General features: G+C 60.4%; 47 protein-coding genes (1 of these 47 running past the window's edge). 23 read left to right on the top strand and 24 right to left on the bottom strand.

Features of this window, described 5'->3' with window-relative positions; translation table 11 throughout:
* Positions 1–180 precede the first annotated feature (180 nt).
* Together BLT00_RS19785 and BLT00_RS19780 are read right to left on the bottom strand one after the other, a co-directional pair.
* On the bottom strand, positions 181–1,401 hold the full coding sequence (locus BLT00_RS19785; RefSeq protein ID WP_092150697.1) for a CaiB/BaiF CoA transferase family protein: 1,221 nt from the start codon (positions 1,399–1,401) through the stop codon (positions 181–183).
* A gap of 13 nt (positions 1,402–1,414) precedes the next feature.
* Positions 1,415–2,596, bottom strand: coding sequence for an acyl-CoA dehydrogenase (locus BLT00_RS19780; RefSeq protein ID WP_014335919.1), 1,182 nt, complete (start codon positions 2,594–2,596; stop codon positions 1,415–1,417).
* Between the two features lie 156 nt (positions 2,597–2,752).
* Between BLT00_RS19780 and BLT00_RS19775 the strand changes: the two genes are divergently transcribed.
* The 10 genes from BLT00_RS19775 (at position 2,753) to BLT00_RS19730 (ending at position 12,591) form a co-directional block, all read left to right on the top strand.
* A complete protein-coding gene (locus tag BLT00_RS19775) occupies positions 2,753–3,652 on the top strand; it encodes a LysR family transcriptional regulator (protein ID WP_063323528.1) in 900 nt (299 codons plus the stop codon).
* Between the two features lie 431 nt (positions 3,653–4,083).
* Positions 4,084–5,205 (top strand): Re/Si-specific NAD(P)(+) transhydrogenase subunit alpha, encoded by a 1,122-nt coding sequence (locus BLT00_RS19770; RefSeq protein ID WP_047230082.1) that lies wholly within the window; start codon positions 4,084–4,086, stop codon positions 5,203–5,205.
* 15 nt (positions 5,206–5,220) lie between these two features.
* Positions 5,221–5,544 carry an NAD(P) transhydrogenase subunit alpha part 2 gene (locus BLT00_RS19765; RefSeq protein ID WP_003187010.1) on the top strand — a complete coding sequence of 108 codons (324 nt, stop codon included), beginning with the start codon at positions 5,221–5,223 and terminating at the stop codon, positions 5,542–5,544.
* On the top strand, positions 5,544–6,980 hold the full coding sequence (locus BLT00_RS19760; RefSeq protein ID WP_063323529.1) for an NAD(P)(+) transhydrogenase (Re/Si-specific) subunit beta: 1,437 nt from the start codon (positions 5,544–5,546) through the stop codon (positions 6,978–6,980). The genes BLT00_RS19765 and BLT00_RS19760 overlap by 1 nt, the downstream gene beginning before the upstream one ends.
* A 199-nt stretch (positions 6,981–7,179) precedes the next feature.
* Positions 7,180–8,673, top strand: a complete 1,494-nt coding sequence (locus BLT00_RS19755) for an acetyl-CoA hydrolase/transferase family protein (protein ID WP_003196443.1) — start codon at positions 7,180–7,182, stop codon at positions 8,671–8,673.
* 319 nt (positions 8,674–8,992) lie between these two features.
* Entirely contained in the window at positions 8,993–9,208 is a 216-nt protein-coding gene (locus BLT00_RS19750; RefSeq protein WP_003187014.1) for a DUF1127 domain-containing protein, read from the top strand.
* 344 nt (positions 9,209–9,552) lie between these two features.
* The gene (locus tag BLT00_RS19745) at positions 9,553–9,870 is read left to right on the top strand and encodes a DUF2388 domain-containing protein (RefSeq protein ID WP_003196441.1); all 318 of its coding nucleotides are present in this window, start codon (positions 9,553–9,555) and stop codon (positions 9,868–9,870) included.
* Between the two features lie 106 nt (positions 9,871–9,976).
* A complete protein-coding gene (locus BLT00_RS19740; RefSeq protein ID WP_063323531.1) occupies positions 9,977–10,285 on the top strand; it encodes a DUF2388 domain-containing protein in 309 nt (102 codons plus the stop codon).
* Between the two features lie 27 nt (positions 10,286–10,312).
* Positions 10,313–10,633, top strand: a complete 321-nt coding sequence (locus tag BLT00_RS19735; protein ID WP_003187020.1) for a DUF2388 domain-containing protein — start codon at positions 10,313–10,315, stop codon at positions 10,631–10,633.
* Complete coding sequence (locus BLT00_RS19730; RefSeq protein ID WP_092150694.1) at positions 10,630–12,591, top strand: DUF7844 domain-containing protein; 1,962 nt, start codon at positions 10,630–10,632, stop codon at positions 12,589–12,591. The genes BLT00_RS19735 and BLT00_RS19730 overlap by 4 nt, the downstream gene beginning before the upstream one ends.
* Positions 12,592–12,675: 84 nt before the next feature.
* On the opposite strand, the gene trpA is transcribed toward BLT00_RS19730, so the two are convergent.
* Together trpA and trpB are read right to left on the bottom strand one after the other, a co-directional pair.
* Positions 12,676–13,488: a tryptophan synthase subunit alpha gene (gene trpA, locus BLT00_RS19725; RefSeq protein WP_063323533.1), complete on the bottom strand. Its 813-nt coding sequence runs from the start codon at positions 13,486–13,488 to the stop codon at positions 12,676–12,678.
* Positions 13,488–14,720 (bottom strand): tryptophan synthase subunit beta, encoded by a 1,233-nt coding sequence (gene trpB / locus BLT00_RS19720; RefSeq protein WP_092150691.1) that lies wholly within the window; start codon positions 14,718–14,720, stop codon positions 13,488–13,490. The genes trpA and trpB overlap by 1 nt, the downstream gene beginning before the upstream one ends.
* Positions 14,721–14,832: 112 nt before the next feature.
* Between trpB and BLT00_RS19715 the strand changes: the two genes are divergently transcribed.
* Complete coding sequence (locus BLT00_RS19715; RefSeq protein WP_063323535.1) at positions 14,833–15,750, top strand: LysR family transcriptional regulator; 918 nt, start codon at positions 14,833–14,835, stop codon at positions 15,748–15,750.
* On the opposite strand, the gene BLT00_RS19710 is transcribed toward BLT00_RS19715, so the two are convergent.
* Positions 15,723–16,049 carry an ElaB/YgaM/YqjD family protein gene (locus BLT00_RS19710; RefSeq protein ID WP_003196426.1) on the bottom strand — a complete coding sequence of 109 codons (327 nt, stop codon included), beginning with the start codon at positions 16,047–16,049 and terminating at the stop codon, positions 15,723–15,725. The genes BLT00_RS19715 and BLT00_RS19710 overlap by 28 nt on opposite strands.
* Before the next feature lie 155 nt (positions 16,050–16,204).
* On the opposite strand from BLT00_RS19710, the gene BLT00_RS19705 reads away from it, so the two are divergent.
* Together BLT00_RS19705 and BLT00_RS19700 are read left to right on the top strand one after the other, a co-directional pair.
* The gene (locus tag BLT00_RS19705; RefSeq protein WP_003196424.1) at positions 16,205–16,420 is read left to right on the top strand and encodes a dodecin; all 216 of its coding nucleotides are present in this window, start codon (positions 16,205–16,207) and stop codon (positions 16,418–16,420) included.
* Positions 16,421–16,535: 115 nt separating this feature from the next.
* Positions 16,536–16,757 (top strand): DUF1161 domain-containing protein, encoded by a 222-nt coding sequence (locus tag BLT00_RS19700; RefSeq protein WP_092150688.1) that lies wholly within the window; start codon positions 16,536–16,538, stop codon positions 16,755–16,757.
* Positions 16,758–16,810: 53 nt separating this feature from the next.
* Here BLT00_RS19700 and BLT00_RS19695 read toward each other — a convergent pair whose 3' ends face one another.
* Positions 16,811–17,812 (bottom strand): LLM class flavin-dependent oxidoreductase, encoded by a 1,002-nt coding sequence (locus tag BLT00_RS19695; protein WP_063323537.1) that lies wholly within the window; start codon positions 17,810–17,812, stop codon positions 16,811–16,813.
* A 240-nt stretch (positions 17,813–18,052) separates the two neighbouring features.
* On the opposite strand from BLT00_RS19695, the gene BLT00_RS19690 reads away from it, so the two are divergent.
* Together BLT00_RS19690 and BLT00_RS19685 are read left to right on the top strand one after the other, a co-directional pair.
* Entirely contained in the window at positions 18,053–18,484 is a 432-nt protein-coding gene (locus BLT00_RS19690; RefSeq protein ID WP_092150685.1) for an OsmC family protein, read from the top strand.
* A 149-nt stretch (positions 18,485–18,633) separates the two neighbouring features.
* The gene (locus tag BLT00_RS19685) at positions 18,634–18,867 is read left to right on the top strand and encodes a DUF1161 domain-containing protein (protein WP_092150682.1); all 234 of its coding nucleotides are present in this window, start codon (positions 18,634–18,636) and stop codon (positions 18,865–18,867) included.
* A 6-nt stretch (positions 18,868–18,873) separates the two neighbouring features.
* On the opposite strand, the gene BLT00_RS19680 is transcribed toward BLT00_RS19685, so the two are convergent.
* Together BLT00_RS19680 and BLT00_RS19675 are read right to left on the bottom strand one after the other, a co-directional pair.
* On the bottom strand, positions 18,874–19,299 hold the full coding sequence (locus BLT00_RS19680) for a PA0061/PA0062 family lipoprotein (protein ID WP_063323539.1): 426 nt from the start codon (positions 19,297–19,299) through the stop codon (positions 18,874–18,876).
* Positions 19,300–19,338: 39 nt separating this feature from the next.
* On the bottom strand, positions 19,339–19,752 hold the full coding sequence (locus tag BLT00_RS19675; protein WP_092150679.1) for a PA0061/PA0062 family lipoprotein: 414 nt from the start codon (positions 19,750–19,752) through the stop codon (positions 19,339–19,341).
* Positions 19,753–19,810: 58 nt separating this feature from the next.
* Here BLT00_RS19675 and BLT00_RS19670 point away from each other — a divergent pair, with 58 nt between their 5' ends.
* Positions 19,811–20,902, top strand: a complete 1,092-nt coding sequence (locus BLT00_RS19670; RefSeq protein ID WP_092150676.1) for an aminopeptidase — start codon at positions 19,811–19,813, stop codon at positions 20,900–20,902.
* Between the two features lie 228 nt (positions 20,903–21,130).
* Here the strand turns inward: BLT00_RS19670 and BLT00_RS19665 are convergent, their stop codons facing one another.
* From BLT00_RS19665 to BLT00_RS31920, 4 genes are all read right to left on the bottom strand, one after another.
* Positions 21,131–21,406 carry an HU family DNA-binding protein gene (locus BLT00_RS19665; RefSeq protein ID WP_063323541.1) on the bottom strand — a complete coding sequence of 92 codons (276 nt, stop codon included), beginning with the start codon at positions 21,404–21,406 and terminating at the stop codon, positions 21,131–21,133.
* Positions 21,407–21,597: 191 nt separating this feature from the next.
* Positions 21,598–22,746: an NAD(P)/FAD-dependent oxidoreductase gene (locus tag BLT00_RS19660; protein WP_092150703.1), complete on the bottom strand. Its 1,149-nt coding sequence runs from the start codon at positions 22,744–22,746 to the stop codon at positions 21,598–21,600.
* Positions 22,747–22,788: 42 nt separating this feature from the next.
* Positions 22,789–22,956 carry a rubredoxin gene (locus BLT00_RS19655; protein WP_003177199.1) on the bottom strand — a complete coding sequence of 56 codons (168 nt, stop codon included), beginning with the start codon at positions 22,954–22,956 and terminating at the stop codon, positions 22,789–22,791.
* Positions 22,953–23,108 (bottom strand): hypothetical protein, encoded by a 156-nt coding sequence (locus BLT00_RS31920; RefSeq protein WP_158265817.1) that lies wholly within the window; start codon positions 23,106–23,108, stop codon positions 22,953–22,955. Before BLT00_RS31920 ends, BLT00_RS19655 begins: the two co-directional genes overlap by 4 nt.
* 40 nt (positions 23,109–23,148) lie before the next feature.
* Here BLT00_RS31920 and BLT00_RS19650 point away from each other — a divergent pair, with 40 nt between their 5' ends.
* Positions 23,149–23,712: a chorismate--pyruvate lyase family protein gene (locus BLT00_RS19650; protein ID WP_092150700.1), complete on the top strand. Its 564-nt coding sequence runs from the start codon at positions 23,149–23,151 to the stop codon at positions 23,710–23,712.
* The gene (gene ubiA / locus BLT00_RS19645) at positions 23,712–24,602 is read left to right on the top strand and encodes a 4-hydroxybenzoate octaprenyltransferase (protein ID WP_092150673.1); all 891 of its coding nucleotides are present in this window, start codon (positions 23,712–23,714) and stop codon (positions 24,600–24,602) included. Before BLT00_RS19650 ends, ubiA begins: the two co-directional genes overlap by 1 nt.
* Before the next feature lie 161 nt (positions 24,603–24,763).
* On the opposite strand, the gene BLT00_RS19640 is transcribed toward ubiA, so the two are convergent.
* Positions 24,764–25,153, bottom strand: a complete 390-nt coding sequence (locus BLT00_RS19640; RefSeq protein ID WP_092150670.1) for a COG4315 family predicted lipoprotein — start codon at positions 25,151–25,153, stop codon at positions 24,764–24,766.
* Between the two features lie 152 nt (positions 25,154–25,305).
* Here BLT00_RS19640 and phoB point away from each other — a divergent pair, with 152 nt between their 5' ends.
* From phoB to BLT00_RS19625, 3 genes are all read left to right on the top strand, one after another.
* Entirely contained in the window at positions 25,306–25,995 is a 690-nt protein-coding gene (gene phoB / locus BLT00_RS19635; RefSeq protein WP_003177195.1) for a phosphate regulon transcriptional regulator PhoB, read from the top strand.
* Positions 25,996–26,075: 80 nt separating this feature from the next.
* Positions 26,076–27,362: a phosphate regulon sensor histidine kinase PhoR gene (phoR, locus tag BLT00_RS19630; RefSeq protein WP_256572162.1), complete on the top strand. Its 1,287-nt coding sequence runs from the start codon at positions 26,076–26,078 to the stop codon at positions 27,360–27,362.
* A gap of 113 nt (positions 27,363–27,475) precedes the next feature.
* The gene (locus BLT00_RS19625; RefSeq protein WP_092150664.1) at positions 27,476–28,816 is read left to right on the top strand and encodes a hemolysin family protein; all 1,341 of its coding nucleotides are present in this window, start codon (positions 27,476–27,478) and stop codon (positions 28,814–28,816) included.
* A gap of 148 nt (positions 28,817–28,964) precedes the next feature.
* Here the strand turns inward: BLT00_RS19625 and BLT00_RS19620 are convergent, their stop codons facing one another.
* The 8 genes from BLT00_RS19620 to BLT00_RS19585 all read right to left on the bottom strand — a co-directional run bounded on the left by BLT00_RS19620 (position 28,965) and on the right by BLT00_RS19585 (position 39,660).
* Complete coding sequence (locus BLT00_RS19620; protein ID WP_003196393.1) at positions 28,965–29,861, bottom strand: peptidoglycan DD-metalloendopeptidase family protein; 897 nt, start codon at positions 29,859–29,861, stop codon at positions 28,965–28,967.
* Between the two features lie 227 nt (positions 29,862–30,088).
* Positions 30,089–31,015 carry a response regulator gene (locus BLT00_RS19615; RefSeq protein ID WP_092150661.1) on the bottom strand — a complete coding sequence of 309 codons (927 nt, stop codon included), beginning with the start codon at positions 31,013–31,015 and terminating at the stop codon, positions 30,089–30,091.
* A gap of 167 nt (positions 31,016–31,182) precedes the next feature.
* Positions 31,183–31,944 carry a phosphate signaling complex protein PhoU gene (phoU, locus tag BLT00_RS19610; protein WP_018609970.1) on the bottom strand — a complete coding sequence of 254 codons (762 nt, stop codon included), beginning with the start codon at positions 31,942–31,944 and terminating at the stop codon, positions 31,183–31,185.
* Positions 31,945–32,041: 97 nt separating this feature from the next.
* On the bottom strand, positions 32,042–32,875 hold the full coding sequence (pstB, locus tag BLT00_RS19605) for a phosphate ABC transporter ATP-binding protein PstB (RefSeq protein WP_063323547.1): 834 nt from the start codon (positions 32,873–32,875) through the stop codon (positions 32,042–32,044).
* Between the two features lie 93 nt (positions 32,876–32,968).
* Positions 32,969–34,639 carry a phosphate ABC transporter permease PstA gene (pstA, locus tag BLT00_RS19600; RefSeq protein ID WP_092150658.1) on the bottom strand — a complete coding sequence of 557 codons (1,671 nt, stop codon included), beginning with the start codon at positions 34,637–34,639 and terminating at the stop codon, positions 32,969–32,971.
* 15 nt (positions 34,640–34,654) lie between these two features.
* On the bottom strand, positions 34,655–36,688 hold the full coding sequence (locus tag BLT00_RS19595; protein WP_170862108.1) for an ABC transporter permease subunit: 2,034 nt from the start codon (positions 36,686–36,688) through the stop codon (positions 34,655–34,657).
* 405 nt (positions 36,689–37,093) lie between these two features.
* Positions 37,094–38,092, bottom strand: coding sequence for a phosphate ABC transporter substrate-binding protein PstS family protein (locus tag BLT00_RS19590; RefSeq protein ID WP_063323550.1), 999 nt, complete (start codon positions 38,090–38,092; stop codon positions 37,094–37,096).
* 269 nt (positions 38,093–38,361) lie between these two features.
* Positions 38,362–39,660 (bottom strand): MFS transporter, encoded by a 1,299-nt coding sequence (locus BLT00_RS19585; RefSeq protein ID WP_092150652.1) that lies wholly within the window; start codon positions 39,658–39,660, stop codon positions 38,362–38,364.
* 378 nt (positions 39,661–40,038) lie between these two features.
* Here BLT00_RS19585 and BLT00_RS19580 point away from each other — a divergent pair, with 378 nt between their 5' ends.
* Positions 40,039–40,443: an acyl-CoA thioesterase gene (locus BLT00_RS19580; RefSeq protein WP_003177184.1), complete on the top strand. Its 405-nt coding sequence runs from the start codon at positions 40,039–40,041 to the stop codon at positions 40,441–40,443.
* A gap of 58 nt (positions 40,444–40,501) precedes the next feature.
* Positions 40,502–41,401 (top strand): D-hexose-6-phosphate mutarotase, encoded by a 900-nt coding sequence (locus BLT00_RS19575; RefSeq protein ID WP_092150649.1) that lies wholly within the window; start codon positions 40,502–40,504, stop codon positions 41,399–41,401.
* A 72-nt stretch (positions 41,402–41,473) separates the two neighbouring features.
* Here BLT00_RS19575 and BLT00_RS19570 read toward each other — a convergent pair whose 3' ends face one another.
* The 3 genes from BLT00_RS19570 to BLT00_RS19560 form a co-directional block, all read right to left on the bottom strand.
* Positions 41,474–42,010, bottom strand: coding sequence for a DUF3299 domain-containing protein (locus tag BLT00_RS19570; protein ID WP_063323553.1), 537 nt, complete (start codon positions 42,008–42,010; stop codon positions 41,474–41,476).
* Positions 42,011–42,099: 89 nt separating this feature from the next.
* Entirely contained in the window at positions 42,100–42,345 is a 246-nt protein-coding gene (locus BLT00_RS19565) for a GlsB/YeaQ/YmgE family stress response membrane protein (RefSeq protein WP_003196372.1), read from the bottom strand.
* A gap of 102 nt (positions 42,346–42,447) precedes the next feature.
* A protein-coding gene (locus BLT00_RS19560; RefSeq protein WP_063323554.1) for a 5-(carboxyamino)imidazole ribonucleotide synthase crosses the window boundary here: on the bottom strand, positions 42,448–42,662 show its 3' portion. It continues 871 nt past the right edge of the window; the window shows 215 of its 1,086 coding nt (coding positions 872–1,086); the start codon falls outside the window, past its right edge; the stop codon is at positions 42,448–42,450.

Raw genomic sequence — 42,662 nt, 5'->3', positions numbered from 1 at the left:
ACTTAACTCATTGAATCTCAAGGAGTTTTCCGTTTCGACTGCGCCGGAAGTGGGGCGAATTATAGACTTCCAGAATCTGCCGTCAACCCTTAATTTCGCTTTTCTATCAATAAGTTGCGCAACACTGGCAAACCCACTGCTTTCGCCCTTATGAATCGTCCTCTATATAGAAGAGAAGACTCATAGAACCCCCGCCTCTCTGAACGCCGTCACCGCGACTTCGTCCAACCCCAACACTCGCTGCAAGACCTCCAGCGTATGCTCCCCTAATAAAGGGGGCGCATTGCGATATTCCACCGGCGTCTCGGAGAGTCGAATCGGACTGGCCACCTGCGGCACGCTCCCAGCCAATACGTGAGGCAATTCCATCGCCAATCCACGCGCCTGCACCTGAGGATCGGCAAACACCTGGGCCAGATCGTTGATTGGCCCACACGGCACACCCGCCTGCTCCAACTGAGCCACCCACTCGGCGGTAGTCTTGAACACCGTCGCCTGGCGAATCAACGGAATCAACACCGCCCGATTCGCCACCCGCAGCTTGTTTGTGGCAAAACGCGGATCGTCGGCCCACTGCGGCTGACCTGCAACCTCAGCGAATTTTCGGAACTGGCCGTCGTTACCCACCGTAAGGATGAAATCGCCATCGGCCGTAGGAAAATCCTGATAGGGCACGATGTTCGGATGAGCATTGCCCAACCGCTTCGGCGCATGACCTGTGGTCAGGTAATTCATCGCCTGATTGGCCAGGCAAGCCACTTGGACATCCAGCAAGGCCATATCGATGTGCTGGCCGCCGCCGGCATGATCCCGATGAGCCAGCGCCGCCAAAATAGCAGCAGTCGAATACAGCCCCGTGAGGATATCCGTCAGCGCGACTCCCACCTTCACCGGCCCCGCCCCCTCATCGCCCTCTGGGCGGCCGGTCAGGCTCATCAAGCCCCCCAACCCCTGAATCATGAAGTCATACCCGGCACGCTTGGCATAAGGGCCCGTCTGGCCAAACCCAGTGATTGAGCAATAGATCAATTGCGGATTGATCGCCTTTAGCGACTCGTAGTCCAGACCATAAGCCGCCAGCCCGCCAACTTTGAAGTTTTCGATCAGGATATCGGACTTAGCCGCCAGCTCTCGCACCAGCCGCTGCCCTTCTGGACGCGTGAAATCGATGGTCACCGACTGTTTGTTGCGATTGGCCGACAGATAATAAGCAGCCTCGGTCGTGTTCTCGCCTCGGGCATCCTTAAGGAAGGGCGGCCCCCAGGCGCGCGTATCGTCACCATTGCCGGGACGCTCGACCTTGATGACATCAGCCCCCAGGTCCGCCAGGATCTGTCCGGCCCACGGCCCGGCCAGGACTCTCGATAAATCCAATACCCGCAGATGTGAAAGCGCGCCCATGACCGTTCTCCTATTAATAGAACGCCTGGATACCGGTTTGCGCACGCCCCAGGATCAGCGCATGAACGTCGTGGGTACCTTCATAGGTGTTTACGACTTCCAGGTTCACGAGATGACGAGCAATGCCGAACTCATCGGAAATACCGTTGCCACCCAGCATGTCCCTCGCCATGCGAGCGATATCCAGGGACTTGCCGCAGGAGTTGCGCTTCATGATCGAGGTGATCTCGACCGCCGCCGTGCCTTCATCTTTCATACGCCCCAGGCGCAAGCATCCCTGCAAGGCCAGGGTGATTTCGGTCTGCATGTCGGCCAGTTTCTTCTGGATCAACTGATTGGCAGCCAGAGGACGCCCAAACTGCTGTCGGTCCAGCGTGTACTGGCGAGCGGTATGCCAGCAGAACTCAGCTGCCCCCAAAGCCCCCCAGGAGATGCCATAACGCGCCGAGTTCAGGCAGGTAAACGGGCCCTTCAGGCCGCGGACATCGGGAAAAATGTTCTCTTCCGGAACGAATACGTTGTCCATGACGATTTCGCCAGTGATGGAGGCGCGCAGGCCGACCTTGCCATGAATAGCCGGTGCACTCAGACCCTTCCAGCCCTTTTCGAGAACGAAGCCGCGGATATCGCCAGCGTCATCCTTACCCCAGACGACAAACACATCGGCGATCGGACTGTTGGTGATCCACATTTTGCTACCCGTCAGGCTGTAGCCGCCTTCCACTTTGCGCGCACGAGTAATCATCGCACCCGGGTCGGAACCATGGTTCGGCTCGGTCAGACCAAAGCAACCGATCCATTCACCAGACGCCAGCTTTGGCAGATACTTCTGTTTTTGCGCTTCGGTACCGAATTCATTGATCGGCACCATGACCAGCGAAGACTGCACGCTCATCATTGAGCGATAACCGGAATCGACGCGCTCGACTTCGCGAGCGATCAGGCCATAGCTGACGTAGTTCAGCCCACTGCCGCCGTACTGTTCAGGAATGGTTGCCCCCAGCAGGCCCACTTCACCCATCTCGCGGAAGATCGCCGGGTCGGTCTTCTCATGGCGGAACGCTTCCAGCACCCGCGGCGCGAGCTTTTGCTGGGCGAACTGCTCGGCAGTGTCGCGGATCATGCGTTCTTCTTCGGTGAGCTGCTGATCCAGCAACAATGGATCGATCCAGTTGAAGCTCGCTTTACCGGCCATGAAAGAGTCCTCGCCAATTAGATGAAAATCGTGGATTGATCCTAGGCGCGCTTTCCTACAAGGGCAAACGAGGATTGCGCACTATCTTGTGCTAATTTCTCACTCCGTAAACGCCATAAACCCCGTTTATGTCGATATTGAGTGAGGCTTGTGTACATGCGCCGTAAAATCCCCAGCACCACCGCCCTGATCAGTTTCGAGGCTGCCGCACGTCATGAGAGCTTCACCAAGGCGGCGCACGAGCTTTCTCTTACCCAAGGCGCTATCTGCCGACAAATCGCCAGCCTGGAAGACTTCCTCAGCGTGGAGCTTTTCCGACGCTCACGTCGAGGCGTCAAACTGACCGAAGCCGGCCTTTCCTACAGCCGTCGAGTTGCCACCCAACTGGATGCCGTCGAGCGCGACGCTCTTTCGGTGATGGGGCATACCGGTGCGAACGTGATCGAACTGGCCGTGGTGCCAACTTTCGGCACTCAATGGCTGCTACCACGCCTCAAGGATTTCCAGCAGCAGCATCCGGAAGTCACCGTCAACCTGACCAACCGCACACGGCCCTTTCTCTTTGCGGACACAGAGTTTGACGCCGCTATCTATTTTGGTGATGCGGACTGGTCCGGCACCGAATCCCACAAGCTGATGGGCGAAAATCCGATGCCGGTATGCAGCCCTACCTTACTGGGAGGCCGGACGAGCCTGACACCAGAGGCCATCGCCGAATTGCCCTTGCTCCAGCAGACGACTCGCCCGTATGCGTGGCGCCAGTGGTTCAACGCCCAGAACCTGAATATTGCGCGAGACCTGACAGGGCCGCGTTATGAACTATTCTCCATGCTCGCCCAAGCGGCTATGCACGACATGGGTATCGCGCTGATTCCGCCCTTTTTGATTCAACGCGAACTGGCAGAGAAACGACTGGTCGTGGCCAACCGTAACGCGCTGTCGAGCATCAAGGCCTATTACCTGATGATTCCGGAGCGAAAGGTCGAATCCGCCTCCCTTCGGGCTTTTCGTGACTGGCTCGTGAAACAAGCCAACGGCTATCTTATTGATTATTAATAAAAAAACAAAAACAGACTTAGGTAGTAAACTAACAGAGGTCGCTACAGATATAAGTTTATGTCGCATTCAGTCAATCTGTTACCGACCCCGTGCAGTAGTCTCCAAAGCGTCTAAATACATGGCCTGGAGCCATATCGCGCAATGCATCAGCGCTTATTCATCTGGCCGATGGGAAAAATTGTCAATTTGAACCTGAATCCTTGGAAAGCACGGCCCACAAGGGCTGCCGTTCGATAATTGCGACATTCGGTCACAGGGTGACTTGTAGTTAATTTTCCGTCACCCGTCATAATCCCTTGAAGGGCTGAATTTTCGCCTGCAAAATGCCGCGCCCCGCCTAGTTTGGCGGGATCGTGCTGATCGGCCGCCCCAGCCGCACCATCCGAAGTGCCTGGGTTTACTCAATAAGATCACGCAGGAGATTTGACGTGCACATTGGTGTTCCCCTCGAAACCCAAACGGGTGAAACACGGGTTGCTGCTACCCCGGAAACCATCAAGAAGTTGATCGGCCAAGGCCATAAAGTCACTGTCCAAAGCGGCGCCGGTATCAAGGCCAGCGTAATTGACAGTGCCTATGAGGCGGCGGGCGCAACCATTGGCAGCGCCAGTGATGCATTCGGGGCCGAACTGATCCTCAAGGTGGTGGCCCCCAGCGACAGCGAACTGACGCTGATCAAGAGCGGCACCGTTCTGGTGGGCATGCTCAATCCGTTCAACAACGAAACCATCGCCAAGCTGGCCGAACGCGGCATTACCGCTTTCGCCCTTGAGGCTGCGCCACGTACCTCCCGTGCCCAAAGCCTGGATGTGCTGTCGTCTCAAGCGAACATTGCCGGCTACAAGGCCGTGCTGCTCGCCGCTCATCACTATCCGCGCTTCATGCCGATGCTGATGACGGCAGCGGGCACCGTGAAAGCGGCGCGCGTGCTGATTCTCGGCGCGGGCGTGGCGGGGTTGCAGGCGATTGCCACCGCCAAGCGCCTGGGCGCAGTGATCGAGGCTTCGGATGTGCGTCCGGCGGTCAAGGAACAAATCGAATCCCTCGGCGCCAAATTCGTCGATGTGCCTTACGAAACCGACGAAGAGCGTGAATGCGCCGTCGGCGTCGGTGGTTACGCCCGGCCCATGCCGGCCAGCTGGATGCAGCGCCAGGCCCAAGCGGTGCACGAGCGCGCCAAGCAGGCGGATATCGTCATCACCACCGCACTGATTCCGGGCCGCAAGGCACCGACGCTGCTGAGTGCCGAAACCGTCGCGCAGATGAAACCTGGCTCGGTGGTCATCGACCTCGCGGCAGCCCAGGGCGGTAACTGCCCGCTGACCGTGGCCGACCAGGTCGTGATCGAGAATGGCGTGACCATTTGCGGCCCGACCAACCTGGCCGGTGAAGTCGCGGCCGACGCTTCGGCGCTGTACGCCCGTAACCTGCTGGACTTCCTGAAGCTGGTCTTCACCAAGGAAGGTCAGTTCGACGTGAACCTGGAAGACGACATTGTTGCCGCGTGCCTGATGTGCCGCGACGGCCAAGTCATCCGTAAAAACGCCTAAGCAGGGATTCAGACAATGGAAGAGCTTATCTCCCCCGGTATCTACAACCTGATCATCTTTGTGCTGGCGATTTATGTCGGTTACCACGTGGTCTGGAACGTGACACCTGCACTGCACACGCCGTTGATGGCGGTGACCAACGCCATTTCGGCGATCGTGATCGTCGGCGCCATGCTCGCTGCCGCACTGACCGTAACGCCTCTGGGCAAGACCATGGGCACCCTCGCCGTGGCCCTGGCCGCGGTGAACGTCTTCGGTGGCTTCCTCGTGACGCGCCGCATGCTCGAGATGTTCAAGAAAAAAGCCCCGAAAGCCGTAAAAGAAGAGGCGCCCAAGTAATGAGCATGAACCTGGTAACGACGCTCTACCTGATCGCGTCAATCTGCTTCATCCAGGCCCTCAAAGGCCTGTCCCACCCCACCACCTCTCGCCGTGGCAACCTGTTCGGCATGCTCGGCATGGCGCTGGCGGTGCTCACCACTGTGGGCCTTATCTATAAGCTCGGTGCTGAGCTGGCGACTGCCGGCATCGGCTACGTCATCGTCGGCCTGCTGATCGGCGGCACCGCGGGCTCGATCATGGCCAAGCGCGTCGAGATGACCAAGATGCCGGAGCTGGTGGCGTTCATGCACAGCATGATCGGCCTGGCGGCGGTGTTCATTGCCATCGCCGCCGTCGTCGAGCCGCAGTCCCTGGGTATCGTCAAGCAGCTGGGTGATTCGATCCCCGCCGGTAACCGTCTGGAGCTGTTCCTCGGCGCAGCCATTGGTGCAATCACCTTCTCCGGTTCGGTGATCGCGTTCGGCAAGCTCTCGGGCAAGTACAAGTTCCGCCTGTTCCAGGGCGCACCGGTACAGTTTGGTGGCCAGCACAAGCTCAACCTGATCCTGGGCCTTGCCACGCTGGGCCTGGGCCTGATGTTCATGTTCACCGGCAACCTCGGCGCGTTCGCCTTGATGCTGGCCCTGGCGTTTGTTCTGGGCGTGCTGATCATCATCCCGATCGGCGGCGCGGACATGCCGGTTGTGGTCTCGATGCTCAACAGTTATTCCGGTTGGGCCGCAGCGGGCATTGGCTTCTCGCTGAACAACTCGATGCTGATCATCGCCGGTTCGCTGGTGGGTTCGAGCGGTGCGATCCTGTCGTACATCATGTGCAAGGCGATGAACCGTTCGTTCTTCAATGTGTTGCTCGGCGGTTTCGGCAACACCGCAGATGCTGCTGGCCCGGCAGGCTCCAAAGAAGCCCGCCCAGTGAAATCCGGCTCGGCTGACGACGCGACCTTCCTGCTGACCAACGCCGACACGGTGATCATCGTGCCGGGCTACGGCCTGGCGGTGGCCCGGGCGCAGCACGCGTTGAAAGAACTGACCGAGAAGCTGACCCACCACGGCGTAACCGTCAAATACGCGATCCACCCGGTGGCTGGTCGCATGCCCGGGCACATGAACGTCTTGCTGGCCGAGGCCGAAGTGCCTTACGACCAAGTGTTCGAGATGGAAGACATCAACTCCGAGTTCGGCCAGGCCGACGTGGTGCTGGTGCTCGGCGCCAACGACGTGGTCAACCCGGCGGCGAAGAACGATCCGAAGTCGCCGATTGCCGGCATGCCGATCCTCGAGGCCTTCAAGGCCAAGACCATCATCGTCAACAAGCGCTCGATGGCCAGCGGCTATGCGGGCCTGGACAACGAGCTGTTCTATCTCGACAAGACCATGATGGTGTTCGGTGACGCCAAGAAAGTCATCGAAGACATGGTCAAAGCAGTGGAATAACGCTCACGGCTTCGCCATCAACGCCCCGACTCGTCGGGGCGTTTTGATTTGTATCAAGGCCGAACGTTACCGATCCGGTAATAATGTTTTGCCTGAAACGCCCGTAATAGAGGCCTTAAATGCGACCTTTGTAGCGGGTCGGGCACCGCGCGAATTCACTAGACTGCGCATCTTGCTTTCCAGCCCGAGATAACAACCTATGTACCGTGATCGCATCCGCTTGCCTTCGTTATTGAATAAAGTGATGAGTGCTGCCGAAGCAGCCTTGTTGATTCAGGACGGCATGACCGTCGGCATGAGCGGCTTTACCCGCGCCGGAGAAGCGAAAGCAGTGCCCCACGCCCTGGCTGAGCGCGCCAAGGTCACTCCGCTGAAAATCAGCCTGATGACGGGCGCGAGCCTGGGTAACGACCTCGACAAGGAACTCACCGAGGCCGGCGTGCTGGCGCGGCGCATGCCATTCCAGGTCGACAGCACGTTGCGCAAAGCGATCAACGCAGGCGAGGTGATGTTCATCGACCAGCATCTCTCGGAAACCGTTGAACAACTGCGCAACGGCCAGCTCAAGCTGCCCGACATTGCCGTGATCGAAGCGGTGGCCATCACCGAGCAAGGGCATATCGTACCGACCACATCGGTAGGTAATTCGGCCAGTTTCGCCATCTTCGCCCGGCAAGTGATCATCGAGATCAACATGGCCCACAACCCGAACCTGGAAGGGCTGCACGACATCTATATCCCGACTTATCGCCCGACCCGCACCCCCATCCCCCTGGTGAAGGTCGACGATCGCATTGGAAGCCCTGCCATCCCGATCCCGCCGGAAAAAATTGCCGCCATTGTCATCACCAACCAAGGGGACTCGCCTTCCACCGTCGCGTCACCGGACAGCGACACCCAGGCCATCGCCGATCATCTGATCGACTTCTTCAAGCAGGAAGTTGCGGCCGGGCGCATGACCAACAAGCTCGGGCCGTTGCAGGCCGGGATTGGCAACATCGCCAACGCCGTGATGTGCGGGCTGATCGATTCCCCGTTCGAAGACCTGACCATGTATTCCGAGGTCCTGCAGGACTCGACATTTGACTTGATCGACGCTGGCAAGCTGAGCTTCGCCTCCGGCAGCTCTATCACGCTGTCGAGTCGACGCAACGCCGATGTATTCGGAAATCTGGAAAGGTACAAGGACAAACTGGTCCTGCGCCCACAGGAGATCTCCAACCATCCCGAGGTCGTACGCCGCCTGGGCATCATCGGTATCAACACCGCGCTGGAGTTCGACCTGTACGGCAACGTCAACTCCACCCACATCTGCGGCACTCGGATGATGAACGGCATTGGCGGTTCGGGGGATTTCGCCCGCAACGCCCACTTGGCGATTTTCGTGACCAAGTCGATTGCCAAGGGCGGCGCCATTTCCAGTGTCGTGCCGATGGTCAGCCATGTGGACCATACCGAGCACGATGTCGACATCCTGGTGACCGAGATCGGCCTGGCCGACCTGCGTGGCCTGGCGCCAAGGGAGCGGGCACGAGTGGTCATCGACAATTGTGTGCACCCGTCCTACCGCCAAGCGTTGAATGATTATTTCGAAGCAGCGTGCGCCCTGGGTGGGCACACCCCGCATATCCTGCGCGATGCACTGAGTTGGCACGTCAACCTAGAAGAAACCGGGCGCATGTTGGCCGTCTGATACAGCTGGATCACCGCTATCGCAAATACAGTTTTGCTTGAAGGCCCTCACTCGAGCCTGATGCAACAAAAACTGTACTGCTGTACCGGTGTTTTCTTACAGTCTTTTCCCACAAAACATCAAACAATCACCTAAAACGCACCAATAACGTGCAGACAGGTACAGTTGCCTCAATATTGACCAGTACACCGCTCTTTAACAGTTAACTGGTCTCTCACAATACAGGTGAACTGTATCTAGAGAGACTGGCCAAACGAGAGGATCATGGGCACCAGTTAAACCACTACCTAATCCCGCCACAAGCGGAAGGATGTCAACCATGGAACGTACACTCAGTTCCGAGCTGTTTTTCGAAGACAAAGCTGAAAAAAACCAGGCTTCTCTGCCTCTTCGCGTTATCGCTAACCTGATGTTGTGGCAGCGCCGCATCGCCAGCCGCCATCAACTGGCTCGTCTGGATTCGCGCCTGCTGGCCGACGCCGGTATCAGCGAAGCACAACGTTACGAAGAGCTGAGCAAGCCGTTCTGGCGCTAACTCAGCGTCGCTGGCCCTGACCCACCGGGTCCACCGCCAGCACCGAATTGAACAAACAAGACCCGTCGCGGGAAACCGCGACGGGTCTTGTCGTTTCCGGGCCCGTTTTTTTTGGAAGACCTGAAGACACAACAGTTCTGCACAATCAAAAAACATACCAGTACAGTTAAGCTTGAACCGTAGCGCCCAATGCGGGCATCATCCTGCCGGTGACCGTCGCAAAGGGCTGTCAGCCAACGCTTTCTGTCCTAATATCGATGCGAACGTGGCGAAGCGAGTCGAGCATGCGTCTCCTCTTCCAGCTACACGCACCGGTATCACCCCATCCTTCAAGGAGTTTCCTCATGATCCGTCTCCGCCTGCTCAGCGCAGTTGCCCTGCTGGCCGTAGCCGCCCACTCCAACGCCAGCAGCTTCATCGTCACCACCGACTCCATCGTCGGAGCACTCAAGGCCACCTCCGACGTGACCTCCGATGCAACCTCATCCCTGCGTGACAACAAGATCGTTCAAGCCGCCCGTGACGACGCTGCCAGCTTCGTGGCCAGCGAAGGCGCCATCCGTGGTGTGAAACTGGAAAGTGCCCTGGACTACATCCGCCAGCAGGCACCACAGCTCAACGCCACCGATGCACAGCTGGCCCAGGCGATCCTGGTGATCTGATGCAACATGAAACATCGGGCGCCAAATGGTGTTCCGATGTTTCAACGCTGGCTCTGGCCCGCAGGTTTGCGCTAGCCTTCAGGCTCGCCATCAACCGTCGAGCCCCATGCGTTTTTACTCAGATCTGTTCATCGCGTCTTTCTTCGTAGTTTTTTGCTGGTCTGTTCCGGCCCATGCTTTCGATGTGTCCACCCAGCAAGTGGTGGTCAGCGGCTATGCCACGAGCATGGTGACCTCTGCGCCCTTCGACCATAAACTGATCGTCGCCGCTCACGATGACGCCGCGGCATTCGTCGCCAGCGACGGGCAACTGCGAGGTGCACAACTGGAATCGGCCTTGGATTACCTGCGCCGAACCCAGCCAAAACTTCACGTCAGCGACCTTGAACTGGCACAGGCAATTCTCGTCCAATAGTTATCCTTATTTCTCCGGAGTCGTTCCATGCGTAGCCCGCTGATTGCTGCCGCCCTAGGCCTGCTGGTGTTGGCCGATGTGGCCCAGGCACATACCCTGGTAGCCACCAGTAACATCATCGTTCGCGCTTCCCAGCGCACGATCGATTTCACTTCCGACACCACCACCTCCATCCGTGATTCGAAAATCGTCCGCGAAGCCCACGACGATGCGGCCAGTTTTGTCGCCAGCAATGGTGAAATTCGTGGCGCTCATCTCGAGGCCGCCTTCGACACCTTGCGCACCCGCGTGCCGGAAGCCCGCGACGCCAGTGACCAGGTTCTCGCCGAAGCCATCCTCGCATTGTGAGGCGGTTCGCCGCCTGGCTGGCGGCCGGGGTCTTGCTGCTCACGAGCAGCCTGGCCCAGGCCGGCTTGCAACTGCACCTCAACGTCGAAGGCCTGAGCCCGGCGCAACAGCAGGCCAGCCAGGCGCTGCTCGATGAAGCCATGCAGGCGCTGCCGCCGCGCTTCATCGAGCGACTGGACCGACGCATCGATGTCGGCTGGACCGACCAGATGCCCGCCAACGCCTACGGCCAGGCCTCGCTGGTGTCGCAACTGGACCTCAACAGCAACCTGCTCGACAGCCTTGTCGACGGCAGCGCCGCGAGGCAAAAGACCCATCGCCCCCACGGCACCGTGCGACGGGAAATGCTCGCCACCGTCCTGCACGAACTGACCCACATTTATGACCGCTCGCGTCTATGGCCAGATGCCGAGCGTACGCTGATCCAGCGTTGCACTCGACGCAACAGCAGCGCCGGCTTGATCGGCCTTCCCGATGAATGCCGGGGCCAGAACGACCGCCGCTTCACCCTCAGCGATGATCCTCGCTTGCTGGACCTCGCCGGCTGGCCACAATACGTTGGCCGGCGCGGTGAGCGGGAACAGCACAACCGCCAGGTCGCCCGCAGCCCGGACCTCTATGAAACGAGCAGCCCCAAGGAGTTCGTCGCGGTCAACATGGAGTACTTCCTCCTCGACCCAAGCTACGCCTGCCGACGCCCCGCCCTGTATCGCTATTACCAGGCACACTTCGGCTGGGCACCTGCCGCCAAGGACACCTGCGCCCAATCGTTCGCGTTCCTCAACGCCGGCAATGACTTCGCCAAGACCCCACTGGGCAAAGTTGATCCAGAGCGGGTCTATGCCATCGATTACCTGCTGGCCGAAGCCAACCAGAACTGGGTGAGCCGCTGGGGCCACAGCATGCTCCGGCTGGTGATCTGTGCACCGGGTCGCCCACGTGGCCCGGACTGCCGACTGGATCTGGACCAACACCTGGTGCTGTCGTACCGCGCCTTCGTCGGCGATGTGCAGCTATCGAGTTGGGACGGGCTGGTTGGCAAATACCCGTCGCGCCTGTTCGTATTGCCGTTGGCCCAGGTGATCGATGAATACACCAAGACCGAGCTGCGCAGCCTGGCGTCGGTGCCGCTGAACCTGTCGCGCACCGAGATCGAGGAGACGGTCGAGCACGCCGCCGAAATGCATTGGAGCTACGACGGCAACTATTACTTCCTGTCCAATAACTGCGCAGTGGAAAGCTTGAAGCTGCTGCGCAGCGGCAGCAACAACGCGCAGCTCAACGGCCTGGACAGCATCATGCCCAACGGCTTGTTGGAAGTCCTCAAGGGCCGGGGCCTGGCGGATACCAGTGTGCTGGATGATCCCAAGGAAGCCTTGCGCCTGGGCTACCGCTTCGACTCGTTCCGCGAGCGCTACCAGGCGATGTTCGATGTGCTGAAGAGGTATCTGCCGATCAAGCAGCAAACGGTGGAAGACTGGCTGGCCCTGGATGCCGCCGAACGCCGCGTCTGGTTCGAACAGGCCGACCTGCGCACCAGCGCGGCATTGTTGCTGCTGGAACAAGCCAGTTATCGCCGGCAATTGTTGTTGGCGCAGGATGAAGTCAAACAGCGCTACCTCGGCGCCCGTGAATTGCAAAACGGCGGAATGGAAAGGGCTAACGCGACGCTGCAGCAGATCCTCGCCAACAGCGGCTTCCTGAGCCGTCCGGCCGAACTGCTGGGCAGCAGCGGCTACGGCTTGCCACAACCCAGCGAGTGGCAACGCCTGGAATCGGAAAGCAGCTTGCGTCAGAAACAGCTTCAAACGCTGACAGGCGACCTGGACAAGGAAGTCCGGGCATTGCTTGAGCCGAGTCGCGCCGCTGAAATTGCTGCCAGCGAGGCCAATGTGAAAGCGATCGGCGAGCATTTGCGCAAACTGCACAAGGCCGGGGGCGGGTTGGAATTGCCCTGACGAGCACTGCTTGAAGCGATAACAAAAAGGGGTTCAGAACCAAGCTCTGAACCCCTTTTTTCGTGCTGCGGGTCGAATCGACAATCAGCTGACACGTGCCTTGCGCACACCATCAGCCAGGGCGGCACACAAACTCAACACGCCATCAATCGCCTGTTCCGCCGTATCGGCATTGGCGATATGGTCGATCAGCGCCGAGCCAACCACCACCCCATCAGCCAATCGTGCGATAGCCGCAGCCTGCTCCGGCGTACGAATACCGAAACCAATGCTGATCGGCAAATCGGTGTGGCGACGCAAGCGCGCCACGGCTTCTTCCACGTGCTCCAACGTCGCGGCACCGGCACCAGTCACACCCGCCACCGACACGTAATATACAAAGCCCGAACTGCCGTTGAGCACCGTCGGCAAACGCACGTCGTCGGTGGTTGGCGTGGTCAGACGGATGAAATCCAAGCCAGCTGCCTGGGCCGGTTCGCACAGTTCACTGTTGTGCTCGGGCGGCATGTCCACAACGATCAGGCCATCCACGCCGGATTCCAGCGCCTCGCCAATGAAACGCTGCACGCCATAACGGTGGATCGGGTTGAAGTACCCCATCAGCACCAGTGGTGTCTCGCTGTTGTCTTTGCGGAACTCACGAACCATCTGCAGGGTTTTCGCCAGGTTCTGCTGGGCGCCCAAGGCACGAATATTCGCCAACTGGATCGCCGGGCCGTCGGCCATCGGGTCGGTGAACGGCATGCCCAGCTCGATGACATCGGCACCGGCTGCTGGCAGGCCCTTGAGGATTGCCAGCGACGTGTCGTAGTCCGGGTCGCCAGCCGTGACGAACGTCACCAGGGCAGCACGGTTTTGTTCCTTGAGTTCGGCAAAACGGGTTTGCAGGCGGCTCATCAGTGTTTCTCCTGCTGGGACTGTTCCATGTGATGCATCACGGTTTGCATGTCTTTGTCGCCACGGCCGGACAGGTTGACCACCATCAGGTGATCCTTCGGCAGGTTGGGTGCGCGCTTGAACACTTCTGCCAGGGCATGGGCGCTTTCCAATGCAGGAATGATCCCTTCCAGTCGGCAGCATTTGTGAAAGGCTTCCAGGGCTTCGGCATCGGTCACCGAGGTGTACTGGACGCGGCCAATGTCGTGCAACCAGGCGTGTTCCGGACCGATACCGGGGTAGTCGAGACCTGCGGAAATCGAATGGGCGTCGATGATCTGACCGTCGTCGTCCTGCAACAGGAAGGTGCGGTTGCCGTGCAATACACCGGGGACGCCGCCGTTCAGGCTCGCCGCGTGCTTACCGGTCTCGATGCCATAACCGGCGGCTTCAACGCCGATGATCTCGACACTCTTGTCGTCCAGGAACGGGTGGAACAGGCCCATGGCGTTGGAGCCGCCGCCGATGCACGCCACCAGGCTGTCCGGCAGGCGACCTTCCTGGGCTTGCAGTTGATCGCGGGTTTCCTTGCCGATCACGGCCTGGAAGTCACGCACCATCGCCGGATACGGATGCGGGCCTGCCACGGTGCCGATCAGGTAGAACGTGCTGTCAACGTTGGTGACCCAGTCGCGCAGGGCCTCGTTCATTGCATCTTTCAGGGTACCGGTACCCGCGACCACCGGGATCACTTCGGCGCCCAGCAGCTTCATGCGGAACACGTTGGCCTGCTGGCGCTCGATGTCGGTGGTGCCCATGTAGATCACGCAATCGAGGCCAAAACGCGCGGCCACGGTGGCGGTCGCCACGCCGTGCATGCCGGCGCCGGTCTCGGCGATGATGCGTTTCTTGCCCATGCGCCGCGCCAGCAGGATCTGGCCGATGCAGTTGTTGATCTTGTGCGCGCCGGTGTGGTTCAGCTCTTCACGCTTGAGATAGATCTTGGCGCCGCCGCAGTATTCGGTCAGGCGCTCGGCGAAGTAGAGCGGACTTGGACGACCGACGTAATCGCGCTGGAAGTAGGCCAATTCCTCAATGAAGGCAGGATCTTCCTTCGCCACTTCATATTCGCGGGCCAGATCAAGGATCAGCGGCATCAGGGTTTCGGCCACATAGCGGCCACCGAACGCACCGAACAGGCCGTTGGCGTCGGGGCCACTGCGCAGGTTGAAGGGGGTCGTGGACTGGGTCATCGGGCGCTCCAAGCAAATGCGTTGAAAGACAATGAGGTTCACTCTACCCCTGACATCCGCCACTGAAAACCGATAAGATCGCCACAACCTGTCAGAAAATCTCACAGATCACATGAGCCACGACCTTCCCCCGCTCAACGCCTTGCGCGCCTTCGAGGCCACCGCCCGCCTGAACAGCGTAAGCCAGGCGGCCGAACAGCTGCACGTCACCCATGGCGCTGTAAGTCGACAGCTGAAGGTGCTGGAAGAACATTTGGGTGTCAGCCTGTTCATCAAGGATGGACGCGGCTTGAAACTCACAGATGCCGGCATGCGCCTGCGTGATGCCAGCACTGACGCGTTCGAGCGGTTACGCAGCGTGTGCGCGGAACTGACGCAAAGCACCGCCGATGCCCCGTTCGTCCTGGGCTGCTCGGGAAGCTTGCTGGCGCGCTGGTTTATTCCCCGCCTGGGCAGGCTCAATGCCGACCTGCCGGATTTGCGCCTGCACCTGTCCGCCGGCGAGGGCGACCTGGACCCCAGGCGACCGGGACTGGACGCCTTGCTGGTATTCGCCGAACCACCCTGGCCGGCCGACATGCAGGTGTATGAACTGGTGAGCGAGCGGATCGGCCCCGTGATGAGCCCGCACTACGCCGGATTTGCCCGCCTGCAGACCGCACCGGCCAGCGCGCTGCTGGACGAATCGTTGCTGCACACCACCTCCCGCCCACAGGCCTGGCCGACCTGGGCACAGCAAAACCACCTTGATCCCCGGGTATTGAAGTTCGGGCAAGGATTCGAGCATCTGTATTATTTGCTGGAGGCCGCCGTAGCGGGGCTCGGCGTGGCGATCGCGCCCGAGCCGCTGGTGGCTGAGGACGTGCGCGCCGGTCGCCTGGTCGCGCCGTGGGGTTTCGATGAAACGGCGGCGCGACTGGCGTTGTGGCTACCCAAGCGCGCCGCAGATGGACGTGCTCGGCAATTGGCCCAGTGGCTCAGGCATGAGCTGAGCCAACCGACTCAGTCTCCGCGTTTGCACAGCAAGTAAGCAGCCAGCAAACCAAGCGCACCGACCGCGACACCCGCTGTGGTCCATGGGTGTTCCTGCGCATAGTCGCGTGTGGCGATCCCGGTTTCACGGGTTTTCACCTTGACCTCTTCATACGCGTCGCTGAGCAGATGGCGAGAATGTTTCAGGGCGTTCTCGGCATTGGCCTTGAGCGACTTGAGGGTCTTACGCGACTCGTCCGAAGCATCGTCCTTCAGGCTTTCCAACGACTTGAGCAGACTCTCGATCTCCGCTTCCATGCTTTGCAACGAGGCTTTGCGTAACGAATTGCTGGCCATGGTGGCTCTCTCCTGCAGTGGTTGAGTGGCGTGTGTGAATTGGGACTGCGGTCGTTTCTGAAAGTGCAGTAAATCTGAACTTCAGTGCGCAAACGGCGACACACGTATGACGAAAAATCGCTGCTAGGCTGTTAAAAACAACCAAGGAGAACCTCATGAGTGATCATCACACTTACAAAAAAGTCGAGCTGGTCGGCTCGTCTCCCACCAGCATTGAAGACGCCATCAATAACGCCCTGGCCGAGGCCAGCAAAAGCCTCAAGCACTTGGAGTGGTTCGAAGTCACGGAAACCCGCGGGCACATCGAAAACGGCCGGGCCGCGCACTTTCAGGTCACCCTCAAAGTCGGGTTCCGGATTGTGAATAGCTGAGGAACGATGAACTTGCACGCTGGCGGAGTGCCATAGGGAATGGCGATGCGCTATGGTACGCGCATTCTGTTTTTCCCATACCTGCCCTATTTGATCCGACCAAGGAGTGCGAGCGATGAAAAAATTGATGGTAGCCCTGGGTTTGCTGAGCCTTGCCGGTGGTGCGTTTGCGGCCGGCAAGCCCTGCGAAGCGCTGAAAAGCGAAATCGCGGCGAAGCTGGATGCCAGGGGCGTGTCAGGTTATTCGCTGGAAATCGTCGATAAAGGCGCAACGACCGACGGAAAAGTCGTAGGCACCTGTGAGGGCGGTACGAAAGAAATCGTCTATAAAAAGTGATTCTTTTCGAACGTCAAAGCCGACGCAGTGCGTCGGCTTTTTTATGCGCGTCATTAGCCTTTCATAACCTGCGCCAGCAACTCGTATGAGTGCAAACGATCGGCATGCTCGTACAGGTCGCTGGTGAAAATCAGCTCATCGGCCTGGGTTTGCTCGATCAGCACGTCGAGCTTGGCGCGAATCTTCTGCGGACCGCCGACCATGGCCAGTCCCAAGAAATCGCCAACCGCTTCTTTCTCATGGGGCAACCAGAGGCCGTTCATGGTTTCGACCGGCGGACGCTGCACCAGGCTCTGGCCGCGCATCAGCGCCAGGATCCGCTGATACACCGACGTCGCCAGGTAATCGGCCTGTTCATCCGTATCCGCCGCCACCAGCGGCACGCCGAGCATTACATAAGGCTTGTCGAGCACTGCCGACGGCTTGAAATGGTTGCGGTAGATGCGAATTGCCTCGTGCATGTAGCGCGGTGCGAAATGGGAGGCGAACGCGTAGGGCAAACCGCGTTCACCGGCCAGTTGCGCACTGAACAGGCTCGACCCCAGCAACCATACCGGCACGTTGGTGCCGGTGCCGGGCATGGCGATGATGCGTTGGTCCGGGGTGCGCGGGCCGAGGTAGCGCATCAGTTCGGCCACGTCTTCGGGGAAATCGTCCGCGCTGCCGGAGCGCTCGCGACGCAGCGCCCGAGCAGTCATCTGGTCGGAACCGGGCGCACGCCCCAACCCCAGGTCGATTCGACCCGGGTAGAGGCTTTCCAGCGTGCCAAACTGTTCGGCGATGATCAACGGCGCGTGATTGGGCAACATGACGCCGCCGGAGCCGACACGAATGGTCGAAGTCCCCCCCGCCAGATAACCCAGCAGCACCGCCGTCGCGGAGCTGGCGATACCGTCCATGTTGTGGTGTTCGGCCACCCAGAAGCGGGTATAACCGTATTTTTCCACGTGCTGCGCCAGGTCCAGCGAATTGCGCAAGGACTGGGCAGCATTGCCATCGGCGCGGACAGGCACCAGGTCGAGGGTTGAGAATTTCACGTCGGACAGCTGTTTCATGGGCCGGGATCTCCAACGGCGTTCCGGGCTTTTCCCGAGGGCAAAAGCCTGCCGTTTTCTAAAGGTGTGTTCCATGCAATGTGGGCATATACCCGAGTTTCAATAGCTGCGAAGAATTTTCCTACTAAATTCGTCGGCTAATCGACAAGGTGAACTTTTCCGGGCGGTCTATCCTCACAACCCAGACAGCTAAAAAAATACCCAGGCGCGTCTCGCGCGCCGGATCTTCAGGAGGCAGACATGGCTATCATCAAGAAAGCATCGGCTCATTGGGAAGGTGACCTGAAAACCGGTATCGGTTCCATCTCCACGGAAACCGGTGTGCTGCGCGAAGCGCCCTACGGCTTCAAGGCGCGCTTCGAAGGCGGCAAGGGCACCAACCCAGAGGAATTGATCGGCGCGGCCCATGCCGGCTGCTTTTCCATGGCCTTTTCGATGATCCTCGGCGATGCCGGGCTCAAGGCCGACAGCATCGACACCAACGCAGAAGTGACCCTGGACCAGGTCGATGGCGGTTTCGCGATCACTGCAGTCAAGTTGGTGCTCAAGGCGAAAATCCCCGGCGCCAGCCAGGCGCAATTCGACGAACTGAGCAAGAAGGCCAAGGAAGGATGCCCGGTTTCCAAGGTGCTGAACGCCCAGATCACCCTGGATGCGACGCTGGTGAGCTGACACATGAAAGGGTCGCAGCCTTCGCAGGCGCTGCCGAGGGCTGCGATTTCTTGAATACGGTCGAGCTGTTTACCCTGGCGCAATTATGGTCGAATGAAACCTGCAGTTTCAGCGCACAGGCAGTGCGCGCTGCCATGAGGAATTCGAACATGAAACGATCAGCCCTGGTGGTCATCGGTTGCGCATTCGCTGCATCTGCGCTTGCCGAACCGAAATCCTGTGAAGAGCTGAAAGCGGAAATCGAAGCGAAGATCCAAGCCAATAACGTATCGTCCTACACGTTGGAAATCGTCACCAACGACGAAGTCCACGATCAGAACATGGTGGTGGGCACTTGCGAAAACGGCACGAAGAAAATCATCTACCAGAAGAACGACCGCTAGAACACGCTACGGAACGCAATTGATTTGTCGCTCTTCGGCCACGATTTGACGCTTGGCGTCATAGAGCCGGGCGCTGGGCGTGAACGCCAGGTTGCGAGCCTCCAGCCGATAGCGCTGGCCGGCCTCGAAATGGTCATAACGCACGAGCATGTAGCACAGCCGCTCTTGCGGTTCGGCTTGCATGCCCAGCCCACCACCGCTAAACACTTCGAAGTCGAAGCGCACTTTCAGTTCGTGGCTGCCCGGCGAAACCTGAAAGAACCGGCCGTCTCGCAATCGCTGGCCATCCAGGCTTTCAGCCATCAGCATTTTGCCGCCCGGCATGGGGGTAGCGAAATCGATCCACGCCATGTTCGGATCGACCGGGGGCAGTGGGCTCGTTGCACAACCGCTCATGGAGACCAGGACCAGTAACAGCAGAGGTAAGCGCATGGTGAATTTCCTGAAATCAGACCCTGAGCATAGCGCCAATCACGTTTGTTGGCAGCCCGCCGGCGTACCTTGCCCCACCACCTTGCGTTGCTGATCGTAAAGCTTGGCCCATGGCCGGAAACCAATGCTGCCGGCCTGCAGCTGGTAACGTTGGCCGGCGTTGAAGTCCTTGAATTTCACGTTCAACCGGCAATCGCGCCACAGCGGCTCGGCATCCGGGCCGATGTTGCCGGGCTCGACGGCAAATTGATAACGCACCGTCAGTTCATGGCTGCCGGGTTGCACTTCGAAGTAGCGCCGGTCGATGGACGTCTTGTCATCGACTTTTAGCGCTTGCAGCGCGGTGTCCTGCTGGCTTCCCAGGTCGATCCACGCTTGGGATGGATCAGGATCAGGCAAACCGGCGCAACCGGTCAGCAGCAACAGGCCGCTCGTCAGCATCAACACGCGCATAGCGAAGCTCCAGGCAAGCGAGATAGTCTTGTGGGCAGACTTCCCAGGGTGATTCCAATTGATCAGGCCGCATTCAAGCCATCGGTTACTCGACCGTGCTTTCCGGATTTTGTTTCCAGGTCTCCTGCTTTTGTTACTGAACGGTTGCTCAAGCGTCGGTTATTACAGCCAGCTCGTCGGTGGGCAATTGCGGTTGTTGCAAGCCCGGGAGCCTATCGACCAGGTCATTGCCGACCCTGCTCGCGATGCTCAACTGAAGGCGCACCTGACCCAGGCGCGTGAGGCACGGACGTTCGCCAGTGATCACCTGCATTTGCCGGACAATAAAAGTTATCGCCTGTATGCAGACATTGGCCGGCCGTTCGTAGTCTGGAATGTCTTCACCACGCCAGAGTTTTCCCTAGCGCCGCAAAATCATTGCTTCCCCATTGCCGGTTGCGTGGCTTATCGCGGTTATTACAGCCAGGGAGCCGCCCGTGGCGAGGCCGCATTGCAGCGTTTGCAGGGCATGGACGTGTCGATCGGTGGTGTGGAGGCCTACTCGACATTGGGTTGGTTCAACGATCCGATCCTGAGTTCGATGATGCATTGGGGCGACGAACGCCTGGCGACGCTGATCTTTCATGAACTGGCGCACCAGCGGTTTTATGTCAAGGACGACACCGAATTCAATGAGTCCTTCGCCACCTTCGTCGAGCAGGAAGGCAGCCGGCAATGGCGCGCCAGTCGTGGGCTGGCGCCGGATAACGGCAAGCACGCGCGCCAGCGCGACCAATTCATCCAATTGATTCTCGACACCCGCCAGCGCCTGGAAGCGCTCTACACCCAACCCCTGCCGACCGAACAGATGCGACAACGCAAGGCACAGGCATTCGAACGCCTGCGCACCGACTATGAGCGGTTGCGGGACACTCAATGGGCCGGTGACAAACGCTACGATGCCTGGGTCTATGCCCCACTGAACAATGCACGGCTGCTGCCGTTCGGGCTGTATGACCAGTGGGTGCCGGCGTTTGCGGCGCTGTTCAGGCGGGAGGGCGGGGACTGGATCAGGTTTTACGCAGCGGTGGCAAAGCTCGGCAAATTGCCGATAGAGGAACGCAAGGCGGCCTTGAAGGCGTTGGCAGCGCCGAAGACTTCTGCAGATTAGGCAGACGTCATCGCGAGCAAGCTCGCACAGGGGCATCCCCAAATCCCGTGGCGAGGGAGCTTGCTCCCGCTGGGTCGCGAAGCGGCCCTAAAAGCGACGACTGCTTCGCAGCCGAGCGGGAGCAAGCTCCCTCGCCACCCCCCCCAGCACAAAAAAGGGCATACCGATTCATCGGTATGCCCTTTTGATTGCCACTTTCTTCCCCCCTGGCTGAGGTACTTGCAGCAATTACGGGTTGACGCTTTCTTTCAGGAACTTGCCTGGTTTAAAGGCAACGGTGTTGCTGGCCTTGATCTTCACCGGCTCACCGGTCTGTGGGTTTTTGCCAGTGCGGGCGCCGCGGTGGCGTTGCAGGAAAGTGCCGAAGCCCACCAGGGTGACGCTATCCTTGCGGTGCAGGGCGCCGGTGATTTCCTCGAGGACGGCGTTGAGGACGCGGTTGGCTTGTTCTTTGGTGAGGTCTGCTTTTTCCGCGATGGCGGCGGCGAGTTCTGGTTTACGCATGAATGAAGCCCCTTTGACGGTTTTTTTGTTGTTATGTCCGTGCCGTTCTCTTTGGAACGGCCCCTAAGGCGCCGCAGGCTCTACTCTGCGGCAGACGGGAGTGAGGATGGCACGGTGCCGAAAACGGCGCCAGTGGCCGGGCGACCTTTGTGGGACCAAAAGTAGGGTTTTTGCGACAGAACGACCAGTATTTACGCCAGCAGGGGTGGAAGTTTCTTGTTCAGTGCCAGTTTCTCCATCACCGCCGTGCCTGTCAGGGCGTACCCCAACAGATTGCCTTGAGCGTCGCGGCATAACACCTTGATGTCCGCGCCCTGCCCTTCGACACTCCACACGCCCTCGCTACCTCGCGGTGGTGGCGACACCACCAGTGGGCACACCGGGGTTTTCACGGTAATCGGCATGGCGCCGTAGCTGACGGCCGTCGGGTTGCCGGCCAGGGTCTGGGCCAGGGCCCGGGCGCAGCTCATCAGCGGCATGACATATAGCAGGTTCAAGCCATCGACCTCGGCGCAGTCACCCAGAGCGTAGATGTTAGCGTGGGAGGTCTTGAGGTGACGGTCGACCACCACGCCGCGATTGACCACCAGGCCGGCAGCGGCGGCCAGGTCGATGCGGGGACGCAAGCCGATGGCCGAGACCACCAGGTCACAGGCAATCACCTGGCCGTCGGACAAGTGGGCTTCCAACCCATCGGCGACCCGTTGCAGGCGATTGAGTACCGGCCCCAGGTGGAAGCGCGCGCCGAGGCTTTCCAGCCCGGCCTGTACAGCCGCAGCGGCGGCCGGGTGCAGCAGGGTCGGCATGACTTGCTCGCACGGCGCCACCAATTGCACTTCATAGCCACCCAGGATCAGGTCGTTGGCGAACTCGCAGCCAATCAGCCCGGCGCCGAGCAGCAGCACGCGACGTTTGCCAGTCGCCGCTGCGCGAAAGCGTGCGTAGTCTTCCAGGTCGTTGATGGGGAAGATCAGGTCCGCGGCATCGCCCTGCACCGGCACGCGCACGGTTTCGGCGCCCCAGGCCAGGATCAGGTCGCGGTAGCTCACCGCTTCTTCGCCGATCCACAGCCGTTTGTGGCCCGGGTCGATGCCGCTGATGCGGGTATGGGTGCGCACTTCGGCCTTCAGTTGCTCGGCCATGGTCCCGGGCTCGGCCATGCTCAGGCCGTCGGCGTCTTTGTTTTTGCCAAAGCCCGTGGAAAGCATGGGCTTGGAGTACGAGCGACCGTCATCGGCGCTGATCAGCAGCAATGGGGTTTCGCTGTCGAGTTTGCGAAATTCCCGGGCCAGGTTGTAACCGGCCAGCCCCGTACCGACGATGACGACAGGTGCGCTCATGCTGCTCTCCATGTGATGCTTTCCATGCCAGTTGAGAAACGATCAGTTGATTTCGATCATTTCGAAATCCATCTTGCCGACGCCGCAGTCCGGGCACAGCCAGTCTGCCGGTACGTCTTCCCAACGGGTGCCAGGTGCGATGCCATCATCCGGCCAACCGTCGGCTTCGTTGTAGATCAGGCCGCAGACGATACATTGCCACTTTTTCATTCAGGTACTTCCTCAGGTGTCAGGCGTTTGCCGGTATAGGGTCGCTCGAGGCTGTTTTCCGGCTCAGGGCGTTTTGTACTGATCGGTCGTCGCAGATGCAAGCACGATCGGCAGTGCAGCAGGCCGGAGCCGTCAAAATCGGCGACCGTCATGGTAAGCTCGCGGCCTCATTTGTTGCCTATCAAGACCCTCGTGCCGCATACAAATTCGATATTTCCAACACTCCAATGGCTGCCCCAACCCCTGCTGTCGCCCCGGCCCGATGCGGGTGTCCTCGACTGGCTGTTCGACGAAGGCTCCCTGACCCGGCGCCTGACGCGCCTGTCGGACGGCCATTTCAGCGTGACGCCGTTGTTCGAAGGCTGGCAGCCGTTGCGCGCCGACGAATGCGCCGCCCTGGACCTGGCCGAGGGTAGCGAAGGCTGGGTACGCGAGGTGTATCTGCGCGGCCATGACCAGCCGTGGGTGTTCGCCCGCAGTGTGGCGGCGCGCAGCGCCTTGCAGGGTGACGGCTTGCAGATGGACGAACTGGGCAGCCGTTCCCTGGGGGAGTTGCTATTTTGTGACCAGGCGTTCCAGCGCCGAGCCATCGAAGTTTGCCATTACCCCGACGCCGGGTTGCCCGAAGAAGTGCGCGCCAGCGGGCTGTGGGGTCGCCGCTCACGTTTCGACCGCGGTGCATTGAGCGTGCTGGTGGCGGAAATTTTCCTGCCGCGCCTGTGGACCGTCGCCCGTGCCTATTCGGAGAATTGCTGATGTACGTGCAACTGCTCAAATCCTTGAACCGCCTGAACCCGCGGGCCTGGGACTTCGTGCAACTGACCCGCATGGACAAGCCCATTGGCATCTACCTGCTGCTGTGGCCGACGTTGTGGGCGCTATGGATTGCCGGTGAAGGCTCACCGTCCATCGCCAACCTGGTGATTTTCGTCCTCGGCGTGGTGCTGACCCGCGCCGGCGGCTGTGTGATCAATGACTGGGCCGACCGCAAGGTGGACGGTCACGTCAAGCGCACCGAGCAGCGCCCGCTGGTGAGCGGCAAGATCAGTTCGAAAGAGGCGCTGGTGTTCTTCGCCGTGCTGATGAGCGTGAGTTTCCTGCTGGTGCTGTGCACCAACGCCCCGACTATCCTGCTCTCACTCGGTGGCTTGGCGCTGGCGTTCAGTTACCCGTTCATGAAGCGCTATACCTACTACCCGCAAGTGGTGCTGGGCGCGGCGTTCTCCTGGGGCATGCCGATGGCGTTCACCGCCGAAACCGGTCATCTGCCGGCCGCCGCCTGGTTGCTGTACATCGCCAACCTGCTGTGGACGGTGGGCTACGACACCTATTACGCAATGACCGACCGGGACGATGACTTGCGAATCGGGGTGAAGTCCACGGCGATCCTGTTTGGCGATGCCGACCGGGTGATCATCCTGACGTTGCAAGGCCTGGCACTGGGCTGCCTGTTGCTGGCCGGGTCGAAGTTCCAACTGGGCGGCTGGTTCCACCTGGGGCTGGTGGCCGCTGCCGCGTGCTTCGCCTGGGAGTTCTGGTACACCCGTGGCAGGGACCGGATGCGCTGCTTCCAGGCGTTTTTGCACAACCATTGGGCCGGGTTGGCGATTTTCGTGGGGATTGTGCTGGATTATGCGTTGCGCTGAGGCCTATGACCCAGCGGTGAACCTTGGGTCATGAAAGCCTTTGTGGCGAGGGAGCTTGCTCCCGCTCGGTTGCGCAGCAACCGCAAAATCTTGGGGCCGCTACGCAGCCCAGCGGGAGCAAGCTCCCTCGCCACAAGAGCATCCGCTCGGCGCCGTGCCCGTCAGTGGGGCTTGGCGACCTTCCAGGCGCCGTCCATCAAGCCGTCACCGGTCATGTCACCGGCCTTTGTATCCTTCACAAAGGTGTACAGCGGCTTGCCATCGTAGGCCCACTGCTTCTTTCGGTCATCGCGGGTGATCACGGTCCATTTGCCCATGGACTTGTCGCTTTCTTCGGCCATGAGCGGCGGCCAGTTGGCGGCGCACTTGTCGTTGCACATCGACTTGCCGCCCGAGTCTTTGGCAAACGTATACAACGTCATGTTTTGGTGGTCCGTCAGTATGCCCTTCTCTTTATCGACCATCGCCGGCTCAGCCGCGAATGCCCATGTCGGCAGCGCCAGGGCAGCCGTTACCGCCAGTGCCCGGATGGATTGGGTAAGGTAAGTCATGGAAACCTTCTTGTGTGGTTGTCAGGATTCGGACTGAAAAGCGTAGCCCAGGATCCCTTTCACTGCCCGCCCACGAAATAACTGTCACACGACTGCAATAATTCCGTTATCTAATGCGGCGCAAGACAGTTAAATGACAAGAGGATTACCCCATGGTTGGCAGGAGCATTCTGATCGTCGACGACGAGGCGCCCATCCGCGAGATGATCGCCGTTGCGTTGGAGATGGCCGGCTATGACTGCATGGAAGCAGAAAACTCTCAACAGGCCCACGCCATCATCGTCGACCGCAAGCCCGACCTGATTCTGTTGGACTGGATGCTGCCCGGCACTTCGGGCATCGAACTGGCGCGACGCCTCAAGCGCGACGAGCTGACCGGTGATATTCCGATCATCATGCTCACCGCCAAGGGCGAAGAGGACAACAAGATCCAGGGCCTGGAAGTCGGCGCCGACGACTACATCACCAAGCCGTTTTCCCCACGGGAGCTGGTGGCGCGCCTGAAGGCCGTGCTGCGTCGCGCTGGCCCCACCGACGGCGAAGCACCGATCGAGGTCGGCGGCCTGCTGCTGGACCCCATCAGTCACCGCGTGACCATCGACGGCAAGCCCGCCGAGATGGGCCCCACGGAATACCGCCTGCTGCAATTCTTCATGACCCACCAGGAGCGTGCCTACACCCGTGGCCAACTGCTGGACCAGGTCTGGGGCGGTAACGTCTACGTGGAAGAGCGCACCGTGGATGTGCACATCCGACGCCTGCGCAAGGCCCTCGGCGACGCCTACGAAAATCTGGTACAAACCGTGCGCGGCACCGGTTATCGTTTTTCTACCAAGGCCTGATCCGAGCCCTTACCGCCCGACAAGCTGACAAGGACGCGCGTCACGTGAATCAAAACTGGCATGGCACCCTGATTCGCCACATGTTGTTGCTGGTGACCGGCTGTCTGGTGATCGGCTTGGTCAGCGGCTACTACGGCTGGAGCCTGGCCGCGGGCCTGGGGCTTTACCTGGCCTGGACCCTCAAGCAATTGTTGCGCCTGCATGAATGGCTACGCCTGCACCAACCCGACGAAGCCCCGCCCGACGGCTATGGCCTGTGGGGTGAGGTGTTCGACAGCATTTACCACCTGCAACGGCGCGACCAGCGCGTGCGCGGGCGCCTGCAAGCGGTGATCGACCGTGTCCAGGAGTCCACTGCGGCACTCAAAGACGCCGTGATCATGCTCGACAGCGATGGCAACCTGGAATGGTGGAACCGCGCCGCCGAAACCCTGTTGGGCCTCAAGACGCCACAGGACAGCGGCCAGCCGGTGACCAACCTGGTACGTCATCCGCGCTTCAAGGAATATTTCGAGCAGGCCAATTACGCCGAGCCCCTGGAGATTCCTTCGCCCACCAATGATCGGCTACGTATCCAGCTGTACATCACGCGCTATGGCAACAATGAGCATTTGATGCTGGTACGCGACGTCACGCGCATCCATCAGTTGGAACAGATGCGCAAGGACTTCATCGCCAACGTCTCCCACGAACTGCGCACGCCATTGACGGTGATCTGTGGTTATCTGGAAACCCTGCTCGACAACGTCGAGGAAGTGAACCCGCGCTGGAGCCGGGCCTTGCAGCAGATGCACCAGCAAAGCGGGCGCATGCAGACCCTGCTCAACGACTTGTTGCTGCTGGCTAAGCTGGAAGCCACCGATTACCCGTCGGACAACCAGCCAGTGCCCATCGACGATTTGCTGCAAACCATTGTCGAAGACGCGCAGGAACTGTCCGGCTCCAAGCAGCAGACCATCACCCTGGAAGCCGATGCGGCCGTGCAGCTCAAAGGCAGCGAGGCGGAACTGCGCAGTGCGTTTTCCAACCTGGTGTTCAACGCGGTCAAATACACGCCGGAGCAAGGCCGGATCCATGTGCGCTGGTGGGGCGATGAGCAAGGCGCGCACCTGAGCGTGCGTGATTCGGGCATTGGCATCGACAGCAAACACCTGCCGCGCCTGACCGAACGTTTCTACCGTGTCGACTCCAGCCGCAACTCCAATACCGGCGGCACCGGGCTGGGCCTGGCCATTGTCAAACACGTCCTGCTGCGCCATCGCGCCCGCATGGAAATCAGCAGCGTACCCGGCCATGGCAGCACCTTTACCTGCCATTTCGCTCCGACCCAGGTGGTTCGCGCACGCCTCGCCCGCCCCGCTGATTGAGCACGCCCCCTAGGCAATCGCCAAGTCAGCCGCTACATTGACTGACTTGTGCCTGCCTTTTCAGGCGCTCATTTTCAATTCCTACGACTATACGGAACCCGCAAAACTCCATCATGGACCCTTCCCCTGGCTTGTCCCTCGTCACACTTTTCGCCGAATTCGGCATGATTCTTTTTGCTCTGATCCTGGTTTTGCTCAACGGTTTTTTCGTTGCGGCCGAATTCGCCATGGTCAAGCTGCGCTCGACCCGGGTCGAAGCCATTGCCGAGCAGAACGGCTGGCGCGGGCACATCCTGCGCACCGTTCATAGCCAGCTCGACGCTTACCTGTCGGCGTGCCAGTTGGGTATCACCCTGGCCTCCCTGGGCCTGGGCTGGGTCGGTGAGCCGGCGTTCGCCCATATCCTCGAGCCGTTGCTGGGCGCGGTCGGCGTAGAGTCGCCGGAAGTGATCAAGGGCGTGTCGTTCTTCACCGCGTTCTTCATCATTTCGTACCTGCACATCGTGGTCGGTGAACTGGCGCCCAAATCCTGGGCCATTCGCAAACCCGAGCTGCTGTCGCTGTGGACCGCCGTGCCGCTGTACCTGTTCTACTGGGCGATGTACCCGGCGATCTACCTGCTCAACGCCAGCGCCAACGCCATCTTGCGCATCGCCGGCCAAGGTGAGCCCGGCCCGCATCACGAGCACCATTACAGCCGCGAAGAACTGAAACTGATCCTGCACTCCAGCCGTGGCCAGGACCCGAGCGACCAGGGCATGCGCGTGCTGGCCTCGGCCGTGGAAATGGGCGAGCTGGAAGTGGTGGACTGGGCCAACTCCCGGGAAGACCTGGTGACGCTGGAATTCAACGCGCCGCTCAAGGAAATCCTGGCGATGTTCCGGCGCCACAAGTTCAGCCGTTATCCGGTGTATGACAGCGAGCGCCAGGAGTTCGTCGGCCTGCTGCACATCAAGGACCTGCTGCTGGAACTGGCGGCCCTGGATCACATTCCCGAGTCGTTCAACCTGGCCGAACTGACCCGGCCGCTGGAGCGGGTGTCGCGGCACATGCCGCTATCGCAATTGCTGGAGCAGTTCCGCAAGGGCGGTTCGCACTTCGCCTTGGTCGAGGAAGCCGACGGCAACATCATCGGTTACCTGACCATGGAAGACGTGCTGGAAGTGTTGGTGGGTGACATCCAGGACGAACACCGCAAAGCCGAACGCGGCATCCTGGCCTACCAGCCGGGCAAGCTGCTGGTACGGGGTGATACGCCGCTGTTCAAGGTCGAGCGCCTGCTGGGGATCGACCTGGACCACATCGAAGCCGAAACCTTGGCTGGGTTGGTCTATGAAACCCTCAAGCGCGTGCCGGAAGAGGAAGAAGTGCTGGAAGTCGAAGGCCTGCGGATCATCATCAAGAAGATGAAAGGACCCAAGATCATCCTGGCGAAGGTGTTGATGCTCGATTGAGTATCGACCGGCCCCCAAGCCTCTAACACGATCCCTGTGGCGAGGGAGCTTGCTCCCGCTGGGCAGCGAAGCGGCCCCAAAAGCGACGACTGCTTCGCAGCCGAGCGGGAGCAAGCTCCCTCGCCACAGGGGATCGGCGTGACCTGGATTATTGCTTGCCCAACGCAAAGTTGGGCAGGTCGCCCACCGGTTGATTGAACTGGTAGGGAATCGACACCAGCCCCAGGCCGGTATTGCGCTGCACCACGAAATGCAGGTGCGGGCCTGAGCTGTTGCCGGTATTGCCCGACAACGCCAACGGCGTGCCCACCCCGACCCGCTGCCCTTCCCGTACGCTCACCGAACCTTTCTGCAAGTGCAGGTAGACGCCCATGGTCCCGTCATCGTGCAGCACCCGCACGAAGTTGCCCGAAGGATCGTCCCCGCGGCCGGTCTGCTCGTTTTCGGTCTTGATGACCACGCCGCCCCGCGCCGCGATGATCGGCGTGCCCACGGGCATGGCAATGTCCATGGCGTAGCGGTTCTTCGGGCCGTAATGGCTGTACTGGCCGTTGGCACCCTGGCTCAGCCGGAACGGCCCGCCACGCCACGGTAACGGGTACTGATAAGCCTGTGCCGCGCCGGCGGGGTCGCCCAGGGAATATTCGAACCTTGGGGTGTAGACCAGCGGCCTCCCGGGCTGAGTGGCCGTGAGCAGCGCCAGGCGCAGGTTGCTGCGCGCCGGCAGCACCCGACGAATCGGCCTGCTCGGTGCCCCGCTGACGTTGCGCAGCCCGGCGAAACTCAACTCGATCTCCACCGGCGCATACAAATCGTTGCGCACGAACACCGCGTCCGCGCCATTCTGCTTCTTGATATCCAGGAACACCTGTCGCTCCAGGCGCTCGACCATGCGGTCGCGGAACACGAACACCTGGGCGCCCTTGCTGGGGCGGTCGCTATAGGACACCACGCCATTGGCATCGGTGGATTTGTAGATCGTCATGGCCACGGCCGAGGTGGAGGCCAGGACAAGACCACAGGCAAACAGCAGGGGAGCGAGCATGGGTAAAGTTCTGTCGAAAAATGAAGGCCTGCACAGCAGCCTAGCAGCTGGGATGGACCAGCGTAGTCGACGGATGTTTCAAAATTGGATCAGCGATCGGTGTTGGTGATCGTTCCTACGCTCTGCGTGGCAATGCAGCCCGGGACGCTCCGCGTCCCCTCAAGCGCCGAACGCAGAGCGTCCGTAGAGGCATCCCACGCGGAGCATGGGAACGATCTGCGGCTGTATCAGGCGCCCGGTACGAAGTGCTTCTGCGCGGTGCCGCGGGCGATCAGGCGGGAGATGTAGTCGAGTTTCTGCGGGTCTTTGTCGACGAAGCGGAACGTCAACTGCAGCCATTCGCTATCGGGCGTCTGTTCATGGGCGACAATGGCGTGCAGGTAGCCGTTGAGACGAGCGGTTTCAGCGTTGTCGCCCTGCTCCATGTCCAGCACCGCACCTTCGAGGACTTGCGGCAGGGAGTCGGAGCGCTTGACCACCAGCAGCGCTTCCTTGAGGCTCAGGGCCTTGATCACGCATTGCTGGGTACCGCTGGACAGGCGCAACTGGCCTTGGCCGCGGTTGGCCGACGAAGCGGTGGCGGCTACCGGCGCCTTGACCGGTGGGCTGTTTAGCAAGCCACGCGCCGGAGCGGCTGCAGCAGGGGCGGCGGGGGCGGGGGCCGAAGCCACAGCGGCAACCGGAGCCTTGCCGCCCGTCAGGGCGCTTAAGGAGTCATTGCCGAACGCCGAGTTCATCTTGGTCGGGGCACTGTTCATCAGCGTGTCGAGCTTGCCGACCTTATGCAGGGCCTGCTTGACCTTGGTCAGTAGCTGCTCGTTGGTGAACGGCTTGCTGACGTAGCCGGAAACGCCGGCCTGGATGGCTTGGACCACGTTTTCCTTGTCGCCGCGGCTGGTGACCATCACGAACGGCATGCCCTTAAGGTTGTCCTGCTGGCGACACCAGGTCAGCAGTTCCAGCCCGGACATTTCCGGCATTTCCCAATCGCACAACACCAGGTCGAACGCTTCGCGAGCCAGCAGGGCTTGGGCTTTCTTGCCGTTCACCGCATCTTCGATGCGCACGCCCGGGAAGTAGTTGCGCAGGCACTTCTTCACCAGGTCACGAATGAACGAAGCATCGTCCACGACCAACACACTGACCTTACTCATCCAGATACACCTCTAAAAAATCCCGGCAAGCATACCGCTTTTACTGATGGCACATCGCCAAAAACCTTCAGTCACGCCGGGACTTTTCGTTCGCGGGGTGCTGCTTTCGATTAAAAAAAACCCAAAAAAAAGCCCGACCAGAAGGCCGGGCACTTTTCCTGGCAATCTTACTTATCGTCAGTTTCGCCCGGAACATTAGCAGTTTCGGACGGGGTGCCCTCAACTTCTTCCTTCATGCGCTTGAGCCCCAGATGCCGGACATCGGTGCCGCGCACCAGGTAGATGACAAGTTCCGAGATGTTGCGCGCATGATCGCCGATGCGCTCCAGAGAACGCAGCACCCAGATGATGCTCAATACCCGGGAGATGGAGCGCGGGTCTTCCATCATGTAAGTCGCCAGCTCCCGCAGGGCGGTCTTGTATTCGCGGTCGATGATCTTGTCGTACTGGGCCACCGACAACGCCAGGTCGGCGTCGAAGCGGGCAAAGGCGTCCAGTGCATCGCGGACCATGTTGCGCACTTGGTCGCCAATATGGCGCACCTCGACGTAACCGCGCGGCGCTTCGCCTTCTTCGCACAACTGGATGGCTCGACGGGCGATCTTGGTGGCTTCGTCGCCGATCCGCTCCAGGTCGATCACCGACTTGGAAATGCTGATGATCAAGCGCAGGTCGGAAGCGGCCGGCTGACGACGGGCCAGGATGCGCAGGCACTCCTCGTCGATGTTGCGCTCCATCTGGTTGATCTGGTCGTCGATCTCGCGCACCTGCTGGGCCAGGCCCGAATCGGCCTCGATCAGCGCGGTCACCGCGTCGTTGACCTGCTTTTCCACCAGCCCGCCCATGGCCAGCAGGTGACTGCGCACTTCCTCCAGCTCGGCGTTGAACTGTGCGGAAATATGGTGAGTAAGGCCTTCCTTCGAAATCATCTTGTTCGCTCCGCGAAAGTTGCAAGCTTCAAGCTGCAAGCTTCAAGCAGTTAAATGTTGAGTCCTGTTATCGCATGCGGCCATGCAGCGACCTCGACTAGCCATAACGACCGGTAATGTAGTCCTCGGTCTGCTTCTTGGCCGGATTGGTGAACAGCGTATCGGTGTCGCCGAACTCCACCAGTTTGCCCATGTACATGAACGCGGTGTAATCGGAAACCCGCGCCGCCTGTTGCATGTTGTGGGTCACGATGACGATGGTGAACTTGGACTTGAGCTCGTAGATCAGCTCTTCGACTTTCAGCGTCGAGATCGGGTCCAGGGCCGAGCAGGGTTCGTCGAGCAGCAGCACTTCCGGCTCCACGGCGATGGTGCGGGCGATCACCAGGCGCTGCTGTTGACCGCCGGACAGGCCCAGGGCCGACTCATGCAGGCGGTCCTTGACCTCATCCCACAACGCCGCGCCCTTGAGGGCCCATTCCACGGCTTCGTCGAGGATGCGCTTCTTGTTGATGCCTTGGATGCGCAAGCCGTAGACCACGTTCTCGTAAATGGTTTTCGGGAACGGGTTGGGCTTCTGGAACACCATGCCCACGCGACGACGCAGCTCGGCCACATCTTCGCCCTTGCGATAGATGTTGTTGCCGTAGAGGTTGATTTCCCCTTCGACGCGGCAGCCGTCCACCAGGTCGTTCATGCGATTGAACGTGCGCAGCAAGGTTGACTTGCCGCAGCCCGATGGACCGATGAACGCGGTGACGCGCTGTTTCGGGATGTTCAGGCTGACGTCGTACAGTGCCTGCTTCTGGCCGTAGAACAGGTTCAGGCCGGGCACTTCGATGGCGACGGTTTCTTCGGCCAGGTTCAGGCTCTGCTTGTCGCGGCCCAGGGCCGACATGTTGATGCCGTGTGTATGTGCTTCGTGTTGCATGGTCTCACTCCGTTCGTAGCTGCAAGCTTCTAGCTGCAAGCTGCAAGTTTGAGCAAAAGCGGCCTGTAGCTTGCCGCTTGTGGCTAATGACTTTTAGCTATCCAACGCTTTGTATTTCTCGCGCAGGTGGTTACGGATCCACACTGCCGACAGGTTGAGCGTGGCGATCACCAGCACCAGCAGCAGCGCCGTGGCGTACACCAGCGGTCGCGCCGCTTCGACGTTCGGGCTCTGGAAGCCCACGTCATAGATATGGAAGCCCAGGTGCATGATCTTCTGGTCCAGGTGCAGATACGGGTAGTTGCCGTCCAGCGGCAGCGACGGGGCCAGTTTCACCACGCCTACCAGCATCAACGGTGCCACTTCACCGGCAGCACGGGCCACGGCGAGGATCATCCCGGTCATCATCGCCGGGCTCGCCATGGGCAGGACAATTTTCCACAGGGTCTCGGCCTTGGTCGCACCAAGGGCCAGGGAGCCTTCGCGCACGGTACGCGGGATCCGCGCCAGGCCTTCCTCGGTGGCCACGATCACCACCGGCACCGCCAGCAGCGCCAGGGTCAGGGACGCCCAGAGCAGGCCCGGGGTGCCGAAGGTCGGCGCCGGCAAGGCCTCGGGGAAGAACAAGCGGTCGACCGAACCACCCAGCACGTAGACGAAGAAGCCCAGGCCAAACACACCGTAGACGATGGCCGGAACGCCGGCCAGGTTGTTCACCGCGATGCGGATCAGGCGGGTCATCGGGCCTTGACGGGCGTATTCACGCAGGTAGACCGCCGCCAGCACGCCGAACGGCGTCACGATCATCGCCATGATCAGGGTCATCATCACAGTGCCGAAAATCGCCGGGAAGATGCCACCTTCGGTGTTGGCTTCACGCGGGTCGTCGCTGAGGAATTCCCAGACTTTGCTGACGTAGAAACCCATCTTGGTGAACGTGCCCATGCCGTTTGGCTGGTAGGCGTGCACCACTTTGCCGATTTCGATTTCCACTTCCTTGCCGTTGGCATCGCGGGCGGTCAGGCTGTCGCGATTGAACTGTGCATGCAGGTCGGCCAGGCGCGCTTCGATGTCCTTGTAGCGGGCATTGAGTTCGGCGCGCTCGCTTTCCAGGTCGGCTTGGGCGGCGGCGTCGAGCTTACCGTCCAGCTCCAGTTTGCGACCGTGCAGGCGAATACGCTCCAGGCCAGCGTTGATTGCACCGATGTCGACTTTTTCCAGGGTCTTGAGCTCGGCGGCCAACTGGTTGACCCGCTGTACGCGAGCCTGCAGTTGCGGCCACGCGGCCTCGCCTTCGGCGATGACCTTGCCGTCTTCCTTGACGTTGACCAGGTAGCCGTAGAAGTTGCCCCACTCACGGCGCTCGATCGCCATCAGCTCCGGCGGCGTGCTCTGGTTGGTCAGCCACTCGCCGACGATCCAGGTGAAATCAGTGCCGTTCAGGTCCCGGTTACCCACCTTGATCAGTTCGCGGGTCATGAACTCCGGGCCTTCGTCCGGCACCGGCAGGCCGGCACTTTTCAGGCGCTCGCGCGGCACTTCTTCTTTCTGCACGACTTCGCCGACCACCAGGTGCGCAGGCATGCCCGGCACGTTGTAGTTGGCATGGACCAGGTCCGCCGGCCAGAAGTGGCCCAGGCCGCGCACGGCGATCACCGCCAGCAGGCCAATGGTCATGATGACCGCGATGGACACCGCGCCACCGCTGATCCAGACGCCGGGGGCGCCGCTCTTGAACCATCCTTTCAGGGAGTTCTGTTTCACAGACTTCTACCTTTCTTAAAGCGACGAATATTTCTTGCGCAGACGCTGACGGATCAGCTCGGCGAGGGTGTTCATGACGAAGGTGAACAACAGCAGCACCAGGGCCGACAGGAACAGCACGCGGTAATGGCTGCCGCCGACTTCCGACTCGGGCATCTCCACCGCCACGTTGGCCGCCAGGGTGCGCAAGCCTTCGAACAGGTTCATTTCCATGACCGGCGTGTTACCGGTGGCCATCAACACGATCATGGTCTCGCCCACCGCACGGCCCATGCCGATCATCAGCGCCGAGAAGATACCGGGGCTGGCGGTGAGGATGACCACGCGGGTCATGGTCTGCCACGGCGTGGCACCGAGGGCCAGGGAGCCCAGGGTCAGGCCGCGCGGCACGCTGAACACGGCGTCTTCGGCGATGGAGTAGATGTTCGGGATCACCGCGAAGCCCATCGCCAGACCGACCACCAGAGCGTTGCGCTGGTCGTAGGTGATGCCCAGGTCATGGGAGATCCACATGCGCATGTCGCCGCCGAAGAACCAGGCCTCCATGTACGGACTCATGTACAGCGAGAGCCAGCCCACGAACAGGATCACCGGGATCAACAGGGCGCTTTCCCAGCCGTCCGGCACTCTCAGGCGAATGGATTCCGGCAGCCGGCTGAAGACGAAACCGGCGACCAGGATGCCAATTGGCAGCAACATCAGCAGGCTGAAAATACCCGGCAGGTGCCCTTCGACGTACGGCGCCAGGAACAGGCCGGCGAAGAACCCGAGGATCACCGTCGGCATCGCTTCCATCAGCTCGATCACCGGCTTGACCTTGCGGCGCATGCCCGGGGCCATGAAGTAGGCGGTGTAGATCGCGGCGGCAATGGCCAGCGGCGCAGCCAGCAACATCGCGTAGAACGCCGCTTTCAGGGTGCCGAAGGTCAGCGGCGAAAGGCTCATCTTGGGTTCGAAGTCGGTGTTGGCGGCGGTCGATTGCCAGACGTACTTGGGTTCGTCGTAGTTTTCATACCAGACCTTGCTCCACAACGCGCTCCACGACACTTCCGGGTGCGGATTGTCCAGCGTCAACGGTTGCAGCTTGCCGCCCTGTTCAACGATCAGGCGGTTGGCCCGTGGCGACATGCCGAACAGGCCCTGGCCGTCGACCACCTGGTCCACCAGCAGAGTACGGTGGGCGGTGCTGTGGAACACGCCAAGCTTGCCGGCGGCGTCGAGCGCAACAAAGCCTTTGCGACGTTCTTCGGCGCTGATCTCGACGATGGGCGTACTGCCCATCTGGAAGGTACGAATCTGTTTGAAGCGCAACTCGCCGTCCGGATCGCGGGCCATGAACCACTGGGCCAGGCCGCCCTTGGAGTCGCCGATGATCAGCGAGATCCCGCCCACCAGCTGGGTGGCGGCGGTGACTTGGGCGTCGGCGTTCTCGAGCAGCTTGTAGCGGCCATTGAGGCTCTTGTCCCGCAGGCTGAACACGTCGGCCTGGGCACGTCCGTTAACCACATACAGCCATTGCTGACGCGGGTCGACGAAGATGTTCTTCACCGGCTCGGTCATCTGCGGCAGGTCGATGCGGGTCTGCTCGCTGGTGACCTCACCGGTCATCATGTTTTCTTCGCTGGTGAGCGACAGCACTTGCAGTTGGGCACCGCTGGAACCGGCCAGCAGCAGGGTCGAGTCGGTGGCGTTGAGGCTGACATGTTCCAGGGCCGCGCCCTGTTCGTTCAATGCAATCGGCGTCTCGCCGTAAGGGTATTCGACGGCAGGCGAGATGGTTTTCTTGCCGTCCGGGTAGCTGACCTTATAGGTGTGACGAAATACCAGGGCTTGGCCGTTGGACAGACCGATTGCCACCAGCGGGCTGCCGGGCTGGTCTTCGCCAATGGCGGTCACGCTGGCGCCGGCCGGAATCGGCAGGTCGATGCGGCGCAGTTCGGCGCCACTGCTGATGTCGAAGAACAGCGCCTGGCCCTTGTCGGAAACCCGCATGGCGACTTGGTTCTGTTCTTCGATGGAGATCATCAAGGGTTTGCCGGCGTCTTGCATCCAGGCCGGGGTGATCGTGTCCTTGGCGGTCAGGTCCGCGCCCTGGAACAGGGGCAGCACCACGTAGGCCAGGAAGAAGAAGATCAACGTAATGGCAGCAAGGACAGCGAGGCCACCGACCAGCACGTACCAGCGGGTCAGGCGATCCTTGAGCGCGCGAATACGGCGCTTGCGTTGCAGCTCAGGCGTATTGAAGTCAATGCGCTTGGGAGGGGAAGTCGTAGTCATTGTGGAGTTGGCCAGATCATTCATGCGCACACCCTAGCGATCCTGTATGACAGAAAGATGACAATGCAGTGACGCAACAAATCCGCCGCCGGCAGAAAGCGGCAGCGGACAGGAATTTGGGTTGTGGGAGCAACCTTCACTCCCACGGGAGTCCGGGCGTTGGCCCGGGCTCAGGTATTACTTCTTGGCGACGCTGCCGCCTTCCGACAGACCCAGGTCAGCCAGTGCCTTGGCGGCCACTTTGGCTGGCAACGGGATGTAGCCGTCCTTGACCACGACTTCCTGGCCTTGCTTGGACAGGATCAGCTTCACGAACTCGGCTTCCAGCGGGGCCAGAGGCTTGTTCGGTGCCTTGTTGACGTAAACGTAGAGGAAGCGCGACAGCGGGTACTTGCCGTTCAGGGCGTTTTCTTCGGTGTCTTCGATGAACTCGCCGCCTTCTTTCTTGGCCAGGGCAACGGTTTTCACGCTGGCGGTCTTGTAGCCGATACCCGAGTAGCCAACGCCGTTGAGCGAGCTGCTGATCGACTGTACAACCGAGGCCGAGCCAGGCTGTTCATTGACGTTGGACTTGTAGTCACCTTTGCACAGGGCTTCTTCTTTGAAGTAGCCGTAGGTGCCGGATACCGAGTTACGACCGAACAACTGGACTGGCTTGTTGGCCAGGTCACCGGTCACGCCCAGGTCGCCCCAGGTCTTGACGTCGGCCTTGGCGCCGCACAGACGAGTAGAGGAGAAAATCGCATCAACCTGAGCCATGGTCAGGCCTTTGATCGGGTTGTCCTTGTGTACGAATACCGCCAGGGCGTCCACGGCAACCGGGATGGCGGTAGGCTTGTAACCGTATTTGGTTTCGAAAGCCTGCAGCTCGTTGTCCTTCATCTTGCGGCTCATCGGGCCCAGGTTGGAGGTGCCTTCGGTGAGCGCGGGTGGCGCGGTGGAAGAACCGGCGGCCTGAATCTGGATGTTTACGTTCGGGTATTCCTTCTTGTAGTTCTCGGCCCACAAGGTCATCAGGTTGGCCAGGGTATCGGAGCCGACGCTGGACAGGTTGCCCGATACACCAGTGGTCTTGGTGTAGCTCGGGATCGCAGGATCAACAGCGGCAACCGCGTTGGCAGTCGCAACGCCAGCAGCGACAAAAGTCATTGCCGCCATCAAACGCTTCAGTTTCATGCCTTACTCCTAGCAGATAGGGTGTGTTAAGTCGGCCAAGTATCGGTAAGCCGTGTGAACACTCTATGGCTGAAATATGACAATTGGATGAAAGGCCAGTATCGAGTTTTACAAGATGTTGTGGCGAGGGGATTTATCCCCGTTGGGGTGCGAAGCGGCCCTCAAGCCAGCGCCTCGGTGCTTCAGGCTGATTGCATCCAGCCATGAGGGGCTGCTACGCAGCCCAACGGGGATAAATCCCCTCGCCACAGAAGCCTGTTCAGTGCCATCTAGCGCCCTTTCTTCCAAAGGTAGCCGCCTACCACGATCCCGATCCCACAGATGGCCGCCACGTAATACGCCGGCCCCATCGGGCTCTCTTTCAACAGCAGGGTCACGATCATCGGCGTCAATCCGCCGAAGATTGCATAGGCCAGGTTGTAGGAGAACGACAAGCCGCTGAAACGCACCACGGCCGGGAAAGCATTGACCATGACATAAGGCACCGCGCCGATGGTACCCACCAGCAAGCCACTCAAGGCATACAGCGGGAACAGCCATTCGGGGTGATCGAACAGGCAGTGGTAGAAGGTCCAGAATGTGATCAACAGCAAACCGCTACCGAAGACAAATACCCGACCGGCACCAAAACGATCGGCCAGCACACCCGCACCGATGCAACCGAAACTCAGGCACACGATCGCCAGGCTATTGGCCTGCAACGCGGTGGTCGGACTGAAGTGGTACACCGTCTGCAGCACGGTCGGTGTCATCAGGATCACCACAATGACGCCGGCCGACAATAGCCAGGTCAACAGCATGGAAATGGCGATGGCGCCGCGGTGATCACGCAGCACGGCCCGCAGCGGCACTTCCTCGGCCAGGGCCTTGCGCAGTTGCAGCTCGGCGAACACCGGGGTTTCGTGCAACCAGCGGCGCAGATACACCGAAAACAGCCCGAATACGCCACCCAGCAAGAACGGGATCCGCCAGGCGTAATCGGCCACTTCCACCGGTGTATAAAGGCTGTTGATCGCCGTGGCGACCAGCGAACCCAACAAAATCCCCGCCGTCAGGCCGCAGGTCAGCGTGCCGCAGGCATAGCCGATGTGGCGCACCGGAACGTGTTCGGAAACGAAGACCCAGGCGCCTGGCACTTCCCCGCCGATGGCCGCGCCCTGGATCACCCGCATCAGCAACAGCAGGATGGGCGCCCACATGCCGATCTGTGCATAAGTGGGCAGCAGGCCCATGATCAGGGTCGGCACGGCCATCATGAAAATGCTCAGGGTGAACATCTTCTTGCGCCCCAGCAGATCGCCAAAGTGGGCCATGACGATCCCGCCTAGCGGCCGGGCCAGGTAACCGGCGGCAAAAATGCCGAACGTCTGCATCAAGCGCAGCCACTCAGGCATTTCGGCAGGGAAGAACAATTTGCCGACCACGGTGGCAAAGAACACGAAAATGATGAAATCGTAGAACTCCAGCGCACCACCCAAGGCAGAAAGCGACAGGGTCTTGTAATCGTTGCGGGTCAATGGACGCGCGGGTTGTGCGGGCGTCGCCGTGCTCGAAGGCGCAGTGGTCATGGCAAGGGCTTCTCTTATAGTCGGTTCTGCAACCCTGGCAATACGGGTTGGGGGGCCTGGGCAGGTCCGGCACGATAGCAAATTGTTCGAAAAAGCACATAGAGGTGCGTATTTGATAGTCAAAATCAGAACCGAGTGGTCGTCTCGACGTCTATCGCCCGATATACTCGCAACCTTGCAGTACTCTGTAAGGGGTTGCTGTGCGAAAACGTCGTTGGTGGCGTAGTACCAGAACCAGCCGGTTTCGCAGAGTTTCCCTTTGGCACGCCTTTACGAAAAACGTGACGAACGCAGTATGTTCGGGCTGAATCGTTTTTTACAAAGACGGCTATTCACCTGAAGTACAAGACAGCGTTACGGGTCAGAGGCACCCCCTGCATGATAGAGCTCGAACAAGAAGATCCAATCCCGCAAGGCGACCTGGCCCTGCAAATCACCGCGCTCCCTCGCGAGACCAACGGCTTCGGCGATATTTTCGGCGGCTGGCTGGTGTCCCAGATGGACCTGGCCGGCACCGCCATGGCCAGCAAGGTAGCCGGCGGACGCGTGGCCACCGTGGCGATCGATCGCATGGCGTTCCTCGTACCGGTGGCAGTGGGGGCGCAGCTTTCCTTTTATACCCAGGCGCTGGAAATCGGCCGCAGCTCGATCCAGATGATGGTCGAGGTCTGGAGCGACGACCCGTTGTCCAGTGAATGGCGCAAGGTGACCGAGGCGGTGTTTGTCTTCGTCGCCATCGACGGCAGTGGTCGGACCCGTTCGGTTCCGCCGCGCGCCCGTTAAACACGGCGGCCGTTTTGCGGTCCATTGCAGTTCCTGTTCCCCGAGCGAGATTTGCAACATGCCTACGCCCAACGTCGAAGCCGTCAAACTGGATGAACTGAACGCCTGGCGCATCCGCCACGGTCAGGCCGAGTTGCTGGTGGCCCAACAAGGCGCGCATATCCTCAGCTATCAAGTGGACGGCCAGCCGCCGCTGATCTGGCTCAACGACGAGGCCACGTTCAAGGCCGGCAAGAGCATTCGCGCGGGCGTGCCGGTGTGCTGGCCGTGGTTCGGCAACCTGACGCGCAACCCCGACAGCGTACAGGCCATGCGCGTGACCAACGACCCGGCCACGGCCCACGGCCTGGTACGGGCGATGGATTGGGAATTGAAGGGCATCGAAGCCGAAGGCGAAAGCCTCAAGGTGGAATTCGTGCTGCCCTACCCCGAAAACGGCCTCTCGGGCTGGCCTCACCAGGTGGACCTGACGCTGACCATCGTGATGGACGAGCAACTGCACATCCGCCTCACCAGTCATAACCGTGGCAGCGAAACCGTCAGCCTCAGTCAGGCGCTGCACAGCTACTTCGCCGTGAGCGACGTGCGCAACGTGCAGGTCGAAGGGGTCGATGGCCTGAGCTACATCGAGACCCTGGACGACTGGAAAACCGTCACCCAGGCCGGCAACCTGCACTTTGCTGGCGAGACCGACCGCATCTATCTCGATACCCCACCAAAGCTGAGCATCATCGACCCGCAGTGGGAACGCCGGATCGAGCTGGCCAGCAGCGGTTCGCGCTCGGCGGTGATCTGGAACCCCTGGACCGAACGCGCCAAGGCCTTCAGCGACATGGCCGACGACGGCTGGCAGCACATGCTATGCATCGAGACGGCGAATGTGATGGACGATGTGGTGACGCTGTTGCCCGACGCCAGCCATACCCTTGGCGTGAGCATCTGCGGCAAGCCGCTCTAAACCACACCACAAAAACCAATGTGGGAGCTTGCTCGCTCCCACATTGGATCCTGGGTCGCGCCAACCAGCCGGTTACAAATCCGCCTCCTGCACCACCCTCACCTTCTCCGCATCCAGCGCATACGCCGCGCTGGCCAGGTCGTTGTCGACCTTTTCGATCTTCAGCGTGCCGGTCACCCACAACGGCGTATAGATGTCATCCAGCTTCAGGCCCTTGGGGTAGCGCACCAGCACCAGTTGATTCGGCGGTGGTGGCGGGACGTGAATGCAAGCGCCGGGGTAAGGCACCAGGAAAAACAGCGTGCTACGGCCCTTGGCGTCGGTTTCCAATGGCACGGGGTAACCGCCGATACGAATGTGCTTGTCGTTCATCGACGCCACGGTCTTGGTCGAATACATCACCGCCGGCAAGCCTTTACTTTGCTTCAGGCCACCTTTTTCGGTGAAGGTGCCGCTGGCTTCGGGGGAGTCGTGGTCGATCTCGGGCATGGCCTCGAGGGCTTTCTGGTCCGACTTGGGCATCAGTTCGAGCCAGTCGGTTTCCGGCAGCTCGGCAGCATGGGCCAGGCCACTGCCCAGTAGAAGAAGGGTCAACACTAGACGGCGCATGAAAGGGCTCGGCAATGAGTGGAAAGTGAAACGCCGAGCATTCTAGCCCCCTCTGCGCGCCAGGCAGAGAGGGCTTTATCGCATTTGAATCAGTTTCTTTTGATCAGGCCGTAGATCACCAGCAGCACCACCGCGCCCACCAGGGCACCGATGAAGCCAGCGCCTTGGCCAGCCTGGTAGATGCCCAAGGCCTGGCCGCCGTAAGTGGCTGCCAACGAACCGCCAATACCGAGCAGAATGGTCATGATCCAGCCCATGCTGTCATCGCCCGGTTTCAGGAACCGCGCCAGCAGGCCAACGATCAAGCCGATAAAGATGGTTCCGATGATTCCCATGGCATTGCCCTCTGATTGGATAGCTATGCCAAAGCCCGATCAGGCTTTGGCACTTAGCCATGAGAGAGGTTAGCCGACGAATGGTTCCACCGATGGCGCGGATTATTGCTCGGCGATCAGCGTCTCGACCTTGATGATCTGCTGGGCCAGCGTCGCCCGGTCCGCGCAACGCAGGTTGGCGTGACCGACCTTGCGCCCGGCCTTGAATGCCTTGCCATAGTGATGCAAATGGCAGTCAGCGATCGACAGGACTTTCTCGCTGTCCGGCACTTTGCCGATGAAGTTGAGCATCGCGCTCTCACCGACCTTGGCGGTCG

Origin of the sequence: Pseudomonas sp. NFACC51 (assembly GCF_900103575.1) — a bacterium.
GTDB classification, from domain to species: domain Bacteria; phylum Pseudomonadota; class Gammaproteobacteria; order Pseudomonadales; family Pseudomonadaceae; genus Aquipseudomonas; species Aquipseudomonas fluorescens_Q.
Note: the sequence above shows the minus strand (reverse complement) of the source record. Positions and strands in the feature narration are given on the sequence as shown.

Excerpts from the sequence above, each read along its gene's own strand:
- BLT00_RS19745 (WP_003196441.1), top strand. The coding sequence starts at position 9,553 with ATGATCCGTCTCCGCCTGCTCAGCGCAGTTGCCCTGCTGGCCGTAGCC.
- phoU (WP_018609970.1), bottom strand. The coding sequence starts at position 31,944 with ATGATTTCGAAGGAAGGCCTTACTCACCATATTTCCGCACAGTTCAAC.
- BLT00_RS19655 (WP_003177199.1), bottom strand. The coding sequence starts at position 22,956 with ATGAAAAAGTGGCAATGTATCGTCTGCGGCCTGATCTACAACGAAGCC.
- phoB (WP_003177195.1), top strand. The coding sequence starts at position 25,306 with ATGGTTGGCAGGAGCATTCTGATCGTCGACGACGAGGCGCCCATCCGC.
- BLT00_RS19665 (WP_063323541.1), bottom strand. The coding sequence starts at position 21,406 with ATGCGTAAACCAGAACTCGCCGCCGCCATCGCGGAAAAAGCAGACCTC.
- BLT00_RS19775 (WP_063323528.1), top strand. The coding sequence starts at position 2,753 with ATGCGCCGTAAAATCCCCAGCACCACCGCCCTGATCAGTTTCGAGGCT.
- BLT00_RS19625 (WP_092150664.1), top strand. The coding sequence starts at position 27,476 with ATGGACCCTTCCCCTGGCTTGTCCCTCGTCACACTTTTCGCCGAATTC.
- BLT00_RS19765 (WP_003187010.1), top strand. The coding sequence starts at position 5,221 with ATGGAAGAGCTTATCTCCCCCGGTATCTACAACCTGATCATCTTTGTG.
- BLT00_RS19565 (WP_003196372.1), bottom strand. The coding sequence starts at position 42,345 with ATGGGAATCATCGGAACCATCTTTATCGGCTTGATCGTTGGCCTGCTG.
- BLT00_RS19735 (WP_003187020.1), top strand. The coding sequence starts at position 10,313 with ATGCGTAGCCCGCTGATTGCTGCCGCCCTAGGCCTGCTGGTGTTGGCC.
- BLT00_RS19595 (WP_170862108.1), bottom strand. The coding sequence starts at position 36,688 with ATGCAAGACGCCGGCAAACCCTTGATGATCTCCATCGAAGAACAGAAC.
- BLT00_RS19590 (WP_063323550.1), bottom strand. The coding sequence starts at position 38,092 with ATGAAACTGAAGCGTTTGATGGCGGCAATGACTTTTGTCGCTGCTGGC.
- BLT00_RS19785 (WP_092150697.1), bottom strand. The coding sequence starts at position 1,401 with ATGGGCGCGCTTTCACATCTGCGGGTATTGGATTTATCGAGAGTCCTG.
- pstB (WP_063323547.1), bottom strand. The coding sequence starts at position 32,875 with ATGCAACACGAAGCACATACACACGGCATCAACATGTCGGCCCTGGGC.
- BLT00_RS19740 (WP_063323531.1), top strand. The coding sequence starts at position 9,977 with ATGCGTTTTTACTCAGATCTGTTCATCGCGTCTTTCTTCGTAGTTTTT.
- BLT00_RS19760 (WP_063323529.1), top strand. The coding sequence starts at position 5,544 with ATGAGCATGAACCTGGTAACGACGCTCTACCTGATCGCGTCAATCTGC.
- BLT00_RS19640 (WP_092150670.1), bottom strand. The coding sequence starts at position 25,153 with ATGACTTACCTTACCCAATCCATCCGGGCACTGGCGGTAACGGCTGCC.
- BLT00_RS19685 (WP_092150682.1), top strand. The coding sequence starts at position 18,634 with ATGAAACGATCAGCCCTGGTGGTCATCGGTTGCGCATTCGCTGCATCT.
- BLT00_RS19615 (WP_092150661.1), bottom strand. The coding sequence starts at position 31,015 with ATGAGTAAGGTCAGTGTGTTGGTCGTGGACGATGCTTCGTTCATTCGT.
- BLT00_RS19570 (WP_063323553.1), bottom strand. The coding sequence starts at position 42,010 with ATGCGCCGTCTAGTGTTGACCCTTCTTCTACTGGGCAGTGGCCTGGCC.
- BLT00_RS19660 (WP_092150703.1), bottom strand. The coding sequence starts at position 22,746 with ATGAGCGCACCTGTCGTCATCGTCGGTACGGGGCTGGCCGGTTACAAC.
- trpB (WP_092150691.1), bottom strand. The coding sequence starts at position 14,720 with ATGACCCAGTCCACGACCCCCTTCAACCTGCGCAGTGGCCCCGACGCC.
- BLT00_RS31920 (WP_158265817.1), bottom strand. The coding sequence starts at position 23,108 with ATGACGGTCGCCGATTTTGACGGCTCCGGCCTGCTGCACTGCCGATCG.
- BLT00_RS19620 (WP_003196393.1), bottom strand. The coding sequence starts at position 29,861 with ATGCTCGCTCCCCTGCTGTTTGCCTGTGGTCTTGTCCTGGCCTCCACC.
- BLT00_RS19715 (WP_063323535.1), top strand. The coding sequence starts at position 14,833 with ATGAGCCACGACCTTCCCCCGCTCAACGCCTTGCGCGCCTTCGAGGCC.
- BLT00_RS19755 (WP_003196443.1), top strand. The coding sequence starts at position 7,180 with ATGTACCGTGATCGCATCCGCTTGCCTTCGTTATTGAATAAAGTGATG.
- trpA (WP_063323533.1), bottom strand. The coding sequence starts at position 13,488 with ATGAGCCGCCTGCAAACCCGTTTTGCCGAACTCAAGGAACAAAACCGT.
- BLT00_RS19710 (WP_003196426.1), bottom strand. The coding sequence starts at position 16,049 with ATGGCCAGCAATTCGTTACGCAAAGCCTCGTTGCAAAGCATGGAAGCG.
- phoR (WP_256572162.1), top strand. The coding sequence starts at position 26,076 with ATGTTGTTGCTGGTGACCGGCTGTCTGGTGATCGGCTTGGTCAGCGGC.
- BLT00_RS19680 (WP_063323539.1), bottom strand. The coding sequence starts at position 19,299 with ATGCGCTTACCTCTGCTGTTACTGGTCCTGGTCTCCATGAGCGGTTGT.
- BLT00_RS19575 (WP_092150649.1), top strand. The coding sequence starts at position 40,502 with ATGCCTACGCCCAACGTCGAAGCCGTCAAACTGGATGAACTGAACGCC.
- BLT00_RS19580 (WP_003177184.1), top strand. The coding sequence starts at position 40,039 with ATGATAGAGCTCGAACAAGAAGATCCAATCCCGCAAGGCGACCTGGCC.
- BLT00_RS19675 (WP_092150679.1), bottom strand. The coding sequence starts at position 19,752 with ATGCGCGTGTTGATGCTGACGAGCGGCCTGTTGCTGCTGACCGGTTGC.
- BLT00_RS19585 (WP_092150652.1), bottom strand. The coding sequence starts at position 39,660 with ATGACCACTGCGCCTTCGAGCACGGCGACGCCCGCACAACCCGCGCGT.
- BLT00_RS19780 (WP_014335919.1), bottom strand. The coding sequence starts at position 2,596 with ATGGCCGGTAAAGCGAGCTTCAACTGGATCGATCCATTGTTGCTGGAT.
- BLT00_RS19700 (WP_092150688.1), top strand. The coding sequence starts at position 16,536 with ATGAAAAAATTGATGGTAGCCCTGGGTTTGCTGAGCCTTGCCGGTGGT.
- BLT00_RS19705 (WP_003196424.1), top strand. The coding sequence starts at position 16,205 with ATGAGTGATCATCACACTTACAAAAAAGTCGAGCTGGTCGGCTCGTCT.
- ubiA (WP_092150673.1), top strand. The coding sequence starts at position 23,712 with ATGTACGTGCAACTGCTCAAATCCTTGAACCGCCTGAACCCGCGGGCC.
- BLT00_RS19750 (WP_003187014.1), top strand. The coding sequence starts at position 8,993 with ATGGAACGTACACTCAGTTCCGAGCTGTTTTTCGAAGACAAAGCTGAA.
- BLT00_RS19690 (WP_092150685.1), top strand. The coding sequence starts at position 18,053 with ATGGCTATCATCAAGAAAGCATCGGCTCATTGGGAAGGTGACCTGAAA.
- BLT00_RS19695 (WP_063323537.1), bottom strand. The coding sequence starts at position 17,812 with ATGAAACAGCTGTCCGACGTGAAATTCTCAACCCTCGACCTGGTGCCT.